Raw genomic sequence first — 57671 nt, forward strand, 5'->3', positions numbered from 1 at the left:
GGTTCAGAACGTCGCAAGACAGTTCGGTCCCTATCTGTTGTGATCGTTAGTAAATTGCGGGGACATGACCTTAGTACGAGAGGACCGGGTCGTACGTACCGCTGGTGTATCGGTTGTGCCGCCAGGTGCAGTGCCGAGTAGCTATGTACGGAAAGGATAAACGCTGAAAGCATCTAAGCGTGAAACCAACCTCAAGATGAGTTTACTTTTAAGGGCCGTCGGAGACTACGACGTTGATAGGCTACAGGTGTAAGGGTGGTAACATCGAAGCCGAGTAGTACTAATTGCCCGTAAGCTTTAATTTTATTTATATTGTATTATAACTTTCCCAATATGCAACTTATTGCGTTACCGTAATGGTAACAAAAAGATCTTCAAGATCTTATGGTGGTTTTGCCAAGGGTGTTCACCTCTTCCCATTCCGAACAGAGAAGTTAAGCCCCTTATGGCCGATGGTACTGCACCACAATGCGGGAGAGTAGGTAGCTGCCATATTTATTAGAAAAAGCCTCTGAATTTATTCAGAGGCTTTTTTCATTTTATACCTTGCTGGAAGCTCGTTCTATTAATTCAACAGGAAATACAAAATTCTGCGTAATCTTCACCGTCTCATCCTGGTTGATCAATTGCACTAAAATCTCTACAGCTTTTTGCCCCATTGAATAACCGGATTGCTCTATCGTACTTAGCGAAGGAGAAATAATGCGGGATGATGCGTCATTGGAATAACCCACTACCTTAATCTGTTCCGGTATCTGAATATTAAATTGTCTCGCCTCCTGGATGAAGGCTATAGCCGAAGTATCATTCGTAGAAAATAATCCATCCGGTAATACTTCCTGAGATAATAACTGTCTGGCAGCAGTAATAGCTGCATCAGCAGTCAGGTTATGCACATATATCAGGGATTCGTCAAAAGGAAGGCCATATTGCGCTAAAGCAGCCTTATAACCACTTAATCGTTGCTGATACAAATTACACGTCAGAATACCCGAAAAATGAGCAATACGTTTGCATCCTTGTTTGATCAGGTGCTCCGTTGCCAGGTACCCTCCCCTGAAATCATCACCCGTAATGGTATAACCATTGAAGTCGGCTGGTACCCGATCATAGAATACCAGCGGAATGTTGTTCTTGATAAAGGGATTGAAATGTTCAAACGTGGTGGTAAACATCGAAGAAACCGCCAGTAATCCATCTACTCTTAAAGAATAAAAGGTTTGCACCAGTTCTTTTTCCATCGCAACCGTATCATCAGATTGACCAATCACAATGCTGAAGCCATATTTATGTGCTTCGTGCTGGATACCGCTGATAGCAGTGCTTTGGAAATACATGGAAGTACGTGGAACAATCAGCCCCAGAATGTTGGAGCGTTTCTTTCGAAGACTGGATGCGATCCAGTTGGGGACATAACCCATATCAGTGGCAGTCTGTCTTACTTTTTCACGTGTCTCCTGATTAATCAGGGTATTGTTTTGCAGTGCCCTTGAGACCGTGGAAGCAGAGAGATTTAGCGACTTAGCTATGTCGTAAATGGTGACTTTTGAAGTGCGTTCTTTCACATTTTTGAGGTTCAGTGATATAAATATAATGTAAATGCTACAACTCAAAAAAAACGCTTTCTGCCAATGACAGAAAGCGTTTTTATAGTATCAGTGATAAGATCTTATTTAGGATCTAAAGCTTGGTTAATCTTCTCATACAAATCATTCAGATGATAACGGCTCATGTTATCTCCGGCTGTTGCAGCAGCAGCTTTCACTTCACCTTTCAATGCAACTAGTTGTGCACGTGCAATGCTGCTTACATCAGCAGGTGTAGCAGAAATACTGGTGGCTGGACCAATCACGATCATCATTCCATCACCGGAATTGGCAGGTGGTTCACTGATCAGGCCCACCAGGTTATCCACATAATTCTTTTGCAGGTTCCTGCGGAATACGTCGATTGCCTGATGTGTAGTCAGTTCACTAAAGATTCCTTTTTTCAGATCGGTCAGCAGGGTAATAGCTGTATATGTATTGTTGCCTTCATTTGCTTCTGAGTTGATCAGTTTTGTCAATGTACCGGAACTCATGATGCGTTGAAGAATTGGATTCTGACGGGCACTGATGATAGCAGTGGCGTTATTACCAGTACGGCTCAGGATCTCTTTATCAAGTAACCATTTTGGCGTGGTGAATAATTGTTGTTGTAAGAACTTTACGGCCTCCTGCTGTGTTGCTTTGGGAACAGCGGCATATACGCCACCTTCCTGCTCTACAGTTTTTGGCGTCTCATATATTCCACCTATGTTTTTAGCCACATGGCCCATGTACCTGCCAAACTGTGTATTGATCTCTTTGTACAATTCGCTGAGATTAGCATAACCTTCATTTGGAGAACTTGTCCATGTAATGAGGTTAGGCATAATGCGCTGCAGGTTTTTAATACCATACTCACTTGCTTTCATAGCATTATCACCCAGGTCTTCATTCTGAGATCTTGGATCGTCAGGATTCATTTCAGTACCAAACCAATATTTCTTATCCTTCAGTTTTTCGATGGTCCATTTATTCAAGATAGGCTGTTCTGCAGTCGGATCAGTCACACCAGGAATCTGGCGATATCCCCATTCAATGGCCCACTTATCATAGAAGTTAATACGAGGGTAGAGGTCAGCACCGGTAATTCCATCTCCTGGTTGTGCAACATAGTTAAAACGTGCATAGTCCATAATAGAGGGGGCGTGGCCGTTAGCCCTGACCCATTCCTTATCTCTCAGTTTTTCCACAGGGTATGCAGAGCTGGAACCGAAGTTATGACGGAGGCCCAGGGTATGTCCTACTTCATGAGAAGAAACAAAGCGAATGAGTTCACCCATCAGCTGATCATCGAATTCAATCTTACGTGCTCTTGGATCGTTGGGCGCACATTGTACAAAGTACCAGTTACGCAATAAGCGCATCACGTTGTGATACCAGTTGATATGGCTTTCGAGGATCTCACCGGAACGGGGATCATGCACATGCGGACCACTTGCATTAGGAATATCAGAAGGCTTGTATACGATTGCTGAAAAACGGGCATCTTCCAGGCTCCAGGTAGAATCTTCCGCTGGGGTAGGGGCCATTTTAGCAATGATCGCATTTTTAAATCCTGCCTGTTCAAATGCAGTTTGCCAGTCATTGACACCCTGAATCAGGTAAGGCACCCACTTTTTAGGAGTAGCGGGGTCTATGTAGAATATGATGGGTTTCGCGGGTTCCACGAGTTCCCCGCGGTTATACTTTTCTCTATCTTCCGGTTTGGGCTCCAGGCGCCAGCGGGTGACCATCGATAATCTTTTCACACCTTGTGGATCAGCATCAAAGTCAGTCACAGAGGTAGTAAAGAAACCAACGCGTGGATCAAAGTACCTGCTCTTCATCGGGGTAGCAGGCAGAAGGATCATAGAAGTATTCAGTTCCAGCGTAGCATTGCCACTTGGAGAGTTACCTCCAGGGCCCTGACCACCACCGGATTTGGAATAGGTTTTCACCGTTTTGATCTCCGTATTGATGGGGTAAGACTTCACATCCACGATATAAGATTTATCAGGCTGTACCCCGCCCAGTTTGAGTCCTGACTTGGTACGCGGATCAAAGAAGAAGATATCATTATCACCCTGGATGTAATCTGTGAGGTCAATCACGCTATTGTGAGCGCTGTCGGAGAAAGCTTTGATATCAAAGGCCGCTGCAATAGGTTGGATATTAGAATTCATCACGGCCTGGAACATCGGTTGACTGGAATCTTTTGAAATCTCAGTGTAGGAGATGTTTTTCAGGAATATCCTGTCATTTGGACCTTTATCAAAGCGGATCACATTTTCCCCTATTTCATCACCGCTATAACCATACATAGAAGAGCGCAGGCCGGCAGCAGATTTAGAGATACGGTTTACTACGAGGATATCTCTTCCCAGAATGGAATCGGGTATTTCGAAGAAGATTTTATCATCTTGTTTGTAGATAATGAACAGTCCGGAATCCGTTCTGGCGCTGGCTGTGATGACATCACTGAACTTTTTTGGTGCGGTTTTAGGACCACTTTTAGCAGGCAGTGGAGGGCGTGCAGTGGAGTCGGTGGGTGTGGTGTTACCCTCATGTTTTTTTCTTCTTTGGGCTGCAGCAGGGCTGAAAGTCCCTGTAATCAGCAGAAAGGAACTGAAAAAGAAAGCCGCAGAGGAGCGGATAAAACGTTTATTCATTGATAGTTATTAAGTGGTTGTTCTTGATTTAGCTGTTTTTTTAGAAAAGTAAGTTGCAAATAAACATATTAAGCAGTAACTTATGCGGGAAATCCATAAACGCTTTAATACCTTTAGGAATGGAAGTTTTGGCCTATGTGGGGGAATAATTGTTTAAAGGTATGTTAAAGTAATAGCGGGAGCCAGAGATTATGAGTAAATTTATTGATATGGTAGCTTTTATATTTATATTAGGCTATGATTAGGATTCAGTGATATCCACGAGCACAGGGTCTTTCATCAAAAGAATACGCTTATGAGAATCGGAGAGAATGGTGGGAACTATATGTGAATGACTGAAGGGCACAACGGCAAGATAACCATCAATAAGGGCAAATTGACGCAAAGTGCCATTGGTAGCGGGAATTAGAAAGAGAAATGAGATAAAATTTCTGTTGGAACATTTAAAATATTTCTTAAATTGTGCGTCCAACTTTGAATAAAATCAATAAATTTCAGGTTCCAGGGATAGTATTTCTTCAGGGGAATGCCCCAATCTTTGATATATTTTGTATTTAAACAAATTAAGTGTCGCTCAAACAAAAATCGGAATGCATAAAGTCTGCCACAGGCGGGCTTTTGGGGAGGGAGATTAAATTTTGTGAGATTTTTTGAGCTGCACTTGTTTTTTTAAGTCAACCGTATAACTTTGCGAATCACGTATTTAACATTGCAGAAATAACAAAAAAACAATAGTTTAATCTTTAACACTAAAATTCAATCAACATGGCTGAGACTAAAACAACTGTGACTGCAGCTTCTGCCAAAGCGAATTCATCTCATCAACCTAAGAAATCAAACAATGCATTTGCAATGCTGGCTGTGCCTGTTTGTATCGTAATAGGTATTCTTTTTTACATGTTTGTATTAGGTAATCCTAACAACTTCCAGGGTGGTGTTATCAACGACAACTCACATCCGGTTGAAGAAGGATTAGGCAAATGGTTTGGTACAGTTTACATGGGTGGTATCATCGTACCTATCCTGATCTCTGTATTACTGATTTGTATCACTTTCGTAATCGAGCGTTTCCTCTATATCTCCAGAGCGAAAGGTAAGTTTAGCGGTGCTGAGCTGGTAAGAAAGGTTCAATATCACCTGGCTAACAAAAATGTTGACGCTGCTCTGGCTGAGTGCGACAAACAAAAAGGTTCCGTTGGTAATGTACTGAAAGCTGGTCTGAAGAAGTACAAAGAAATGATCACTAACACTGAGCTGGATACTGAGCAGAAAATTCAGGCTATCAAGCAAGAGATCGAAGAAACAACTTCCCTGGAACTGCCTATGATGGAAAAGAACCTGGTGTTCCTGTCCACTATTGCTTCCGTAGCTACCCTGTTAGGTCTGTTTGGTACAGTATTGGGTATGATCAAATCCTTCTCTGCGATGTCAGCTTCTGGTGCTCCGGATTCTGGTAAACTGGCAGGTGGTATCTCTGAAGCGTTGATCAACACCGCTCTGGGTATCTCTACTTCAGCAGTTGCGATCATCATGTATAACTACTTTACTACAAACATTGATAGCATCACTTACGCTATCGACGAGTCTGGCTTTACTTTAACTCAGAGCTTCGCTGCGAACCACAAATAATTTTTAATTATTTGTGTGGAAAAAATGCGGTTTTGAATCTTATAAGTAAACCAAAAAGGAGTAAAGATGCCAAAAGTTAAAATGGCTAGGAAGAGCACGCTGGTTGACATGACCGCGATGTGTGATGTGGCTTTCCTGCTGCTCACGTTCTTCATGCTGGCGACTAAGTTTAAGCCGGATGAACCGGTAACTGTGGTAACTCCGTCTTCAATCAACACCAAATTGTTGCCTGATTCCGATGTAATCATGTTAACAATTGACGAGAATGGAAGGGTATTCTTTAGTATGGATGGCCAGCCTAAACGTCAGAGACTGATCGAAGACCTGAATACCCAGTATAAATTGGGTCTGGATGCAAAAGAGATGAACAACTTCATTATCGGTTCCAGTGTTGGTACTGAGCTGAAGAATCTCAAATCTTACCTCGCGCTGAAAACAGCAGAACGTAAGAAATCCGGTCTCGAAACAGGTATCCCTACTGATTCCGCTAACAATGAGGTAGCAGTATGGATCGAGTATGCAAGATCTGCACAGGGTGGTAACCCCAGATTGCAGTATTGTATAAAGGCTGATAATAGCACCCCTTATCCTAAGATCAAGGACGTGCTGGATACTTTCAAAAAGAAAGGTATTCAGAAGCTGAATCTGGTGACTAACCTTGAGGCACCACCTCCAGGTACTGCTGCTGCTTTGGCTCGTGCACAAGGCGGTGACAAGAAAGAAGAATAGAAAAGTAAACGGCAGGCAGTGCTGAGGCGCTGAGTTGCTTTTGAAAACTAAAAAAAAGAGCTACTATGGCAGAAATGGATACCAGCAGTAGTGGCGGTGGGAAGAAACACCAGGGTACCAAATCCAAAAAGCATTCTACCCGTGTAGACATGACTCCGATGGTGGACCTCGGCTTTCTCTTGATCACCTTCTTCATGTTGACTACTACCATGAGCAAGCCCAAAACAATGGACTTGATCATGCCGAAGGATACAAAGAATGAAGAAGAGCAAAACAAGGTTAAGGAAAGTACAGCCCTCACTATATTGCTTGGAAAAGACAATCGAGTATACTATTATGAAGGCTTAGCACAGGACCCAAGTGCCTCTGCTAATCCTGATTTTTTCAAGGCGACTAGCTTTGCTAATAAAGATGGCATCCGCGATGTTATCATTAAAAAGCGGGATGATGTTGCAAAATTGAGAAATGCAAAAGGTGAGCCTGAAGATGTTGTAGTGATTATCAAGGCAGATGATGATGCCAAGTATAAGAACTTTGTAGACATCCTGGATGAAATGGCTATCAACCGTATTCAACGTTACGCTACTGTCGACATCAGCGACCAGGATAAAACCTGGATCCATCAGACAGAAGCTGCTAACGGCGGTGGTGGCGGCAACCAGTAATTGAGGAACTAACTAACTTTTGCATCCATCTTAAAAATTGAAACAATGGATACCGCTAAAATCTTAAACTCCGACTTTCTGGATATCCTGTTTGAGAACAGGAATAAGGAATATGGAGCTTATGACCTTAGAAGACAATACAACAAAAGGGTGCGCAATGCCCTCATCGGCAGCGCAGCGCTGATGTTGCTTGTTATCGTAGGTTACGCTATCAATACAGCGATAATGAAGGCTGAAAGGGATAACCCTAACAAGCCCGTTATCGAAACAATCAAGATGGAGGACGTAAAGATCCCAGATGATCCAAAAACACCTCCTCCACCTCCACCGCCACCAGCTCCACCGCCACCGGTGAAGCCTTCAGTGCAGTTCACGCCTCCCATTATCAAAAAAGATAGTGAAGTGCCACCAGATGAGGTGCCACCTAAACAAGAGGACTTGAAAGATAAAGCTGTAAGTACTAAAACAGTAGAAGGTGATCCTAATGGTATCGACCCAGGATTGCTGGAAGACAGTAAAGGTACAGGTGTGGTAGAAGCTCCTCCAGCTCCGGCTAAAGAAGAGATCTTCACATTCGTAGAACAGCCTCCTACCTTCCCAGGTGGTGAAGAAGCACTCGCGAAGTTCCTGAGCAAAAACATCCACTATCCTCGCGTAGCACAGGAAAATGCGATCTCAGGTACTGTATTCGTACAGTTCGTAGTAGACTCAGAAGGTAACATCAAAGATGTGAAAACTGTAGGTGCTGCGAAAGGTGGTGGTCTTGAAGAAGAAGCTATCCGCGTGGTGAAAATCATGCCTAAATGGAAAGCTGGTAAACAGAACGGCCGTCAGGTATCAGTTCAGTTCAACCTGCCTATCCGCTTCACACTGCAAGAGTAGTACTAACGTACGCTTAATAGAAAACACCCTGTCACGGCCTAGCCATGACAGGGTGTTTTTATTTATTGGTATATTGCCGTCTGATTTGCAAATGAAATTATGATGCTCGGGAATAATCTTACAGGATATGATGATACTATTGTAGCCCCCGCTACTGCCGCCGGTGTAGGCGCTATTGCTGTACTGCGCCTCAATGGAGCCAATGCCATTGATATCTGCAACCAGCTCTTTCCAGCCAAAGACCTGCATAAACAGGCCAGCCATACCTTACATTTCGGTAGCATCGTGGAGAATGGTCGTACCATTGATGAAGTAGTCGTGGGCCTTTATAAAGCGCCCCGCTCTTACACCGGTGAAAACATCGTGGAAATCTCCTGTCATGGTTCTCCCTACATCCAACAACAAATCATCGATGCCTGTATTCGTGCCGGCGCCAGAATGGCAAAACCCGGTGAGTATACCATGCGTGCCTTCCTGAATGGCAAGCTGGACCTGACCCAGGCAGAATCTGTAGCCGACCTGATTGCCAGTAACTCTGCCGCCAGCCACCAGACAGCCATGCAACAGATGAGAGGTGGATTCTCAAAAGAACTTTTCGCGCTCAGAGAACAACTCATCAGCTTCTCTGCACTGATTGAACTGGAACTGGATTTCAGTCAGGAAGATGTGGAATTTGCTGACCGTACCTCATTCTATAAACTCATCAGCGAAGCGATGCAGGTGGTCAAGCACCTGGCTGATTCCTTCCAGATGGGGAATGTGATTAAGAATGGCGTGAACACTGCCATCGTCGGCAAACCCAACGCCGGAAAATCAACCCTGCTCAATACCCTGCTCAATGAAAACCGTGCTATTGTAAGTGACATAGCCGGCACTACCCGCGATACGATCGAGGAAATCCTCAATATCCAGGGCATCCTGTTCAGATTGATCGATACAGCTGGTATCCGCGAAAGCAATGACACTATTGAAAGTATCGGTGTGCAAAAGACCATGGAGAAAATTCGTGAGGCCGGTGTAGTGTTATACATGTTTGATGTGAACCAGACCAGTGTTGAAGACCTGCATGAACAGATCGATGCCTTTAAAAAAGATAATATCAACTACCTGCTGGTAGGGAATAAAACTGATATCGCCGGACTGGAAGCCAATAAATCCAAATTCAGGGGCATGGAAGACATCTTGTATATCTCCGCCCGCCAGCATGAGCATATCGAAGACCTGAAAAACCGTCTGGTACATAAAGTCATGAGTGGAGATATCAACACGGAAGCGACCATTGTGACCAATGCCCGCCACCATGCAGCCCTGCAGGAAGTGATGAAGTCCCTCATCGATGTAAAGAATGGATTAGACAATCAGTTGCCTGGTGACCTGCTGTCGCTGGATATCAGACGTTGTCTGCATTTCCTTGGTGAGATCACCGGACAGATCACAAATGAGGACCAGCTGGATTTTATCTTCAGCAAGTTCTGTATCGGGAAATAACCTTTTTGTAGCTTGGGTAAACGAAATCCATTGCCAATGTCGAATCTGAAAGCCCTGTCTATGAAGAATGCACCGGGTTTCGAACACTACGGATATGATGAGCGGCGCTACCTAAGCCAGCTCAATAAGATCAATTCACTCAGACCAATCTTTGCCCTATAAAGGGTAGATCCAGGTTTTACTGCCAGTGACCCGTACCCTGATCTGGTACAACCGCAGGTATAAGAAGAAGAAAACCATTGTTAAGTAATTATGAATTACGCCCAAATGCTGGCGGTATGCTTATCGTAGAGGAGTTATTTATACAAGGAAACACTCTATTATGAAAAAGATATTACTCGTTCCCGCATTACTCATGCTGGCATTCACCACCTTCGCCCAACAGGCGGAGCATGTCATCTTAATAACCATTGATGGCTTTAGACCCGACTTTTACCAGGACGCTTCCTGGGGAATGGTAAACCTGCGTATGATGAAAGATAGCGGGGCCTATGCGGATGGTGTCAACAGCGTATTTCCAACTGTAACCTATCCCAATCACACCTCTCTCATCACAGGTGTTACACCAATGAAGCACGGTATTTATTACAACACTCCTTACGAGCCAAAGGGGGCGACCGGTGTATGGTATTTCTATTACGATTCATTGAAAGTACCAACCCTCTTTGATGCCGTACACAAAGCCGGGAAGAAATCTGCCAGTGTGATCTGGCCCGTAACAGTACATGCACCGGTTGATTATAACATTCCTGATGTATGGCCATTGGACAAAAACAAAGACAGAAGGGTCGCGATGGCTGAATATGGAAATCCATCCACGCTTTGGCAGGAAGTACAAGATAGCGCTACGGGCAAAATACAGGAAGATGACTGGGCGATGAACAACGGAGAATTGATCTTTGATGAAAACATTGCCAGAATCAGCGGTTACCTGATTCAGAAATATAAACCAGCTTTCATTACCCTACACTTCCCATGTACTGATCACTACGAACACCAGATTGGTCGTGACGGTTACCTTGTCAGAAAATCAGTATCCGGTGCTGACAGAGCCATCGGTACTATTCTGGAAGCAGTGAAGAGAGCTGGTATTGCCGATAACACGACCATCATCGTTACCGGTGACCATGGGTTTGTGAATATTGAAAAGTCTTTTAATCCAAATGTATTATTGGTTAAAAACGCTATCAAGGCGCAATTCCACGCCTGCGGCGGTTCTGCTTTCCTTCACCTGGAAGATAAGAACGACGAAGCAACTGTGGATAAGGTGATCGCCATACTGAAAGCCTTACCCGCTGACCAGCAGAAAATGTTCAGGATCTTAGATCGTCAGCAACTGGATAAAATAGGTGCTGATCCCAATGCGGCTATGGCTATTACAGCTTTAGGTCATGTAACGATTGGTAGTTCAAAGAAAGGAGAATTCATCAAGCCCGCTAAAGGTGGTACCCATGGCTACTATCCTGACTTCAAAGAAATTCAGACCGGCTTTGTCGCTTATGGTGCTGGTATCAAACAGGGTGGACATGTCAAAGAAATGAACGTCACTGATGTAGCCCCTATCATTGCTGAATTGTTGAAACTCGACTTAGGCAAGGTAGATGGCAAAGTGCCTGCAGGCGTAATAAAATAAATACTATGGGGCTGTCTAAAAAGGTACCCCCTCTCGGGTAGGTGATGGAGACGAAATGGCTTTTACGCAATTCTCAGCGCCTTCATTTTACTTTTAGTCAGCCCCGTGCCTTCTTCTGAATCGCCAGTTGCGAGTCATAATATTTACTCAGAAAATGGTACAACACCAGTTCATGCTTGCGCTGCCCTGTTAATAAGATCCTGTTCAAAAACATGTGGATATAACTAGGTAGTAAATCGTCAGCAGCAATATCGGCAGGAATCATCTCCCTGATAAAAGCAGATCGCTCATCAAACAATCCCTCAATGCCATTCTCCACATCCTGTCTGGGATCGAGAAAGCTACTCAACTGCCGCATCTCTTGTCTATACTTACTATTCAATTGTGTTTGTAAATCCTGTGAGCCGCCAAACTCCTGGAAGAAACCTTCCCTGATGGCTTTCATGATACCCGCTCTTCTGGCCAGATCATACCCAAAATCCTGTAATAATACATCTACACCTCTGGCACCTAATAGCCATCTGTAGCGTTCACCTTCTTCACCTTCCAGCTGGCAGATACAATTTAGTACTGCTTTACTATCTGCATGAAACACATGTTCACTGAACTCCATGGTAGCTGCACCATATCTTTCCACCTCTCTCACATAAGTATCTGTCTGTACTTTATAGATTAATTCCTGTTTCTGATACTGGCCCAGCTGTTCATGCAGCAAGTGCAGGATCTGGTGCCAGAAGGTAGGATCACTGTTATTGTGAAACCGTAACCGGATATGATGTTCCGGATCATTGTACCTTATAAAAAACCATTTATCCGCCAGCTGTGCTGCTTCCACCTGTGCAATCAGTGGCGCTACTACAGTAGTCAGCATATCTTCTGTTGTTTTGCTGCCTCCATATAGTTTGATATAGAGCCACTCACTACCTGTGATAAACCTACGTGCAGGCTCAGACCCGTTAGTGTGCAAAGTTGATGCAACCGTTACTTTATTCGCAAAAGGGATAATCAACTCATTCGTAAATCGTCCTGATGCACCCTGAATCCAGCATTGATCCGGCGTTCCAATCACTTCCTGCAACGTGATCTTCTCTTTCTTTTCCAGCATTGTCTGTAGCAGTTTCACACTCACGGCATTCTCCATATCTATGAACAGCTCATTATCGCCTTCCATAATGGTAATGTACCGAGGCAGGTGCAAAGCCTTTATTGCATCTCCCTTTTTCAAATGCCAGGTCGCCTTGCTCAGCACGATTTTTTTATAACTTACCCTCGGTAAAAAAGCCGGTTGTACCGGCAAATGCCATTGCCAGCCAGCCGCCATATGTGATTGCAGATCACAGAGAAAATGATACACCGGCAGACTATTCCGGGCAAAATTATGCGCCGTACTTAGTCTTGGAATCACCCGCTTATTATATCTCTTAGAGCGCAACACGATTTTATTCTGACGCACACTGATCATCAGATCTGTAATCGGAAATTGATTTTCTGCCGGTACACTACCATTACCGAGATACACAATTTCATATGCTCTCAATTGAGGACGCAGCAGGATATTCCCCGTTCTCGCTTCCGGCAAATGCACAACCTCTGCATAAATTACAGCTGGATCCTGTTGTTCTTCCTCCCGTAAACATTCACGAACATGCGCCAATAACTGTGCATCTCCATGACAAAACCGACCTAATAAATTTGCAGAAGAAGGGCCACTGAAACCATTGAACTCAAACAGATAGTCCCCATTATCTATCGCCTCGGCACTACTGCCATGCAGACTTCCCATCAGGTACATACTGGATGGCAATACCACGGGCACCGGGTTTTTCAACGTTTCCAGATCTGCATCTGTCAACTCCAGTGATGATAGCCCCTGTTGCATACAAACATGCAGTTTCTCCAGCTGAAAACTCCGGAACTTACTCCACTGCATATTCGTCTGCTCCTCATTTGTAGTGATGGCCAGGTCATCAATCAATGGAGTATGATCCGACTGACTATGGGCATATCCAATACCCGCCTCATTATCCAACGCTAACGCCAGTGGTATTTCCTGGTCTTCATACCGCTCTCTGAAGCGGTTCATGAAGTTGGTCATATCCGAATTGGTATTCGGTTTCGCCATTTTCCACAACGGCAATACCTGGTCCTGCAAGTCTTTGATTAAGGAAGAACTAATTGTATTCTGTGTAGTTGCCAGAAACAGATCCGTCTGTACCAGGTCTTTACTTTTCGTATCAGGTAATAATTCCTGCACCAAAGCATGGGTACGCAGGTACTTATCCACACCCGCAGCCGAATCTGACAATAATTGTTGAATCTGTTGTAAAGTATGAGCGATCTGCTCCGTACCTGATAATGTGGATAACCGCTTTAATAAGTAAGAAAAGAATTCATCGCCTGTGACTGTCGGTTCTAGTTCACTTACTAATAGCTGATTTACAATCAGCTCATCTATAAACTCACGCGCATCCTCCTCCATAATCTCCTCGTCCACAATCGCTGCACACAATTGATCGATCGTTGCGCCAGCGCCAGCTACGGACAATAGTGTTTCCAGATATGGACTCCTGCTTACCGCCGCCAGTTCGTAGTTTCTGAATTTATTTTTCACCGTAAACCCTGCATACCGGAAAGTATCCGCTACCGGGTAAATAGAATTATTAGGGAAATACCGTAATTGCACCTTTACCTCGGGCAACTGTGTGATCATCGCTGCCAGCTCTGCCACATAGTTCATATCCAGGCGGCAATGTTTCCTATGCTCCTGACCGATTTTAATAGCAGTAACATCCGAAAAGTACCCCGTAGCGCACCCTGCAAACAAGCCATACGGCGTACACCGCGTACTCATTCTTAGCACATACCTATATAGCGCCATACACATTTTCTCACTACCTGTGCCACCCTGCAGCCACTTCATGAGCTCCTGGTACAACTCCGGCGAAGCGATATAAATCGATTCCTGCAAAGTCGGATCCTGGAACAGGGAAAACAATTTGGCAGGTAGTGCCGCCATATCAATTTGCTGAAACTGATCTAAGAACTGTATAGACTGTAAAGGAGTTCGTACTAAATAAAAGTCCTTGACGGTGATCATATAGGATGGGCTAAGTATAGTAAGATAACATTATTGTCTTAGCTGCAAGATACCCTGAAAGGGGGAAATTTTTCCAACTGGACAACAAGTTGTCAAAATCGCCCTGCGACTGAGTATATTCTCTTTATCTTTTAATAAATTCTATTAACCATGAAAAAGCAAACAGCTAAAAAGCTCTCCCTCGGCAAGATCCGCATTGCGAACCTGAAAGCCCGGCAACCTGAAGAAAAAAAGCCCACGCTCGTCACTGGCTGCAGCTTTTTTAAGTGCACGCCAACAGTTCGTTAATCATCCTTAAAAAAGCATCTTATGAAAAAGGAATCCACCAAAAAATTGAACTTAAGCAAAGTGAAAATCGCATCCCTGCAAGGCACCAAAAAGGACAAAGCCGAATCAGGTAGTGCGGTATGCACTCAAAACGCAAGTCATGTACTCTCTATTTGCAGTATTGACTCCTGCAGATATTGAGTATTGGAAAAGGGGCTTGCCATAAAGTGAGCCCCTTTTCGTAGTTTACGGATATGTATCAGAAAAGAGTAACCCATATCCTGAAAGACATAAGTCTGCAGCTAGACCAACTCCTCAAAACAGATCATCAACCCGGATTACTGGGAGGGCACACCGGTTGTGCTTTATTCTACGCCTACTACTACCAACTCACCGGAAAAGAAGAATACCTTGAAAAGGTACATGCGCTTATACTCAGCAGTATCGAAGCGATGTCATCCCATGCGTTGTTGCCTACGCATTGCAATGGCATTGCCGGCGAAGTATGGTGTATTCAACACCTCATGAACCAGGGTTTTGTGGATGGTGATATGGACGAGATCTTCTCTGAAGTAGATGTGCTACTGGGCGACCAGATGATAGCAGACCTGAACAATAAGCGATACGATTTCCTTCACGAAGGGCTGGGTATAGCATTATATTTTCTGGAAAAAGAAACGCCAGACCCACGGTTATCAGAAATCGCAATAGCATTAGCAAATACTGCCACTCATCTCCCAAACGGCATTACCTGGGAAGATCATTTTTCCAGGCAAACAGTACCTTCTTTGCCTGATGAGCCTTGTTACAATTTGGGTATGGCCCATGGTATGCCTGCCATTGTTGGTATATTATCAAGGATAAAGGCAAAAGGTATTGATGCCGGTAATCTGGTAGAAAAGAGTCTGGACTGGCTACTGTCAGTGAGTAATCCCCCCGGTTCTCCCTCACGATATCCAACGCTTGTGAACAACGCAGGAACCGCACTTACTGCCAGCCATAGCCGTATGGGCTGGTGTTATGGCGATCTGCCGGTTGCCATGACGCTGCTGTATGGCGGATACACCAACCCGGCATACGAAATACTGGCCCACAGCGTACAAAACAGGGATGTTCAGAACGGCATCGTGCACGACACCTGCATCTGTCATGGGAGTGCGGGCATCGCCCATATCTTCAACCGAGCTTACCGTGAAACAGGGGAAAAACTCTTTCAGCAGGGAGCCGAAAAATGGTTACAACATACGATTGATATATATGATAGTCCTGCCGGTATAGGATTTTATGGTGATGGAAAATATGAAATAAAGGAAGGTGTACTGGAAGGTGTCGCCGGAGTAGGTTTGGCGCTGATTGCCGCACTGGATATGGATACGGAGCCTGCCTGGGACAGGTGTATCCTGCTTTCTTAAAGACCCGGTTTTTTGGTAAATTACATATAATTGAAAACCCATGATCCGCCTGTATTTTGTGGATAATCATCCATTGATCCTGGAAGGGCTGCGTGCATTGCTAAAGGGCGCACCCGACATCACCGTTGCCGGACAAGCCCGCAATGGTGCCTCCTGCCTGTCATTCGTTTCAGCACATGCTATTGATTTAATTCTTACAGATGTATGTCTGCCTGATATTGATGGGGTGGATTTGTGTGCGGCTATAAAAGTAACGCATCCTTCCATAAAGCTATTGGCATTAAGCTCCTGTCGGGATGTGAAATATATAACTGAGATGATGGCCCATGGAGCGAGTGGGTATGTGATGAAAGATGCGGATAGGGAAGAATTGCTGGAAGCGATTCATACGGTGTATAATGGGGGAACCTATTTCTCGCCGGGAGTGAGTCAGTTGTTAGGGGAAGGGAAAAAGCATCACCTGACAAGGCGGGAAAAAGAAATCCTATCATTAATTGCCGAAGGCAATACAAATCCTGAAATAGCGGAGAAGTTGTTCATTAGTGCAGATACAGTAAATAGCCACAGGAAGAACTTGCTGGCAAAACTGGAAGTAAAGAACACCGCCATGCTAATAAAATATGCAGTAGATAATCACCTGCTGGTATAGGGGCCATCGGCGCCTACAGGCGTCGATATACCCTTTATAAATAGGAAAAGCGTTTGCCAAAGGCAAACGCTTTTCCTATTTATAAAAACGCTTAAACTCAATTACTCTTAAACTCTATCTTATCCACCACTACCTCCAACTTCTTCAACACCCCCATATCCGTCTTCACCTTCTTATCGCCCGTCACCTTATCATACATATTCGGATCACCGGAATTATTCGCCTTAAACAACACTAACACTCCTTTGCCCGCAATTTGTCCACCTTCCCAGCTATTCACAATCCCACCATCTGTCCACTCAAAACCATTGATCTTGAAATCACGGCCATTCACCTTCACCACCTTATCCAAAGGATCACCTACTTTAATTCCAAATGGAGATTTCCACTTAGCATGTGGCTTTGTAAAAGTAATAGTCGGACTCTTATCACCATCAAATATCACCTGCATTTCATTGTCCGTATCAGGGAATACGAAATATGCATTACCCGCATCATTGCCTGCCAGGTCAGTAGTACCACGATACACTACATTCTCTTTCCCATACAGGTTTTCCAGTTCCTGAGGGGTACGCAGTTTGAAAAGTGTACGTACATCCCAGTTATAATCTTCTCCACCTGCAGCAGCAGTAGCTGCAGTAGAATCACCTGGTTCTGCAACACCCGCAGATGCCGCTGTAGGGGTATTATCATTTTCATGAGATACAGTCGTAGCTTCCTCTTCAGAAGAAACCTTCCTGGCAGTCGCTGGTTTCTTAGCTGGAATAGGCTGTGGTGTTGCTGCAGCTACCGGCATTGCACCCATCTTTATAATAGTCGCTTTCTCTTCAATCAATGTCTTACTTTCATTCTTATACTTATTCACTGTATAAGTCGCCAGTGGAAACACGCTGCCACTCAGCACCCCCATCTCACGGAAATACGCAATCAGGGTCTGACGGTTACAGTCATTATACTGGAACAAAAACTTCAGGGATTCATCCAATGCCGCCGGATCACTTTTCAGATCGGTCATGGTCTTATCAATATCCAACCCGCCGGTCCCGCTCTTGGAAAGCTGGTCGGCAATGAAAAGCTCGGCCTGATGATTCTTTTGCTGATAGCGTTCTGCTACCCTATTGGAAAAGTCTTCTGCTATATTAGCGGAAAGTTTTGTCTGTGCGCTCAGTGCTATGGGGAGCAGGAGCATGAAAAATGCTAGAAACCTTTTCATCCATGTGAATTTAATGATAGCGACGCTCGTTATCGGGTTAATAACGGGCATCACAGTCACTAAATTATGTAATATTACGCAGACGGCAGTTTTTTCACTACATATAGCGGCAACCAGGTAAACAGGATCGCCAATCCACCTGCTATCACCCCTGAAATAATCGCCAGCCAGGTTCCCTCAAAACTATACCCTGCTGGCATACTCACATGGATGATCCACATAGCCCCCGTAACCACAATTACCGTAGCCAAAGCATTGACACCAGCCATTCTTAGCATAAATGACAACTTTGAATTGTGAGAAGGCAACATAAATGCCAACCCCTCTTTCTCCAAAAGCGTAAAGTATTTCTTTAATATGTCGAACGTAATCCCAAATGGCAGAAAGATCGCCATGGGAATCAGAAAACGCGCCATGGAATGCGCTCCCCTGAATAAACTGACCGCATGCCTGTCGTCGAACCCAAAGTAGGGTACAACGGCATTGATCAGCAGGTTGGTTATGAAATAAATATATAATTGTTTACGTGTGAAGGTCTTTAGCAATTTATCCCTTGACCCCATAAGTTTGTTTTATACGGCTTTTCTCCTGAAGGATACTGATCGCCTTCATTTGTATCGCCCGGGCATCACTTTCAGGTAGGAAAGCCTCGTTGGAAATAAATGTAAAATCAAGCAGCCCTTTGTAGGTAGAAGCCACCAATGTATTCGGATTGCGCCAGGGAAAACCGGCACTCGGACTATACACCGTTTCCAGCTCGAAAGTCTCAAAACTCTCCGGTAGGTGTAATTTTCCCATATTTGATAAGGTCACATCATGCGTACCATCTGTCGTTTTCAAAAATGTCACCATCCTGGGCAGGGAACTATGAAAATGCTCCCCCATGTATAATAACTCGTGGATATTGATCTTGTCAATCTTCGCCATCAGGTCATTCTTAAAACTCCGGGTCTTGGACCAGAAATCGTTCAGGGCACTGGTATCCGCAGATAATTCTACAATAGGTGCAAATGCAAACAGTTCATCCTGCGCGATCTCAGGTACAAATCTCCTGATATCTACCGGGCAAATGAGCTTATTATGCGCCTGCGATGTTCTCACCTGCCTAAAGGCTTCCAGAAAAGCCACTGAAATGGCCGCAAAAAGAGAAGTCCCTTCCTCCTTACACCGGTATACCAGCGTATTACTCAACTCCTGGCTCAGTTTCCAGTTTAATAAATACCCCCTGCTGGTCACCGGCTTTAATCCCCGCGTTTTCAACCACAATACCAATCCCGCTATCTTCCCAATCACGCTGGCCCGGAGTTTGAATTTTTTATTATCCAACAGCGATAAAGGCAATAACTCAGATATATGCTCAAAAGAAGGATAAGGCGGCAGATCCAACAAAGGATTATCCAACCCCATCAGCAACTCCCGCAACAATGTCAGAATAGAACTCCCGTCACAAATACAATGTGGACAAACCAGCAATAATTCCGAAACCATATCCGATTTCAGCCAAACCACCCTTGCCAGTGGCCCCTTAGTGACCTCGAACGGCCGGTACCACTCATCCACACTCACCTGTTGCCAGTCCTCGTTTGTATAACGTTCACGTATATCAATAGGAATCGGCGCGATCTGCGTATCTGTTACATAATAAGGCGCTCCTTTTTCATCTTCTCTGATCACCACTCTCAATAGCGGATGTTTTAGCTGCAACTTCAGCAGGGCCTGTTCCAGCCTTTCCTGATTGATCTGCCCTTTGATTTTTACGGGAAATATACAATTCACAGGTGCCTCAGAGGATACATACATCACCCTCTCTCCAACAGTTAATTTTCTGTTCATATGGTTAAAATTGGTGTGGTGCTGGGTAGTACTTCTTTTAATATCTTGAGGAGAGCGTCTTTAATAGCCCGGGCATCGTCCAGTGCTAAAAAGTCATCATTGGAAATAAATGTGAAATCCATCTGCCCTTTATATGTACAGGTCAATACTGTATTCGGATTAGCAAAAGGACCGATCACGGCGGGACTAAATACTGTTTCGATATCAAAGGTTCGCCAGTGCTCATCAATATCCAGTTGTCCCATGTTGGAAAACATCAGGTTATAATTGAGTTTGCCATACGTCAGGAATTTGATCATGTGTGGAATAGCGGAATGTGCATATTCCAGGGCATGTACCATAGAAGTGTCCAGTCTTTTCTGTTTGTCAGTAGCGATGGGCTGTAACAGCTGCACCCTTGTCCAGAAAGGCCGGGTATGTTCATCCGGAATTTCCAGTGTAATGGAAAGACCTACGGAGAAGATGGAATCTTTGGTAATAGCCGGTACATACTTCCGGATATCTACGGGACAGGTCACCTTAGCAGCACCCTGTTCTCCCTTTACTTTTCTGAAAGCACTGGCCAGTGCTACACAGAGGGCGGTATTCACGGTAACACCCATGGCCTTACACTGACGTACCAGTGCGGATGTCATGCCCTCATCCAGTTTCCAGTGTAACAGGTAGTCCTTTTCACGGTTGGTTTTTGACTTCCCTTTTGTGGAAACCAGCGCGGCCAGGAGTTGAGAACCATATTTAACAATGCCGCCTACTAACTTTGCTTTCATTAATGGCCACCCTGCACGTTGCGCTGCAGGAATAATATCTTCAATTGTCAATAAAGAGCGATGCATGCCAATATCCTTTGAAGGGTTATCCAGCAGGGCGATGATTTCCTTCATCAATGCCCACCGGCCCCCGCCATCACAAAGACAATGATGCAGCGAGAGCACCAGGTCTGAATAATGCAGTGTTCTGATCCAGGTCACTCTTGCCAGTGGTGCGGTAGTCGTGTCAAAAGGCTGGGCCAGTTCTGCTAAAGTGACAGTGATCCAATCAGTGCTATGAACGATCTTCAAAGGAATGGTACCAGGTTGTTCCTGCACCACATAGTGGTCATCGATAATGTTTGCCCTGAGCAAAGGATGTTTGGCCTGAATACAAGCCAGTGCATGTACCAGGTTCTCTTCTGAGATTGACCCTTTGATACGGATAGCAGATACGACATTGAAAGGTGTGTTGCCATCTCCCAACATCAGCCTTTCGGGAAAGAGTAATTTTCTTTTCATGCAGTTAACCTTGCTTTAGTGCGTTGTGCAAAAGTTTCTAATAGCTCTACCGCTTTATCGTTTCCTCCAGCCTGTATAAATGTATCTCTGATGTGCTGTGCGCCCTTTCTGTATTTTTCATTTTGTAAAACTTCCCACATAGAATCCCGCAGATCGCTGACCCGTAGCCGCTTGTAGCGCAGCTTGATACCACACCCTGCATTTTCAATGAGTGATGCAGTGTGGAAATGATCGTATGCGATGGGAGTGATGAGCATAGGTAACCCATTCAGGAAAGCATCGTTCACCGTGTTGAAACCACCATGACAGATTACCGCATCCATATGCGGCATCAGTTGTGTCTGTGGTACATAGCCCTGTACAATGAAGTTGTCCGGCCAGGTTTCAAAAATCCCCGGATCAGTCGCTGCAACGATGGTCAATGGTTCATTGGCAAATGCTTCTATCAGTTTGCCAAAAAATTCCTTTCTGATATCTACCAATAATGTACCTAACGACACGAATACCTTTGGTCCGATGGCTCTTGATAAACGATCCCAGTCGAACGGTGTATTATTCGGTCTGCCCTTTACAGGTCCAACAAAACGCATGTGTGGCAAAGGTTCCTTACACCCTGAAAACTCTTCAGAAGTAAATACAATATTCATCTCTCTTGAATGAATGGCAAACTCGCCTGAGTAAATGCCCATCTCATGATGCAGGCCTTGGATCAGGTTCTGCTGCCATTCGAAGATCTTGGGTGACTGCATACTATCTGCTGTCACATCAGGAGGTACAGGTGTAGTCGTTACGCAGGGAATATCTTTTTGATGAGCACAGATGGCACCTGCAAAAGTGATGCAATCACTTACAATCACATCCGGCTGAAACTCATCAGCTACCCTGTTTACACCATTGATCATAATACGGCAGAAGGGGAGGTAAGTCTCTTCCAGAGCCAGTTTCAGGGTCTCTACCCCAGATAGTTTCGGACCTTCGTCCTGCTTTTGTAAAATATGATGGATAGCAGTCTGGTATTCCGCCAGCTCTGCATGTGGTACGATGAATTTTCCTCCTGCAGGAATATGCTCAGGAGCCAGTTCTTTCAAGCCTACCCATATCACTTCATGTCCCTTCGCAATCAGGCTGCTGCCTACACTGAGGGTGGGACTGATATGCCCGAAGAAGGGCGGTACTACAAACATGAATTTAGACATAGGATAGTGGTTTTTAAGATAGATTAATAAACTTTGTTGCGGTAAAATGCCTGGTTCATCGTCATACCATAAGGGGGAACGACAGGCGCCAGGTCTTCCAGCAGATCGGCTGCTGTAGCGGCGCCACCAGAACGTTCAAATGAATCCCGGATACGTTGTGCGGCTTGTTTATACGCCGGGTTTTTCAGGATCTCGAATACAGCTTCACGAAGATGTGGTGCCTTGAAACGTTTAAAGTTCAGCCGTACACCACTCTCTGCCTGTGTGACCTGACCTGCTACATGCGATTGATCATAAGCAATAGGAATCACAACCAGTGGCAATCCATGCGAAAGTGTTTCGCACACGGTATTATGACCTCCATGGCAAACCACGGCATCCAGGTGTGGCAACAGATCCAGCTGTGGTACGCGGTCCTGCACAATAAAATTAGAAGGCCAGCTCTCAAAGAGACTTTCATCTGATACGACTATTACTGTCACTGTCTCGTTGTTAAAAGCATCAATGACCTTTCCAAAGAATTCTTTTTTATAGGCGTGATCGAATGTCGTGCCTATCGAGACCAGTATCCTTGGATGGGCACCCATCTGCGACAGTTGTTCCCAGTTAAAAGGGGGTACAGTATGCCGGTTATTGAACACGGGGCCGATGAACTTGTAATGCTCCGGTGTGTCCATATAACCGAAGAAATCTTTTGAAGTATATACCAATGTGAGTTTTTCAGAAAGTACAACGGCGGTATTCCCTGGTACGCCGAGTTCCTGTTGTAGTCCTACGATCTGTTTTACTTCCCAATCGTGTACACCGGGCAGGTCTTCAACCATCTTGATCGCTGCTGGTGCAGTCACGGAAGTAGCGTAAGGCATATTCCTGTTGTAAGCCGCAATGGCACCGGCAAATAGCTGGTGGTCATTGATCACTACATCAGGTTTGAAGCTATCCAGGATGGTATTGATGCCATCGTACATAAATCTGTTCAGGGGTATCAGTACCTCTTCGTAAAGGAACTTGATACTTTCAATGCCGGATACATTCTTTTTATGGATCTGTTCCAGGTAGTCTTCGCTATCGTCGTTATACTCGGCGAGCAGCAGCTGACCACCGGCTGGTAATCTATTGCCCAGTGCGGGGTCCAGGGTGATCCAGCCTACTTCGTGCCCTCTTTTCAATAATTCAGCACCGAGGCTCAATGTTGGGTTCACATGCCCATGTAAGGGAGGAACTATAAACGCAAACCTTGCCATATTCTATTATTGATTTGTCTGAATTTGCTCTGCCATCCTTCGAAGAAGTCTTTTAATCGTAATGCCGTTTCTTCCGGCTGTTGTAGCGGCAGATTATGATCCCCGTTCAGTAAAGCGAGCTTGGAACGGGTGAGTCTGTCATATAAAGTTTGTCCGGAGGGTACGCAGTCAGAGTCTTTGCCATAGAGCAATAACGTATCCTGTTTGATATACCCGATCTCTTTGCCTGAGAAGAAGCCACGTTCTTTGCGCAGGTCAGCTTTGATGGATGTTTCATTGAACAGGTATTCGTACATGCGATGGTTTTTTTCCAGCTGTCGCTTGCCCATCTTAAACTTTGTGGTGTCAGTAAAGTTGTTGATGTAGTCGATCAGAAACTCTTTGCTGTACATATCGATGATGCCCAGTCTTTCATTTTCGCCCGGATCAGGCGCTTCGATGACCGCAAGTTTCCTGACCCTACCGGGGAACCGGCTCGCCATGCGCAGGGCTACCAGTCCGCCGAAGCTATAACCTACCAGGTGTACCGCTTTGAGTTCTAAGGTTTCCATCAGGGCTAACAGATCGTCGGTGAGGGCGTTCAGGTCATAACCATCTTTCTCCTTACCGCTCATGCCATGACTCTTCAGGTCATACATGACTACATGAAATTGTTTGGCCAGAATTGGGGCAATGTTGAAATAGTAAACGGACAGATTGCTGAACATTCCATGGATCAGCAAAATGGTTTCCTTTGCACCTTTGTTCATTTCCTGTACATGAACGGAGGTGTGATTGATTTTGATTACTGGCATTGTTCAATGTATTTTATAATGTCACCCAGACTGAGATTGATCAGCTGGTCGAGGTCCATGTTGGAGAGCCATCCTGTAAAGTCTACATGTTCGCCAAAGTGACTCTTCACTTTCTCTGAAAAGGACACGATCTCGATACTGTCCATTTCCAGGTCCCGTGTAAAAGAGCTTTCTTTGGTGATGTCCATATCTTCTACGAACTCTTCTCCGATTACCTCAGTTATGAATTGTTTCAGCAAGGCGAAGATCTCTTCGCTGTTCAGTTTGTGTGCAGCTATAGCGTCCATCCGATTATAAAATTGTTGTGTTTAATTGTCTTAATGTTGATATCGTTAATAGTCAGTTCATCACCAGTGATAGTGGTAATGGTATATCCTTTTGGATTGCCCTGGAGCCCTTTGCCCAGGTATTTGCCATAGGCTTCTTTGGCGACCCAGGCACGAATGATCCATTCATCGCGGTTCTCAGGGGGCAACAGCTCCAGTTCTGTAACACTGAACACCAGTTCACAAAAGCCTTCGCTCTGTGGTTTTATCTCTTCTATGTCAATGCCTACGGTTTGGTGATAACGGGCAATCGCCACGGCTTCCATGCCTTTGTGTGCGATACTCAGTTGAATACCTTCCACACCTGCTACATAAGGTGCACCGGCAGCATTGTTTTTGATTTCAAATTCTATCGGGAAGCAATGGTGTTGTAACACCGCCCGCACAGCGTCTTTGGCGGCCACGCGACTGATGATCCGTTCTTTACGCTTCATGGGCATCAACCCTTTTACAAATGCTTTTTCTGCCTGGTTCAGGTAGCGCTTCTGAATAAAATCCCATGATACCACACGCTGGTAAGCATTGTTGAAAGTGAATACACCCGGTGCAATCTCTTTCGCCAGCTTATTTTGTAAAGGCGCCATGGAGATCTGCCAGAGGGCTTCATCAATTTCAAGCCTTCTGTTTTGCCAACCGGTAACGATGGCCCAGATCTGTCCTGCTTTTTTAATGACAAAATCAGCAGTCGCAAATTCGTCATTCAGTTCAGTGAGCTGACACGTGCATTCAAAGCTGCCGGATTGATCCTGCATATCACCATAGAAAGCGATTTCATGGATCTTTACGGGAAATGCGATCCTGTCTTTCGTTAAGATCAGCTGTAACCACAGTCCGAACAACTGGCCGGCGTTGTCTAATAAGGATCCTTTGCCCGTGCTGCTTTCGATGATGCCGGTGATACCTTTTTCTCCCATGTGCACAATCTTCCTGATACCCTGATAACCGGGGCCATGGAACATGTGCCGCTCGTATATTTGCTCAGGTGTTTTGTACAATTCACTGCCTAATGAGGGGCCAATGGAAAAATCCCTTGCAGGTGGTACCGGATATTGTTTAGTCAGTTGCACACTGGCATTGGCATAATTTGGAAGGTCCATGTGCACAGTGTCATTCCCTTCCCACTTACCGGTAATGGTTTCTTTGAAAGGAGAGGACACGTTCATCCATTGGAACACCTGTATGTTGTAAATGCGTTTTACAGCCCTATTCTGTCCGTTTGCACGGGCCACGTCACCAAATAGCTCAAAGATCATCGTCATGGGTATAACGGGGTCCATATCCTCTTTAATGGGCCATCCGGGTTTTTGTTTTACCAATGCGTGGTCGATGAGGTAAGGCGTGTTTTCCAGGGAAATATTGAGTGTATGAGAAATGGGTTGTACAGTGATCGGGTCATTGAATAGTGCAATGATTTCATCCTGGATAGCCGTGATCTCATCTACATTTTGGAGAAATGCCTGTAAAACAGGTTTTCGAACGGTGGCAAATGCCGGCTTCATAGCAGGAGCAGGAAGAGATAATCCCTTTAAACTATCCAGTTCTTTAATAAACGGTGAGCCTAATTGCAAAGGCATACCCGATTTGCCTTTCGGCGAAATCCCTAAAAATGCCAGATTTACCGCTTTCCCCTCCACAAACAATGCAGCCATTACTCGTTGTAACTGATCCAAACCACCGCGTGTAGGTACATTCGCAGCGATCGCACTATATGATTTACCTTTTAATGTATCGTCTACAAATCCAATCAAACCACCTGCACCCGCCTGAATAAACACGCGTACATTTTCTTCCTCGTATAATTTCCGGGTCAGTTCACGGAAGCGTACCGGTTTGATCAAATGCTCCACACTCAAATCCCTGATAGCCTCATACGTATCCGGATACAGATCCAGCGTAGTAGCGGACCAGAACGGAATCTCAGGTTTCAACCACTGTATCTTGCTGATACCTGCGAGTAATACATCTGTTTTCTTCGCTACAAAAGGAGAGTGGAAGCCAGACTGGAAAGGCAGTACCTGATAGAAGATCTGCTTTACTTTCAGTATCTCAATGAAGTCTGCAACAGCAGCATCCGTACCACAAAGAATCGCTTGCTGCGGACAGTTGTCCATGGATAGATAGATGTCTTTCTTCCCTTCCAGTAAAGGAAGCAGCTGATCATATCCAATACCGGTTACCAGAAATTTCGCATTTTCTGTTTCTAATGCCTGTGGGTTCAGGTCCTGTAATATTTCAAGAATAGAAGCTTCCGTAGCCATGCCCGCAGAGCGGCCAGCCAGCCATTCACCCATACTATGTCCTGCATTCAGGTCAGGACGAATACCCATTTGTTTGAGGGCTGTATCGATAATACGGCTCCTTTCCAGCAGGGTAATAGCAGAATCATATACGCTGTCTTTATTGCTCTCAGCACCGGGTAAATTAAAGTGAGCTGCTACGCTATCTACTTCTCCGCCCCCCAATCCATCCAGACCTGCGAAAAGGAAGGCTACCTTTCCACCTTTGGAAATCAACGGCTCATTGGTAAACCAGATGTCCTGTTTATTTCTCCACGGCGTATTCCTGCCTACAATTTTTACGGCTTTTTTGATTCGTTCCGGCGAAGGATCAAACAATGCAATGCGGTAATCACCCTGTCCCGGATCGGTTTCTTTATTCTCCAATGCACGGATCAATGCATCTCCACTATTCCTTGCCAGCAGTAATACATCTGCTTTCAGCGAAGGCGTGATACCATTGAAGACGCCTTTAGGTAAGCCATTAAAGCCTTCCACCACCAGGTGTGCATTGATGCCACCAAACCCAAATGCATTCACCCCTGCTCTTAATGGCAAGCCTGTCGCCTGCCAGTCGGTCGCTTCCTGTACGGGTGCAAACCGGGTGTCCTGCATAGCTGCTATCGGTTCTTCACAATGCAGGGTAGGAGGCAGGGTGTTGTGATACAATGCCAGCGCTGTCTTGATCAAACCTGCCATACCAGCTGCCGGCATCGCATGACCAATCATCGATTTCACAGAACCAATACCTGCTTTATGTGCATGTTGACCAAACACCTGTGCCAGTGTTTCGAGTTCTGTTTTATCACCTAATGGCGTACCTGTGCCATGTGCTTCGATATATCCGATTTCATCCAGAGAAACTCCGGCTTTTTGCCATGCCTGCCTGATCGCAACCGCTTGCCCTTTTACAGCAGGACTCATTACACTGGTACCGGCACCATCGCTGGATATGCCACTACCTTTGATAACAGCATAGATGCGGTCATTATCAGAAATGGCGTCATCTAATCTTTTCAGCACGACAAAACCACATCCTTCTCCTATCAGCAAACCATCGGCCTGTTGATCAAAAGGTCTTATCTGCTGTCTTCTTGAAAGCGCCCCCAGTTGCGTGAAGATGCTCCAGAATGGCGCATTCTGCGATACATGTACCCCACCGGCAATGATCATATCTGCTCTGCCGGTGCTGAGTTCCTGTAGGCCATGATCTACTGCCAGCAGTGAACTGGCGCAGGCGGCATCCAGTGTATAAGCTACACCACCCAGGTTCAAACGATTCGCTACCAAAGAAGCCACAAGATTAGGAATCAATCCCATGGCTGTATCCGGACCAAAGCGACCTTTTTTCTGCTGGAACTCTTTCTTTACCTTTTCAAGATCAGCACCTGATAAATGTGGTAATAAAGTTTGCAGGAGTTGTACAATCTGCTCACCTGTACGCACTATTTCAATCGCTCTGGTAGCACCGGGACCGGGATAATTCCCTTTCCCGATAATGATACCTGTTTTCTCCAGCGGGATTTGCTTATCCAATATGCCTGCATCCTGCAATGCTTGTTGGGCAAGGGCCAGCGTAAGTAACTGCTCTGGTTCTGTACCCTCTACCGCCAGTGGCAATATGCCAAAACGAATGGGATCGAAGGTGGCAAATTCATCGATGAACCCACCCTTGCGACAATAAAAACGGTCTACCGCTATCGTCTCCGTATCAAAGAAGGTGGCGTCCAGCCTGTTTTCAGGCACCGCCTGTATTGCGTCTTTTTTCTGTATAATGTTCTGCCAGAAAGCCTGGATATTGCCCGCACCGGGGAAGATACCGGACATCCCTATGATTGCTACATTCATATCTGCGGACGTTTTTAAAGGTTATGCCATGATCAGTACCTGACTCTCATTTCCATATTTCAGCTCGTTTACAAATAGCTCCATGCCTTCCTGTAAAGGGATGAGGGCAATGCCTCTGCGTTCATATTCCCTTTCCAGCGCAGGAGACACCATCCCAGTGCCTTTCCATGGACCCCAGTTGATAGCTGTTACTTTCCCTTTGATGGTGTTGCGCAGCTCCCATGCATAGCGGTCCATCACACTGTTGGCAGCAGCATAGTCGGTTTGACCACGGTTGCCATATACAGAAGCGACACTGGAAAAGAAGATCACAAACTGTACATCCGGACGCAGTTGTTCTGCCAGTATTCTCAGTGGTGTAACTTTGGTCGTGAACACGCGTTCGAATGATTCAGAAGTCTTCTGCTGGAAGAGTTTATCTTCCAATAATCCGGCTCCATGCACTACGCCATCAATCCGGCCATAGTCTTTGTAGACCTGATCGATCAGTGCACTGATCTCCTGTTCATTGCGCAGGTCAAGTGAGCGATAAATAACAATCGCACCATTTTTCTCAAGCGAATGGATAGTGGATAATATCTGGTTTGCTTTGTGTATTTCGGAAGCTTTCTTTTCTATGTCCGCCGGTTTGGTGAGTTGGCCTTCGGCAATCAATTGCTTTTTGATCGCATCTTTGGTAGTGAGAGATGCATATTGAGAAGCTACTGTATTGCGAGGGTCAGCGGAGCGGCCTACGAGTATATAATTACAAGGGTAATCCTTTGCAAAGCGGATCATCAGTTCTGCTGTAATGCCCTGTGCACCGCCTAATACCAGTACTACGCTGTTCTTATCCAATTGCAGTTGTGAAGTATCACCTACGGGTAATTGTGAAGGTATCAGACTAAAAGTATGTCTGCTGCCATTGTGATAAATTACTTCTGCTGGTTCATCAGGATGTAGAATTTCATCGATGATCATACCCGGAATGCGATCAGCCGGGAACTGGCCTGTCAGCGTAATACTACGGCACTTGGTAGCTTCCCATTCCTTGTCCAGGCTTTTTAAAAAACCTGGATACCCTTGTACACTACGCAAGTCTTTGGCATCGCCATTCAGTACACCGGAAATGGCATATACCCATTTCGCTTTTTCAGGGTTCAGCTTTTTGATGGTGTCAAATGCTGTGAGGATGTTAGGCCGGCCGGTTGCTGTAAGCAGATCTGGAATGATCAGTCCCTGATATTCATCTAAAGATTCTTCACCTTTTATGATCGTAACACTGGCGCCTTTTTCAACCAGCAAACTTTGCAAAGCCGCAGGCAATGCGCTGCCATCGTCCATGATAGCAAACTTCGCATCTTTAATAGCAACTGGTTGTTGTGAAAAAACGGAAGGTGTCAAAGAAAAACACAACCGTGAAAGACTTGCTGCTGTTGCTGCAGCTATCGCATTGGCGGTATTGTATACAGGAATCGCGTTACTAACGTTCTGCACAGGACTCGCATTACTCACGTTCTGCGCAGGACTCGTATTACCCACGTTGTGCAAAGGACTCGCATTACTCACGTTCTGCGCAGGACTCGCTGGAGTAGTACCACCTACATTTTCAGCAATCCATCGCACCAGACCATTCAGCGTTTTAATCCCTGCCAGTGCTTCTGTTTTATCTTCTCCATTCTGAGAGAAGCTGCCAATCTTTATTTTCAGCTCCCCCAGTATCTCCATACGTTTGATGGAATCAATACTGAGATCTGCTTCAAGATCCAGGTCCATACCCAGCATATCAGTAGGATAGCCGGTTTTTTCACTTACCGTGAGCAGGAGTATATTTTTGATTTCGCTTTCGGACCAGGTGACCGATGTTTGCGCCGCAGCAGCTGCGGAGGGAGCTGCTGCCGGAGCCGCCTGTTGTTGATCCATATTACCAGAAATCCATAACAACAGCCCATTTAACGTTTTGATACCCGCTAATTGTTCTACCACAGCTTCGTCGCTCTGACCACTGGTTTTGAAACCACCCAATCGGGTGCGCAGTTCACCAATGATCTCCATGCGCTTGATAGAATCTATACTCAGATCCGCTTCCATGTCGAGGTCTAAGCCCAGCATCTCTTGTGGATAACCGGTTTTTTCACTCACAATTTGCAAAATAGTATCTTTGATATCGACCACAGGTTGTTGTGCAATGGCGTGTTGCAGCGATACACCACCAGCATCTGGTAAGCTCTGTGCATCTACGTTTTCAGCGATCCATTGCAGTAGTCCATTCAGTGTTTTGATACCTGCCAGTTGTTCTACAACTGCTTCGTCTGATTTACCACTTGATTTGAAACCACCCATTTTGGTACGGAGCTCCCCGATGATCTCCATGCGCTTGATAGAGTCAATGCTCAGGTCAGCTTCCATGTCCATTTCAAGGCCGAGCATTTCGTGTGGATAACCTGTTTTTTCACTGACTACTTCGATGAGGATGCGTTTAGTATCTCTCTTTGTTGCAACTGGAACAGGAGCCGCAGCCGCCGCAGCAGGTACCGCAACCTGAACCGCCACATGCGTAACCGGCGCCACAGCCGCTACCGACGCGGCAATCGGCATTGCCGCCGGCGTATGCCCCAAATAACCCAATATCACATCTCTCTGTGCCTGCACTAACAATTTCACACTATTCAAATATTCCTGCACCATATGTTCTGCATTGCCAGCAGGAGGAGCTACCACTACAGGCGCCGCGCCAATATTCAATTTCAATGGCTGCAATAATGGCATTGCACCATGCGCCGGCAACTTACCCACGGATGGTACTGCCATATGCCCATTTACAAACCATACTGTAGCACTCTTCTTATATTGAGCAGGATTATCCAGTTGTAATACCTGCACATCACGACCATCAAAGAGTTTCTCTAAATTGATCGCTCTACCTGTACTAATATATTTTGCCAGTGTATTCAACAAATGCGTGATCGCATGCGGTGCTTTATCTTCTGTATGCAACACCAGCGTCTCTTTACCTAAAGTTGACTTTGCCAGATTACTCAATACCTTACCCGGACCTGCTTCGATAAACACCCTTGCACCCGCAGCATACATGTGTTCCACCTCTTCTGCAAACAATACTGGTTTAACGATATGCTCCGCCAATCTAGCCCTGATCTCCGCTGGTTGTGTTGGATACAACTGTGCAGTAGTATTTGACCATACAGGAATTGTAATAGGTGCAAAATCCACATCCTTGATCGCCGTCTCATATAGCGCCTTTGCACCCGCTATCACCGGACTATGAAATGCGCAAGCCACTTCCATCTGTTTGTAAGAGATCTTCGCCTCTTTCAATTTTTCCATCAGCGCCTCAATATCAGCTGTTTTACCAGCCAATGCCCATTGCGCAGGCGAATTATGATTTACAGGATACACACCCGTACCCTCACCCGTAAATGCTTTCAACACATCTTCCCCACAGCTCACAGCCACCATCATTCCTTTATCATCAATCACGCCACCCAAAATCGCTTTTGCACGCAACTCACTCAGCGGCACCAACTGCTCAGCAGCAAATGCACCTGCAAAACACAGCGCAGGCAACTCGCCATAACTATGCCCTGCCACCATATCAGGCTCAATACCCAATGATTGCAGGAATTGCGCCATGGCCAGATCCACAATCCCCAACACAGGCTGCGCTACCCTTGTATCTTTGATCTGTTCCTTCTGTTGCCGGATCGCCTCATTATTAAACACCGCAGGTGGGAACAACACTTTCTCATAAGCAGGATGTTTCTTCAGCAACTGTCTCATTACAGGGAAAGCTACAAACAGCTCTCTCGCCATATTGATCCGCTGACTACCCTGCCCTGGGAACAAAAAGGCTACCTTCCCTTCTACAGGCGCTGTTACATAAATATCTTTAGAAGTAGCACCTGCCAGCGCCAGATCTAATTTCATCATCAGATCTTCTCTACTTGTCGCCACTATAGATAAGGATACCGGCTCCTGACTATACACTGCCAGACTATAAGCCAGGTCCTTCAGTGATATGCTATCATTGTTTTGGAGTATGCTGCTCACCGCTTTCAACAACGGCTGACTATTTCCTCTGAATACAAATAACTCTGCCGGCCATGTCTTTATCGCTGTATGCGCATCCTGTACACTGGCATCATTCTCAATCACCGCATGGAAGTTCGTACCTCCAAACCCAAATGCGCTGACACCCGCCGTACGCTTATCATCCAGCCACAACCCGGCTTCCGCATTAAACAGGAAAGGACTGCTTGCCGGATTATAAAAACTATTCGGCGTCTTCATATGTAAGGTAGGCGGCTTCACACCATGGTATACTGACAATGCTGCCTTGATCAATCCTGCTAAACCTGCAGCACATTTAGTATGCCCGATCTGTGTCTTTACAGAACCCAGGTAGGTCTGCCCGATCACTGCACCATTCTGAATCAGCATGTCAGAGATCGCACTGATCTCAGTCTTATCACCTACTACAGTACCAGTACCATGTGCTTCCACCAAACCCACTGTAGCGGGAGAGATCCCACTCATCTCATACGCACGTTCCAATGCTTTCACCTGCCCTGCCTTTCTCGGTGCAGTTAATCCTAAACTCTTACCATCACTGCTACCACCTACACCTTTGATCACCGCATATATCTTATCTCCATCTCTTTTTGCATCTGACAATCTTTTCAGCACAATCATCGCTACCCCTTCACCCAGTGCAATACCATCCGCCTCACTATCAAAAGTTGCGCACCGTCCTTTCTTTGACAACGCATGCGTACTACTAAACATCAGGTAGTCATTAATCCCATTGTGCAGGTCGGCAGCACCAGCCAGCACCATTTCTGACTTACCCAATACCAGCTCCTGACAAGCCAGGTCAATCGCCGCCAGCGAAGATGCGCAAGCTGCATCTACCGTATAGTTACGTCCACCCAGATCCAACCTGTTCGTAATACGACCAGAGATCACATTTGCCAGCACGCCCGGAAAACTATCTTCCGTCATCCGTGGCAACACTGCTTTCAACTCCTCCGGCAGCTCACCCAGATACTGTCGATACGTAGATCTGAACCCATAACTATTCGCCAGATCAGTACCTCCTTCTGCACCTATAATCACAGATACATCTTCTCCATTAAATTCCTTTCCGCCATACCCTGCATTATCCAGCGCCTGCTTTGCTACCAGCAAAGCCAGCAACTGTGTAGGGTCTATCGCCGCCAATGACTGTGGTGGAATCCCAAACGCCATCGGATCGAAATCAATACGCGGAATAAACCCTCCCCACTTGGAAGGAGACATCTCACCATCATTCGAATTATTATCAAAATACAATTCCTTGTTCCATCTCTCATCCGGCACCTCTGTTACACAGTCTACACCATTTAATATATTCGCCCAGAACTCATCGATATTTTTCGCACCCGGATAGATACAAGCCATACCTATGATGGCCACATCCAGAGCTTTCTCCGGCTGTGTAAGCGGTGCAGGCAAAATAGCTTTATCAATAATTGTCTGATTCATCGCTGCCACATCTTCATGTAGTGCATGCATCGTCACCGTTTCATTGCGCATGGCGGCTACCTGTCCAATCATATACATGCCTTCACTCAGCTGTTGCTTCGGCGCTATTTTTACCAAACCTTCATCCGTTCTATCTACACCTTTCGCCGCTATACGCAAGCGGCCTACATTCAGTGATTCGAGTTGAGTCCAGATCTCTTTTTTATCCACATTCGCAGCTACCAGCTGCTCTTTTTCCTTATTAAAATAATCGGCGAAAGGAGAGTGCAGACAACGGGTTTCATGGCCCGGTGCAGTTTCTAATAAAACGGTATGATTATGTGCAATGGCCTGATCCTGGAATTGCTGCAGGATTGCACCTGTCTCTACCGCTTCTTTCGTATAGATATAAGCAGTACCCATCAGCACACCTACCTTCGCACCTTTGGTGGCCAATGGCGCGACCATCACACCAATAAAAGCTGCTGACAATGCATCGTGAATACCACCAGCAAAAAACAAACTGAACTGGCCCGCACTTTCTTCCTGCAATAGTCTGTCAATCTGTTTCTCCCACAGCACAAAGCTGGACAGGGGCCCTACGTGTCCTCCGCATTCGCGGCCTTCAAACACAAACTTCCTGGCCCCTTCTTTTATAAACATATCCAGCAATGAAGCTGAGGGTACATGCAGGAAAGACTGAATACCCTGCTGCTCCAGCGCTTTGGCCTGAGAGGGGCGGCCACCGGCAATGAGCACGAATGGAGGTTTTTCTTCCAGTATGTAGGCAGTCTGCTCATCTCTCAGCTCCTGCGGTGCAAACCCGAGTATACCCACACCCCAGGTTTTGTCACCGGCAAGTTGTTTGGTTTCGCGAATCAGGTTTCTGGCTGATTCGCCTTTCAATAAAGACAAGGCTACGAATGGCAGTGCACCTGCATTGGCTACAGCCGCAGCAAAAGCGGGCACGTCGCTCACACGTGTCATCGGCCCTTGTGCAATGGGATAGGTAATGTTCAATTCCTTCGCCAGTGCATTGTTCGGACTGATGACAGGCTGTGTTTGTGCCTGCCTGATATGCCCACGAATGGCATGATGCATACCGGTGATGAGTCTGCCTAATTTCTTATATCGCTTTACAAGGTCGATAGAGATGGCAATGTCCTGACCCAGTGGCAGGAAACCTTTATCCAGGTCCAATGTTTGTAACAGTGGCTCCAACTGGGCCATGGTCGCGTTTTCCGGCAGCTCCGGAGAGTTGGGGCGTACCAGTACGCGGAAATGATCGATGATGCGGGTCTCATTTCCATTGAGTTTTTCGCATACATTTTTTAATGCTTTAGGGGCTGTACATTCAGGAAAGAGTGCCAGTTGACTGTCCAGTACCACCCCTGTAGCGCCAGTGGCTATAAGAGCCGCTGTAGCGTGAATACCGATACCTCCCTGTACATATATGTGGGCATCAGGCATTGCTTTGACTACCTGCTGAAAAAGAATATAAGATGATTCATCACCTGTTTTACCACCGCTTTCATTCCCTTTGAGGATGATACCGTCGGCCTTCTCTTTCTTTGCCAGCTTCGCTTCGGCAAGACTATGCACCTGGTAAAACAGTTGTACTTTCTTTGGCAGTTTTAATTTCATGCCATAGGGTGCAATGACCATTGATACCTGCTCAGGGAGGGAAATATCTGCAACACTAGTATGCACAATACATACACCAAATGGTTGTGACAGTTGTAATGCCAGTGCAGATAATGCAGTTTCCGCAACCTGTCTGTTACGTCCTAAATGGAGTACAGGAAAGGCTTTCGCATTCGCCAAAGCAATGGCAAGGTGAACGTCAGGGTTTTCGAACGGGGTGATCCCGATAATTGTAGACATATTCATACTAGGTTATTTGAGTTAGATAACGGGCATACCTGTTCCGGTCCATGATCATCGTTTGATCATAGTAATGCTATACCGCGTGCCTGGATTATTTTAATATAACTGTTGCGCCTTTCAGACTACTATGTTGACGTCAGGACATAGTAATCCAATCCTGTTTATACGAACTGGAATTTGTTTTCATAGCGCAGACTTATTAAAGGCTGAACGGGCCTGGATCTCACATGAACAACTGTTCTTCCTGCTACAGAAAGTTAAATGGCTGAAAGAGATCTATTCTCGCAGCTCTTAATATATTATGACGATTCCTGGTGAAAATAAAAAGCGACTCCGGTAATGGTTATTTATCCTGATACGATGTTAATGACGATCGAAGATAAATTGGTGCAACAACACTATTGATTTCTCAGATCCCTGCCTGGTTTGGTACTGTGTTCTGGTTGTGGGTTTCATAGAATTTAAAAGATATCTGGTTATTTGAGATGTTTCAAAGGAAAAACCTTTAATGTTATGTTAAAGCTACTAAAATTTCCTTGAAAAAAATATAGGGGTTAGCGATGAATTAGTAGTTCGTAACAGGAAATTAATATCTGTAAATAATACTAATGTAAATATGAAAGGGAATAAAACTAAAAAAGACAAGTGGCACGGAAACCCATGCCACTTGTCTCAAATTGTAAACAGATACTTAGTTGTCTGCTGACAGCTTCCCAACGACTTTATATCCTCTGGAACTGTCTGCGTTAGTGACTTCCTGGTAATACATACCATCTGGAGACACGTATAATTGCTGACCATTTATTTCAACTCCCCTGCAACCATTTGGCAGTTGTTGCAATATCTCCGGCTCAGGTGCAGGCGCAGGTTGTTCGTCCTGTGCTTTGCCTGTATCCAGCTGTCCGTTCTTACCTACTACCACATATTTTACTTGTTTATCCTGTAGGATTTCCTGGTAGTAAGTACCGTTCTTTTCGTAGTAGGTATTCCCGTCAATCACCACCGTATTTACTCCATTTGGTAAACCTGGTATCACTACGCCCAATGGAGGATCTACTACCTGGTATTGTTCACGCTGAGTACCTTCGGCTACATATGATTGATAGAAGTATCCATCAGAATAGTAGTAAGGCCCCCATGCCGTGTTGAAAGAAAGGAAGCCATAAGGCAATACATTCACCACGAATCCTATTGGCATGCCGTAATAACGGTATGGACGATAATATGGACGTGGATAATGCGCGTAATAAGGAGAGCGGTAATAACCACCCGCATAAATGCGTGGGCCTACAATAGCTGCACCAATACCGACACCGATCCTGGCGCCACCACCCACAGCGATCCTTCCACCGCCACCACCGAATGCGATACGGCCTCCACCGCCACCGCCCCAATGTCCACGACTACGTTGTGCAGATGCACTATCAACTGTTGCGACACTTACCAGGGCTATCAAGGTCAGCAACACGTATATTCTATTCTTCATTTTGCCTCAGAGTTTAAATATTAGATCGATCTGGATACGATAAGTTTAACGTTAAAAACGTGTTTAACATTTTATGTGAAGGTAAATTTGTGTGGCTTAAAACCCGCTTAAAATGGCATTAAAACAACTGGTTGCGGAGGATCCTTTTTATCATCTGGATCGTATTGCGGCCTATTTGTCCCTTGTATTTATTCAGAATGGCAACTTCTGAGCTACCCTTGCTTAATTCGTTCACTACCGGCAACCATTTGCTCAGAAAGGCTGAGTTAGGCGTACGGTATTTTAATAACCGGCGCACGGTTTCTATCACTGCTTTGGGTACTGTTCCTTCGTGGAGCTCAAATACTTCGTCCGTACTCAGACCCAGGTCTATATCCTGTGCCACCCGGCTATAATCCTGCAGGTATTTTTCGTTTGCTTCCATTACCTGCAATAGGGGATCATCGCTGTAGCGGATATGTCCATATTGTCTGGCTTGCTTATGTATACGGCTGAGGGCGTAATTGCGGGCTACGTTGTCACAAATAACAAGGTCGGAGGGTTGGAGTTCGAACCATTCACCTTTTACCCTTTTGTGCTGGAATATTACATGTAGGCATTCTTCCAGGTCATCCATATTGGCAGCAGGGTATTGGCGGATCACACGGAACATTACGGGCAGGTGAGTATGATAGGAAGAAAGCCTTTTCTGCAGATCCTGGGTTTTCCCAATCTTGTAGAGGTTTTTTCCTGTATTGATAATATAAACACACTTGCCAATGAGGACTTGTTCCATATAATGACAGAATGACAATCCGAGGATATATATGCAAAATGTAGAATTTTTTTTAATAATGGTGCTATTTTTTTGCGGGGGCAGTTAAATTAGTAGAATGAAATACAATACCCTGGGTAAATCAGACCTTCAGATCAGCGAAATCGCTTTTGGATGCATGTCGCTGGGAGAGAACACATTAGAAAACACTTTCCTGGTGCACCGCGCGCTGGACAAGGGGATTAACTTCTTTGACACGGCGGATCTCTACAATCATGGGGATAATGAAGTACAACTGGGATTGGCGCTGAAAGGGAAACGGGATAAGGCGGTGGTAGCTACCAAGGTAGGGAACGAGTGGAGAGCAGATAAAAGCGGGTGGGATTGGAATCCGTCCAAAGCTTATATCCTCAGATCGGTAGATGAGAGCCTGCGACGCCTGGGCACGGACTACATTGATCTGTACCAGTTGCATGGGGGCATGATGGAGGATCCTATTGATGAGACCATTGCTGCTTTTGAAGAATTGCAACAGGCAGGGAAGATCCGGTATTATGGTATTTCTTCTATTCGTCCGAATGTGATCAGGGAATATATCAACCGCTCCAATATCGTGAGTGTAATGATGCAATACAGCCTTCTGGACCGCAGACCGGAAGAGACCTGTTTAGAATTATTAAAATCAAACAATATCGGGGTATTAGCGAGGGGAGGAGTGGCCAAAGGCTTACTCGCCGGCAAGCACCCGGAGCCGTACCTGAACTATGATGCGGCCGCTGTGGCAAAAGCAGCGCTGGCAATTGCAAACATTTCACAGCAGGATCGTACACTGGCACAAACGGCATTACGGTTTGTACTGCATCAGCCGGCTATCGCCGCCGCCGTAGTAGGGATCAGAACACAGAATCAACTGGAAGAAGCGGCAGGAGTATTTAAGTCAGCGGCCCTGACACCTAATGAAATAGCGGAACTGGAGCAGTCAATCCAACCAAACCGCTATGACCAGCATCGTTAAAAAGCATGGCCGTGCCGAAGCAAAGCAGCTCTTCTTTTTAGCCGGGCGCAGGCCCTTTCAAAAACAAAACCGCTTTTGCCGTAGGCAAAAGCGGTTTTGTTTTTGAAAGAAGTATAATTTTTTATTTCAATTTCTTCCCTATCCTATAATCCACCATCCCACTAAACTTCTTTGTATTCAACGACGGCCCTGACACTCTCAACCCTTCACTACTACCCGTAGCCAACCTGCCACCAGTACTCGCCGGATAACTACCCGTCGTCAGATAAGTCTGAATATTATACAGATTCTCATCCCCCGTCAAACTTCCCCATCTTGCACCGATATAATCTGCCGCGGAATCAGTCGGGGTAATACCTGAATAATACCCACCTGTATGGTTGGCATTTTCAGTCGCAAAGTTAATCGCATACAGATCCGCCAGGTACTGTTCTTTACCGGTACTATCATAGTCAGACAAGGTAAATGTGATAAATCCACAAGGTTTACCATAAGTCGTAGTACCTACCAGCTGCACATTCATATAAGGCTTCAGGTTATTCAGCGTCATCTCACTGGCAGAAGCCGTATTCCCTGATGTAATAAAGAATACATTATCCAGTGCCAGTCCGCCGGTAGTAGCCGGGAAGTTCACACTGGCTTCCAGGCCCACCTGATCCAGGTTAGCCGTCAGCTTATCATTATACAGGTAATAATACATGGTCTTGCCCGCAGCGCTGGCCGGTGCAATCGCGCTATCCAGGTATTCTGCCGTGGTGACAGAACCACCACCATTATAGCGAAGGTCTACAATCAGGTTCGTGATACCCGCTGCTTTAAATTTGGTAAACAGGGCATCCAGGACTGTTTTGGTCGGTGAAGCCACCCCTTTACTGGTATAGGTACTGGTAAAGGTATAGAACACAAAATACCCCACTTTAGACCCATTGATGGTATAAGTGGTATCAAACAGCACCGGGTTAATATTGTAAGTAGCAGCAGTCAGTGAATAACTGGCGGTTACTTTTGATGTGTTTTTTGTCACCGTCAGACTCACAGAAGTGGAGTTAAACAGGGCATTGGTTACTTTGGTCGTATTGGTACCTGAAGATCCATCATAGGCAATATCCGTATCGCCGTTGATCGCTGTGATCCTGTCGCCTCTTTCCAATCCGGCCTGACCGGCAGGGGAGTTCTTATCTGCATAAAGCACGTACAGGTAAGTGGTAGACTTATTTGCATCAGCATATACATAACTCACTTCCATCCCGAAATCGCCGGAGGTAGCAGACACTTTTGTCAGGGAACCAGATACCCCATCCTGCAGGGAGGTGGACAATGACCCTGTTCTGTCCAGAAAGCTATACCTGTCCAGCGCGGTTGATCCCGTTCCTACAGAATAAGCTTTCATGGCTGTGAGCAGGTCATCAGCGGTGGAATAGGTGCTACTCAGTGGATTCATGGTAGGTACATTGGAATACCAGTAGTAGGTAGGCAGGTCAGTCGTCGTACTACGACCACCATTTACATAGCTCACCTGCATGGTGTTGTACATCAGGTATTTCAGCGAATCCTCGTCGGAGGTAGCAGTGCCGGAGGTCGTGGTTGTTGTACTCCCGGATTTGCTTTCTTTTTTACAGGCAGTGAAAAACCCTGCACACAGCGTACCTACAGTCAGTACGGCCAGCGTAAATCTTTTATTCATGAGAAGGATGGATTTTCAATGAATTGATACTCTTATACAATACGACCATATTGGACTACACGGTTGGTTTAAAGTTTACTTTTTAAGGAAAAGTTAATATTCTCCCGGAGAAAGTTCTTTTTAGCTAAAACAATTTAGCCTATCTCCGAACGCCAGTACAGCTATTCTTCCATTTATAAAATAAATGGTATTTTGCCCCGCGAAAACTTATTTTTACGTCCTTTATCATGCTAAAATTCCAGACACTCTCAACATGAAAAAACTCATCATTCCGGCCCTTTTGCTGGCATCCTGTTTTGCAAAGGCCCAGACTGTGAACAGCGTCTCAGACCCGGTAGAATGGGTCAATCCACTTATGGGAACCGATTCAAAGGGTTCCTTGTCAACTGGTAATACCTATCCAGCCATTGCCTGCCCATGGGGTATGAACTTCTGGATGCCGCAGACCGGCAAAATGGGCGACGGATGGGCGTACACCTACCATTCGGACAAACTGCGTGGTTTTAAACAAACCCACCAGCCAAGCCCATGGATCAACGATTACGGCCAGTTTGCCATCATGCCGGTAACGAAATCCGTAAAATTCAAAGAAGATGACAGAGCCAGCTGGTTCTCGCACAAAGCGGAAGTAGCCAAACCATACTATTATAGTGTATACCTGGCCGATCACAACGTGACCACGGAAATCACTCCAACTGAAAGAGCTGCCGCTATCCGTTTTACCTATGGTAAGGAAGACAGTGCTTTCGTAGTGATCGATGCGCTGGACAAAGGCTCTTACATCAAAGTATTGCAGTCAGAGCGCAAAATTATCGGCTATACCACTAAAAACAGCGGTGGCGTACCTGCTAATTTCAAAAACTACTTCGTACTCACTTTCGACAAGCCTTTCACTTATGTCGCTACCTTCAAGAACGATGTACTGAGCAAAGGTGTTGCGGAAGCACAGGAAAATCACGTAGGTGCCGTAATCGGCTTCTCTACCGTGAAAGGTGAGCAGGTAAACGTAAAAGTGGCATCTTCCTTCATCAGCCCTGAGCAGGCAGTATTGAACCTGAACCAGGAGATCGGCAGCAGCACTTTTGACGCTATCAAAGACAAGGCAAAAGCTGCCTGGAACACCGAGATGAGCCGTATCAAGGTAGAAGGTGGTACATCTGACCAGACCCGTACCTTCTATTCCTGCCTGTACCGTTCTATGCTGTTCCCGCGTAAATTCTATGAGTACGATGCCAAAGGTGCAGTGGTACACTACAGCCCTTATAATGGCCAGGTACTGCCAGGCTATATGTTCACCGATAATGGTTTCTGGGATACTTTCCGTGCCCAGTTCCCTTTCTTCAACCTGATGTACCCTTCTATGAACGCTCACATCATGGAAGGTATGGTGAACGCTTACAAAGAAAGTGGCTGGTTGCCTGAATGGGCGAGCCCTGGTCACCGCGATTGTATGATCGGTTCCAACTCTGCTTCCCTGATTGCAGATGCTTACCTGAAAGGTGTAAGAGGTTTCGACATCAACACCGCGTACGAAGCGATCATTAAAAACTCTAACAACGAAGGTCCGCTGGAATCAGTAGGCCGTAAAGGCGTAAAATATTACAATAAACTGGGTTATGTGCCTTATGATGTGAAGATCAATGAGAACACTGCCCGTACACTGGAATATAGCTACGATGACTGGACTATCTGGAAACTGGCAGTTGCCCTGAACCGTCCAAAGGCAGAAATCGAACGTTTTGCTAAACAGGCGCGTAACTACCGCAACGTATATGATGCAGAGAGCAAATTAATGCGTGGTAAAAATGAGGATGGTAAATTCCAGACTCCTTTCAATCCAACCAAATGGGGAGATGCATTTACGGAGGGTAACAGCTGGCATTATAGCTGGTCTGTATTCCACGACGTACAGGGCCTGATCAACCTGATGGGTGGTAAAGAAACCTTCGTTCAGATGCTGGATTCCGTATTCGCTATGCCTCCGGTATTTGACGATAGCTACTACCACTTCACCATTCATGAAATCCGCGAAATGCAGATCATGAACTTCGGTCAGTATGCACATGGTAACCAGCCTATCCAGCACATGATCTACCTGTACAACTATGCAGGTGCTCCATGGAAATCACAGTATTGGCTGAGGGAGGTCATGAACCGCCTGTATTCAGCTACTCCTGATGGTTATTGCGGTGATGAGGATAATGGCCAGACTTCTGCCTGGTATGTATTCAGTGCACTGGGCTTCTACCCGGTTACACCTGGTGCGCCACAGTATGTAGTAGGTGCGCCTTTGTTTAAAAAAGCAACCGTGAAGCTGGAAAATGGAAAAGAGATCGTGATCAATGCACCAGGAAACAGCGAAGAAAACCGTTATATCAGATCTGCCACCTTCAATGGTGCCAACCTGACTAACAACTGGCTGGATTACAATGCTTTGATGAAGGGGGCAACTATCGACTTCGATATGGATGCTACACCAAATAAGAGCAGAGGTATCTCTGATAAAGATGTGCCTTATTCCATGACCCAGGAGGTTAAATAAGATAAAATAATATCATTACAGATAGGAAGCCCCCTCAACTGAGGGGGCTTTTTTTTATAGTGCTTGTTCGACGCGTCTTCGATGCTTCTTCGACGCTTATTCGACACTACTTCGTCACCAAAAGAACACCATAAGGGCACCTCAATATCCCAAGGATAATGAAGTGCCCTTTTGGTACCCTTTTAGTATCGGTATCATAGCGAAGACGCACTAAGAGAACGTGGTAATTAAATTGTATGTTTGTTAGCTATGAAACAGGTCAGACTATTACTATGCTTAGCCCTACCGGCTATTTTATTCAGCTGCGCACATGCTCCATACGGTGCTACCAACAAGGTATACCGCAAGCAAGCCAAAACTTATGCCCGCACCTTACGTGCAGAACCTACGGGACAATGGATTGGTACCACCAATTTCAATATGCGTAAACCTAATTACGTGATCATTCACCATACGGCACAGGGTACCTGCGATAGTACTTTCAGAACTTTTACCCTGACCCGCACGAACGTGAGTGCACATTACGTGATCTGTAAAGACGGTACTGTGGTGCAAATGCTGAATGATTACCTCCGGGCATGGCATGCCGGCTTGTCAAAATGGGGAAATGTGACTGATATGAACTCCTGTTCTATCGGCATCGAACTGGATAACAATGGATTCGTACCTTTCCAGCCTCAGCAAATCAATAGTCTGATGGTTTTACTGGATACTTTAAAACATAGGTACAATATCCCGGCAGCCAACTTTATTGGTCATGGTGATATCGCTCCTACCCGCAAAAATGACCCCAACCGGTACTTCCCCTGGCAGCAACTGGCCGAAAAAGGCTTTGGGCTCTGGTACGATACTACCGGCGTAACCCTGCCAGCGGATTTTAATACTAAACAAGCACTGCGTCTTTTTGGTTATGATGTGAAAGATACGAGTGCCGCAATCATTGCGTTTAAAAGACACTTTGTACCCGCCGATTCATTAACCGGCATAAAACTGGATGAAGGAGAGAAGAAAATACTCTATAACCTCATGCAAAAAAGTGAATAACTGATATGAAAAAGATAATCAGTAGTTGTCTGGGTTTATTTTTCTTTATATCGGCCGCTATGGCCCAAAAAGGGGATTGGTATACATGGAGCACAGGCACCACGCCTGCGGTCCATGTGACCATCAACGGAGATGAAATTGTACTGGATCGTACCGATCCGGCTACCAAACAGGGTGGCATCAGTGGCCGAAAATCAAACGATCTGGAAGCCGAACACCTGAAAATCATCAAAAAAGTAGAGAAAAATGACCGGACCTACCTGATCTTTCAGTCATTTGATGGGCTGTACTTCGTAACGACCCTGCAGAAAAGTCCATCCGGCGATTCTGTATTCATGTATTGCGCCGATGGCATAGAAGATGGATATAAAGGATTGAACGAGGCCCTGGACGGAATTAAAAAAGATAACGGGTCCAACTTCTATATCACCCTATTTAAAAAAGAAGTTATTGATGCCGAGAAACGCAAAGTGCCCGTATCTAAAATTACCGGGTCCGAATTCGGCACCGCCTTGCAAACCTTCACTGACAAGATGGATAAATTCTGGCAGGACAGGGGATATGGACATTTTGAACCCTACCACGGTTTTATGAACCTGATCTATGGAAATGCCTTCGCCAATGCATTTGGGAATAAGTATAGCAAACTGAGCCTGATCACTAAAGAATTGAAAACCCCTATTGCTAATTATAGCAACAATCCCAATATCCGTAAGCTTTTAGAGTCAGCCGGATTCCTGAAAAGCGAATGAATTTTATAAAAATCTTAACAACTTAGTCTATAAAACTTGTAGGTTAATAGAATCCTTCTTAATTTCGCCCTGTATTTAACAATCGTCGATTAAATGTCTGTATAAGTAGTAGCAGTTTTTCCTACTCATTATTAATTAAGTCAACGCTATTGTGAGTCATGTCAACTGCTGGTTCCAAACCGGCCAGGCATTGTCATGTCCATCAATTACCTGAAATCTGATACAAAAATGCATAACCAACTACGCAGAATCGCCGGTATCATGCTGGCTCTCCTACTCGCATATCAATGGGGGCAGGCGCAAAATACACGAATCACCGGGGTTGTCACATCCCGTACCGATGCCACACCTATTCCAGGAGCTATCATTTCTGTAAAAGGCACAAATCATGGTACACAAACCGATGCAGATGGTAAGTATTCCATCACCGTATCTCCAAAAGATACTCTCCGCATCTCTTTTATCGGATTTACCGCTGTTGAGCAGGTTGCCGGCACCAGCCGTACCCTGAATTTCGCGCTGGAAAACAACGAAAGCAAATTGCAGGAAGTAGTGGTCACCGCCCTCGGTATCAGCCGTGAAAAGCGTTCCCTGGGATATGCCGTACAGGAACTCAAATCCAAAGATATAGCCGAGGCCCGTGAGTCGAACCTCGTCAATGCGCTGACTGGTAAGATCGCTGGTGTGACGGTTACCAGTAGCCAGGGTAGTATGGGTTCTTCCCGTATCGTGATCAGGGGCGAAACCTCTATCGCGGGTAACAACCAACCTTTGTTTATAGTAGATGGTATCCCTGTTGATAATAGTCAGCTTGGTGTAGGTATCGGTACCGCCCGCGACTTTGCCAATGCCATTGCCGATCTGAACGCAGACGATATCGAATCGCTCAACGTACTGAAAGGTCCGAACGCAGCAGCATTGTACGGTTCCCGCGCCGCTGGAGGTGTACTGGTTATCAAAACCAAAACCGGTAAAGGCATGAAAGGGTATGGCGTAACTGTAAACAGCAGCGCTACCTTCGAAAATATACTTGTACTGCCTAAATACCAGAACAGCTATGGACAGGGTTCCAGCGGACAGTTCAGCTATGTAGATGGTAAAGGAGGTGGAGTGAACGACGGTGTGGATGAAAGCTGGGGGCCTAAAATGGATGGCCGCCTCATTCCGCAGTTCTTCTCCAATGGTGAAGCAGTGCCTTTCGTTGCACATCCTGACAACGTGAAGGATTTCTATCAGACCGGTTATACCCTGAACAATGGTATATCAGTAAGCGGTAGTAGCGACAAAGCAGATTACCGTTTCTCTTATAATAATACAAAGCAAACCGGCATTATGCCAAACACGGGTATCACCCGCAATTCCTTTGCGTTGAATACTACTTACCGCCTTACACCAAAGCTGACATTGAGCACCTATGCTAACTATGTAAAAGCTGATGCAGACAACCTGCCCGGTATAGATGGTAAACGTGCAAACAGTGTGACGCTGCAGTTCACCTGGTTTGGCCGTCAGGTAGATACCCGTCTCCTCAGAAATTATAAAAATGCAGATGGTACAGATTTCAACTGGAACCATAGCTACTATAGTAACCCATACTGGATACAGTATGAAAACACAGTAGGTCAGGCACGTAACCGTTTCTTCGGAAACGCCCGTCTGAGCTATGAGATCGCCAGCTGGCTCTCTGCTAACTTCCGCATTGGTACGGATACCTATAATGATAGACGTAAGTACAGAGTAGCGTACTATACAAATGGTACGCCTTATGGTTCTTATACTGAAGACGCCTATCAGGTGACCGAAACCAACGCTGAGTTTACCCTGAATGCCAGGAAGAAACTGAACAAAAACTTCTCTATTGATGGTCTGGTGGGTGGCAACGTCCGCAACAATCAATATGAAAACAACTTTCAGCAGGCACCTAAGCTGGCAGTGAGAGATCTGTATACCTTGAATAACTCCCGCGATCCACTGGTATCTACAAATGTCTTTAACCAACTGAGAGTGTACAGTGCTTTTGCTTCTGCACAGGTAGCTTACAGGGACTGGGCATTCCTGAACCTGACTGCGCGTAACGACTGGTCTTCTACATTGCCTGCGGCAAATAATTCTTACTTCTACCCATCTGTGAATGCAAATGTGGTACTGAGCGATGCATTGCACATTCAGAGCGATGTACTCTCTAACCTGAAAGTAAGAGGTGGTTGGGCAATGGTTGGTAAGGATACCGATCCTTATAGCCTGATCAATACCTATCCTTTCAGCCAGCCATTCGGTAGCTTACCGTTGCAGACTGTGAATGATAAATACCTGAAGAAAGATCTGAAACCAGAATTAACACAATCTACTGAATTCGGTATCGAAGCAGGTTTCCTGAAAGATCGCCTCCGTGCAGATGTGACTTACTATGCTTCCAGCAGTTACAACCAGATCCTGTTGGCTGATGTAAGCGCCACTACCGGTGATCTGAAGAAGATCCTGAACGCTGGTAAGATCAATAACCATGGTGTGGAAGTAATGCTGGGTGCTACACCTATCACGACTGCCTCCGGTTTCCGTTGGGATGTAAATATCAACTACGCAAAGAATATCTCCAAGGTAATAGAGCTGGACAAAGAAGGTTTCCTGAATGACTATGTACTGGGTAGCTCAGGCAATATGCAGGTACTGGCATCCAAAGGAAAGCGCTATGGCGCCCTGTATGGTAAAGCTTATAAGCGTAATGACAAAGGTGAAATTATCGTAAGTGCAAGTGGTGCACCAGTGGTAGCGGATAATAAAAAAGTACTGGGTTACTATACGCCAAAGTGGACAGGTAGTATCAACAATAACTTCTCTTTCAAAGGTTTCACTGTCGGCTTCCTGATCGATACCCGTCAGGGTGGCCAGATCTGGTCCGGTACTAACTACACCGGTATCTACACAGGTGTACTGGCAGCAAGTATGCCGGGCAGAGATGAGGAACATGGTGGTTTACCTTATTACTATGCTAACAATAACCAGCAGGGTACAGCGGTTCGCCTGGAGAACCATACATCTGCAGCACCAAATGGCGAGACTGTATATCATGATGGTATCATCTTCGACGGTGTAACTGCCGATGGTAAAAAGAATGAAGCGATCCTGCCTGCACAGCGTTATTATAAAGCTGTATACAGCAGCTCACTGAACGAAAGCAGTGTGTACAGCGCCAGCTTTATCAAACTGAGAGAGGTAAGAGTAGGATACGCACTGCCGCTGGAAATAGCGCACAAGTGGGGATTACAGGGTGTGAACCTGACAGTAACTGCACGTAACCTTTTCTACATCGACAAAAAGGTACCAAACATTGATCCGGAAACGGCCTTCAATACTGGTAACGGACAGGGACTGGAAACACTGCAGATTCCTACTACACGTAGCATTGGTGTGAACCTGAAAGTATCCTTCTAATTCAACCATCAAAAAATCAGATCATGAAACTATTCAAATATATACTATGGGTATCTGGTATTGCACTGGTGCTCACATCCTGCTCCAAACAGCTGGAAAAAATTAACAAGAATCCGAATGAATCAGAATCTGCACAGCCGGATTATCTGCTCACCAATGGTATCAAAGCGAATGTAGATACTTACTGGGGTACAGATGCTGCTATGGAAACAAGTTTGCTGTATGTACAGTACTGGGCAAAGATCCAATACACGGATCCGGACAAATACATTCCTGCTTCTACCAGCATCCAGACTATCTGGAATAACTTTTATGCACAGGGTGTACAGGATTTCACTACGCTGATTCAGCTGGGCGATACCCTGCACAATCCGAATTATCGTGCAGTAGGTGTCATCATGCGGTCCTGGATTTTCCAGGTGCTGACTGACCTGTATGGCGATGTACCTTATTCACAGGCTGCAAATATTGAAAAATACCTGACCCCTAAGTACGATAACCAGCGTGATATTTACATCGGATTACTGGCCGAACTGAAAGCAGCGGTAAGCGTGATCAATACGAATGGTGATGCCATCGGCGGCGATGTGCTGTATAATGGTGATATGAATAAGTGGAAGAAGTTTGCAAACTCATTGCGTCTGCGTATTGCACTGAGAATAGCCGATCAGGAGTTTGATGCAGCAAAAGCCGTGTTCGATGAAATCGGTGCGGACAACAGTGGATTGATTGCTGCAAATAGTGAGAATGCACAACTAACATACCTGGCTTCTCCAAATCAGAACCCGGTAGCAAAGAACAGGGAAACGCGTAGTGACTACCGCATCAGCAAGAGCGTGGTTGATTTACTCCATACGTTCAATGACCCTCGTCTGAGTGTATATGGTGCAATCCCTAAAGATACAAATGCAGTAGTAGGTATTACCAATGGTTTGCCTACGGATTCGGCATCCAAACTGGGTTTCAACAAAACTTCAGATGTAGGTGCGGTGTTCACTGCTACGACAGCACCAGCAGTGATCTTCAACTATGCTGAGTTATTGTTCATCAAGGCAGAAGCAGCACAGAGAGGTTTGCTGAGCGGCGATGCGGCAGATCTGTACAAGCAGGCGGTCACAGCGGCACTGCAACAGTATAGTATTGGTGATGCAGCGGTAGCGACTTACCTGGCGCAGACTTCAGTAGCATATGATGCCGCTGATTACAGAAAATCAATTGGTGAGCAGAAATGGCTGGCGCTGTTTGGCGAAGGGCTGGAAGGATTTGCAGAGTGGAGAAGACTGGATTACCCGGTACTGACACCTGCTTACTCAGGTGTACTGAGTGGAAAGATTCCTTTGAGGCTTACCTATCCTTCGGCAGAGCAGGCGCTGAATGGAGTAAATTATAAAGCAGCGGTTACACATCAGGGAGCGGATCAGTTGATTACGCGTCTTTGGTTCGACGTAAGATAAAATCAATAGCCTGCTGTCTTTGGTAGCAGGCTATTGATTTTAAACAAAAAGGGGGCAGTCGCAGACTGCCCCCTTTTTGTTTTTCCCCTTTGCGTAAATAAAATTCCTTTTCCGCTTTTGATTATGCCTTCAGATAAAAGATTTTTGTACAATCAGATACACACTTGTTCAATTTGTAATAGTAAAAAGTGATGAATTAGGCCCCGACATTTGTCGGGGCTTTTACTTTATAAGTATTTTTAAATAGTCGGTGTCTTTCCTCCATCAACGGGGATGCTCGTACCTGTGATATACCCAGCGGCAGGTGTTGCCAGAAATGCAATTGCAGCTGCAACTTCCTTTGCATCTCCAAAGCGTTTCGCTGGTATTTCATTCAGCATTTCCTGTTCTATTACTGTCTGATCCACACCGCGCTTCTTGGCAGTGGTCTGAATCAGGGAGCGTAGCCGGTTTGTATTGGTCGAACCGGGCAGGATATTATTGACGGTCACACCATATTGTGCCAGTTCTGTCGCCATGGTTTTGGCCCAGGCTGCGACGGAGAGGCGGATGGTATTGGACACGCCTAGGTTTTTGAGAGGGGCTTTCACAGAGGTAGAGATCACATTGATGATCCTGCCATAACCAGCAGCGATCATACCTGTGAGCACAGCCTGTGCAAGTATATGGTTATTCACCAGGTGCTGGTTGAAAGCAGCTGTGAATTCATGTACTTCTGCCTCTACGATCGGGCCGCTGGCAGGACCTCCTGTGTTATTGACCAGGATGTGTATTGATTGTTTCTCAGTGACGGTTTTGATGGCTTCCTCTACTTCCTTGGTATGCTGGAAGTCTGCCACAAGATAACTATGCTCTTGAAAATGTTCTGCTTCGAGCGTAGGTATAATTTCCTTCAGGGCTTCTTTGTCCCTGGCCATTAAGATACACTCAGCTCCTAAAGCGGCCAGTTCTCTGGCTGTGGCCAATCCAATTCCCTGTGTAGCACCACAGATCAGGGCGGTTTTTCCCTTTAACGATAATTCCATACTATTTCATGACTAACAGTTTCTCAAAACTTAGCAAAACACGTTGGGTTTTTCAGGAAGCTAAGATAAGGGAATATACTATATCACCTTTCTTATACACGTACGTATATACGTTTTTTATCCAGAATTTTGCCCACACACCAGCAAAACAGCATGAATGTAATTGCAAAGAGGAGAGACCCTACTTTGCCCGGTGCTATTTGCTGAAATATGTGGTTACTGAGCCAGTCGTATACTGATTCGTTCCCAATAGTAAAGAAATATAAGAATATAACCATCACTTCTGACAAAAGATAAAGGAATAATGGATTTTTTCCGAAGGTGGTGAAGAATCCGGTCCACCTGGTTTTTCCCTTAACATCTATAATATATAAGAGGGCAGTGAGTATCAGGAGGTCCAGACCTGCGGTTAACAACACGAAGGAACTGGTCCATAACTTTTTATTAATTGGGAATTGCTGGTTCCACAAAGTAGCGACAATAATGAACATACAACCGAAGCGAATGAGGATACTGAACGTATTGGGCTTACGTTTCTGGATAAATAGGCCGGTGTAATAACCGATCACTACATTCACAATAGCAGGCAATGTGCTGAGTAATCCTTCGGGTTCTGAGATCGTCCCTTTATCGTGGTACATGTGATTTTCACCAAGAATTAACTTATCGAAATGGACAGCGGCATTGGTACTGAAACCATATGGATCAGCCGGATCGCCTAAGAAGTACATGATGAACCAGTAACCGAGCAGTAATAATGCGCTGATGATCCAAACTGCTTTTGTAGGCAAATAGCGGATCATGAGAGAAGCGAAGCAATAACAGAGGGCAATTCTTTCCAGCACGCCCATGATGCGGGTGTCATGGAAAGGAATGAATTCAAGTCCGTTTGGCGTGTGGCGTACAAAAGGCAGCCAGTACATGATGAACCCCAGCAGGAAAATGAGCAGGGTCCTTTTGAATATTTTCGATAGTACAGCGGCATTACCCAGTTCGTAATACTTGCGCATACTAAAGCTCATGGCATTGCCCACGGCGAAGAGGAAAGACGGGAAAACCAGGTCGGTGGGTGTGAATCCATGCCAGGCCGCATGTTCCAGTGGTGCAAATATATGATCATAGCTACCGGGGGTATTTACAATGATCATAAAGCAGATAGTAAGGCCACGGAATACATCCAGTGGCAGAAAGCGTTGATTGGCTGCTTGCATTGGTAAGGATTAGATTGGTATAAATATAATGCAAGCAATGATTGATTACAATGGAATTTGCCGTCCTCCATTATTTAATTGCTGTATTAAATAATCATTTTATACTTTAGTAGTAAACACAGCCTTTATTGAACCACAAAGTTACTATAGCAGACATTGCGAGGGAGCTGAACCTGACGGGGGCGACTGTATCCAGGGCGTTGAATAACCGCAAAGGTACCAGCGAGGAGACCCGTAAAATGGTACAGGAAGCGGCGGAAAGGATGAACTACCGCAGGGACAGGATCGCATGGTCGCTTCGTTCCGGCAGGACCAATATTATTGGGGTGATCATTCCAAGCGCGGAAATCAACTTCTTTGGCTCTGTTATCCACGGTATTGAAAGTATGGCCAACCAACATGGCTATAATGTATTGATCTATCAGTCCAACGAACTGCCGGAATATGAACAGAAGGGGATTGAAACCTTTCTGAGTACCCGGGTAGATGGTATCCTGGCTTCTATTGCCAAGGAGACATTCGACTTTAGTCACTACCTGGAAATCAAGGAGCGGGGCGTACCCCTGGTCTTTTTTGACCGTGCGAATGATAGCCTGAATATTCCTTCGGTAGTGGTAGATGACTTCAGAGGAGCTTACTATGCTACGGAGCACCTGATCCGTCAGGGGTATAAAAGGATTGCTCACATTGCGGGGCAGCAGCACCTGAAAATTTTCAAAGACCGCCTGGAAGGATATAAATCTGCCCTGGCGGCGTACAGCATTCCTGTAGAGGAGGACCTGATATACCAGGGAAACGTTTCGATCGAGGCGGGCAGACAGGCAATACAACATTTGTTGGGGCTGGCAAAGCCGCCTGATGCGGTATTTGCCGTGGAGGATTTTACGGCGCTGGGCGCAGTAAAGGAACTGAAAGATAAAGATATAGATATGCCGGAGGCTTTTGGTGTGATCGGGTTTGCCAATGAATCGTTTGATGAGCATATAACGCCGAGCTTGTCGAGTATAGATCAGCAGACGGTGCAGATGGGGAAGGAGGCGTTCAAGTTATTGATGGAGTTGATAAATGAAGGGGAAGAGGGAACACTGGTAAAGTCGAGGGTGGTGTTGGATCCGGTACCGGTGTATAGGCAGTCATCTGTAAGAAGATAGCGAAAATTTGCGGAGGCTACAAAGCAGCCTCCGCAAATTTTCGGGAAGGGCCCTGCGGGAGGCTAAAAGAAAATGGGGCAAATAAACATCTTTTCCGTAGGAAATGCCTCTTTGATGTAAACGATTACATAAAAATAAATAATTTATTTACAATCAGTTATATAAAATCTTTTACCTTTTGTAAGATTTATTGTAATCGTTTACGTAAATCTTCTATTTTTATATCGTGATTCCACTTTTTTTAAACAGGAAAAATTCCATGGCTATAGAAAAAAGATCTAATAACCTCCCTTATTAAATCCGAATCTATCCAGCTCCACAAAAAAACTGAAATGCATGAAAGGAAAAGTTTCATTAATCGCTTTGTTATTTGCGACGATGGCCGTTGTCGCTAATGCTCAGCCGCGACCACAATGGTCCAAAAAACAAGCTCAGAAATGGTATAAATCACATGCGTGGCAACGTGGTGCCAATTTCATCCCCAGTTCTGCTATTAACCAGCTGGAAATGTGGCAGGCTGCTACCTTCGACACCACCACCATCAGCCGTGACCTTGGCTACGCCGCCTCTATTGGTTTAAACTCTATGCGCGTATTCCTCCATCACGCTGCCTGGGAGCAGGATCCTCAGGGTTTCAAAAACCGCCTGAACACCTACCTCAGTATCGCAGACCGCTATGGTATCTCCACCATCTTCGTACTTTTCGACGACTGTTGGAACAAAACCTATGCTATCGGTACCCAACCTGAACCTAAACCCGGTATCCATAACTCCGGCTGGCTGCAGGACCCAGGTATCCGCAGAGAAAGTTCACCACAGCTGAACGACACCCTGCACAAATATGTAAATGATGTAATGACCTCCTTCAGGAAAGATAAACGTATCCTCCTATGGGATCTTTATAACGAACCAGGCAACTCCGACTATGGAGACAAAAGCCTGCCTTTATTACAACTCGTTTTCACCTGGGGCAGAGAAGCTAATACTGAACAGCCTATCAGCTCCGGTGTATGGAATAAAAGTCTCACAAGCCTGAACGAATTCCAACTGAACAATTCAGATGTGATCACCTATCACAACTATGCTGACGAAAAGGACCACCAGGAAGTAATCGACACCCTGCGTAAGTATGGTCGTCCCCTGATCTGTACCGAATACATGGCCCGTTCCCGTGGCAGCCGCTTTGCGAACATTATGCCGCTCCTGAAAAAGGAAAATGTAGCTGCTTACAACTGGGGCCTTGTATCAGGTAAGACCAATACTATTTATGCCTGGGATACACCTATGCCTGACGGCGCAGAACCTAAAGTTTGGTTCCACGACATTTTCAGACAAGACGGTACACCTTACAGCACAGAAGAGATCACGGTGATCAAAGCCCTGACAGGAACAAATTAGGATCAATAACTTTGATTTAAAAATTAGAACGTGGAGCAAGCTAAACTAAACGCTTATTGCCAGCAGCATTTTGATCAGGAACCAATTATGGTAAGAGCTGCAGGACGCATTAATCTCATTGGAGAACATACGGATTACAACAATGGATTCGTATTGCCTGCCGCTATTGACAAAGCTATCTACCTCGCCATTATCAAGCGCAACGACAACAAAATTGTGCTACATGCACTGGATGTAAATGATACATTCACCGGGTCGTTGGATAAACTGGAGCGTACGAAACAGCATTGGCCTGATTATCTGCTGGGCGTTGTGCAGCAATTGCAGCAGGGTGGTCATATCATCAGCGGATTTGAATGTGCATTTTGCGGTAATATTCCCCTGGGCGCCGGCCTCTCATCCTCCGCAGCACTGGAATGTGCTACCGTATTTGGTCTGAATGAAATGTTTAGCCTTGGCCTGGGTCGTAAAGAAATGGCGCTCCTGTCACAGGCTGCCGAAAACCAGTTTGTAGGTGTACGTTGTGGTATCATGGACCAGTTTGCCAGCATGTTTGGTAAGAAACAACAGCTGATCAAACTGGATTGTGCCTCCCTGGAATATGAATACATCCCATTCAACTTTGACGATGTGAACCTCGTGCTGCTGGATACACAGGTGAAGCACTCCCTGGCATCATCCGAATATAATACCCGCCGTGCTGAATGCGAGCAGGGTGTAGCCTGGGTAAAGGCGCACCATCCGCATGTAAATAGCCTGCGCGATGTAAATATGGATATGCTGGATGCCTATGTAAAAGGTAAGGATGCCATCGTATATAACCGTTGCCGTTATGTAGTGGAAGAAATTCAGCGCTTACAGGATGCCTGTATCGATCTGCAGAATGACGACCTTATATCTTTCGGTAAAAAAGTATTTGCTACACACGAAGGCCTCGATAAGCTGTATAATGTAAGCTGCCCTGAACTGAACTGGCTGGCGGAATTCGCTGCCGGTGAAAATGGTGTAATGGGTGCACGTATGATGGGTGGTGGCTTTGGTGGCTGTACCATCAACATCGTGAAGAAAACTGCTGTACCTGCCCTGCTGGAAAGAGCAGCTGCCGGCTATAAACAACAGTTCAACACTAATCTGAAAGCATATGTGACCAGCATTGAAGATGGTTGCCGTACTGTCAACAATCTGGTGAATAACTAATATACTATTTCCATCTGCGTGGAGGTTCGCCTTCACGCAGATATCCTTGTCAAGTGAAATCACTAAGAGCAATGTCTGAAAATACCTTTGATTTAACTTCTCATCCCCATACCCGACTGAATATCCTGACCGGAGAATGGGTACTCGTTTCTCCTCACCGTTCCAAAAGACCATGGCAGGGAAAAGTAGAAGCGCCAGCGCTGGTACAGCGTCCTTCTTATGTAGAAGACTGTTACCTGTGTCCAACCAATACACGTGCCGATGGCAGCAAGAATGAAGCATACACAGGGCCGATCGCTTTTACGAACGACTTCTCCGCTTTGTTGTCCGACACACCAACCGGCGATGTGAATGACGATGGTCTGCTGGTAGCACAGTCACAAAAAGGTCTTTGCCGTGTGATCTGTTTCAGCCCAAGACACGACCTCACACTGCCTGAAATGGACGTTCCTGCTATCCGCCAGGTAGTAGACCTGTGGGTAAAAGAGTACGAAGCACTGAAAGCTGTGAACTACATCAAATACATCCAGATCTTCGAAAATAAAGGAGATATCATGGGTTGTAGCAATCCGCATCCACACGGACAGATCTGGGCATCAGAGAATATTCCGATGGAGCTGGAAAAAGAAACCCGTCAGCAAAAACTGTATTTCGATAAGCATGGCAAAAGCCTGTTGTCCGCCTACCTGGACAAAGAGGTAAAAGAAAAGGTGAGGATCATTGCAGAAAATGCACATTTCGTAGCACTGGTGCCTTTCTGGGCAGTATGGCCTTACGAAGCGATGATCATCAGCCGTCGGCATGTACAGTCTGTGCTGCAATTTAATGAAGATGAAAAAACAGGACTGGCAGATATTTTAAAACAACTGACCATCCGTTACGATAACTTATTCGAAACATCATTCCCGTATTCTGCCGGTATGCACCAGGCGCCGGTGAATGATGGCAGCGAACATCCTGAATGGCATTGGCATATGCATTTCTATCCGCCATTACTGCGCTCTGCGACAGTGAAGAAATTCATGGTGGGATACGAGATGCTGGCAAATCCACAAAGGGATATTACGCCAGAATTTGCAGCTGAAAAGCTGAGGACTTTGTCTGCAGTCCATTACAAAAGCGGGCAACTCGTTTAATCTATGTTTTTTTGTTTTTTTTGATCCAATGTGTGTAGGGGCGGCCTTTAGGCGGCCCCTTTCTTTTTTTAGAGATGTACTCTTACACCACCGTAATAGCTGCGCAGCGCAGCAGGATTGAAGTAACGGTTTCCTACTGCATTCAGGTCATTCCCCAGGCTATAGAACTGGTTCAGGATGTTATCGGCACCTGCGTAGATCGTTATATTGCGCAGCATTTGCCAACTTACTTTCCCTTGTAATAAATGATATTGTTTGGCGTAAGCAGTGTTAGCATCGTCCAATGGCAGCTTATCTGTAAATGTGTATTGTGCATATACT

At 45.6% G+C, this 57671-nt stretch carries 39 protein-coding genes and 2 rRNA genes (2 of these 41 running past the window's edge); 22 read left to right on the plus strand and 19 right to left on the minus strand.

Annotated elements, in window-relative coordinates; all coding sequences use genetic code 11:
- A 23S ribosomal RNA gene (locus QQL36_RS11565) occupies window positions 1-304 on the plus strand; it begins 2577 nt to the left of the window's first position.
- A 79-nt stretch (window positions 305-383) separates the two neighbouring features.
- Window positions 384-495: ribosomal RNA gene (rrf, locus tag QQL36_RS11570) — 5S ribosomal RNA — on the plus strand.
- A gap of 44 nt (window positions 496-539) precedes the next feature.
- Here the strand turns inward: rrf and QQL36_RS11575 are convergent.
- Entirely contained in the window at window positions 540-1565 is a 1026-nt protein-coding gene (locus QQL36_RS11575) for a LacI family DNA-binding transcriptional regulator (protein WP_321569799.1), read from the minus strand.
- A gap of 104 nt (window positions 1566-1669) precedes the next feature.
- Window positions 1670-4234, minus strand: coding sequence for a zinc-dependent metalloprotease (locus QQL36_RS11580; RefSeq protein WP_083728737.1), 2565 nt, complete (start codon window positions 4232-4234; stop codon window positions 1670-1672).
- A 765-nt stretch (window positions 4235-4999) separates the two neighbouring features.
- Here QQL36_RS11580 and QQL36_RS11585 point away from each other — a divergent pair.
- The 7 genes from QQL36_RS11585 (at window position 5000) to QQL36_RS11615 (ending at window position 11260) form a co-directional block, all read left to right on the plus strand.
- On the plus strand, window positions 5000-5863 hold the full coding sequence (locus tag QQL36_RS11585) for a MotA/TolQ/ExbB proton channel family protein (RefSeq protein WP_321569800.1): 864 nt from the start codon (window positions 5000-5002) through the stop codon (window positions 5861-5863).
- Between the two features lie 66 nt (window positions 5864-5929).
- Window positions 5930-6592, plus strand: a complete 663-nt coding sequence (locus tag QQL36_RS11590) for an ExbD/TolR family protein (protein WP_083728741.1) — start codon at window positions 5930-5932, stop codon at window positions 6590-6592.
- Window positions 6593-6657: 65 nt separating this feature from the next.
- On the plus strand, window positions 6658-7257 hold the full coding sequence (locus QQL36_RS11595) for an ExbD/TolR family protein (RefSeq protein ID WP_083728743.1): 600 nt from the start codon (window positions 6658-6660) through the stop codon (window positions 7255-7257).
- A gap of 45 nt (window positions 7258-7302) precedes the next feature.
- A complete protein-coding gene (locus tag QQL36_RS11600; protein ID WP_083728745.1) occupies window positions 7303-8139 on the plus strand; it encodes an energy transducer TonB in 837 nt (278 codons plus the stop codon).
- Between the two features lie 99 nt (window positions 8140-8238).
- On the plus strand, window positions 8239-9627 hold the full coding sequence (gene mnmE, locus QQL36_RS11605) for a tRNA uridine-5-carboxymethylaminomethyl(34) synthesis GTPase MnmE (protein WP_321569801.1): 1389 nt from the start codon (window positions 8239-8241) through the stop codon (window positions 9625-9627).
- Window positions 9628-9663: 36 nt separating this feature from the next.
- The gene (locus QQL36_RS11610; RefSeq protein WP_321569802.1) at window positions 9664-9789 is read left to right on the plus strand and encodes a hypothetical protein; all 126 of its coding nucleotides are present in this window, start codon (window positions 9664-9666) and stop codon (window positions 9787-9789) included.
- A 160-nt stretch (window positions 9790-9949) separates the two neighbouring features.
- On the plus strand, window positions 9950-11260 hold the full coding sequence (locus tag QQL36_RS11615) for an alkaline phosphatase family protein (protein ID WP_083728749.1): 1311 nt from the start codon (window positions 9950-9952) through the stop codon (window positions 11258-11260).
- Between the two features lie 97 nt (window positions 11261-11357).
- Here QQL36_RS11615 and QQL36_RS11620 read toward each other — a convergent pair whose 3' ends face one another.
- The gene (locus tag QQL36_RS11620; RefSeq protein ID WP_083728751.1) at window positions 11358-14357 is read right to left on the minus strand and encodes a lantibiotic dehydratase; all 3000 of its coding nucleotides are present in this window, start codon (window positions 14355-14357) and stop codon (window positions 11358-11360) included.
- A 150-nt stretch (window positions 14358-14507) separates the two neighbouring features.
- On the opposite strand from QQL36_RS11620, the gene QQL36_RS11625 reads away from it, so the two are divergent.
- The 3 genes from QQL36_RS11625 to QQL36_RS11635 all read left to right on the plus strand — a co-directional run bounded on the left by QQL36_RS11625 (window position 14508) and on the right by QQL36_RS11635 (window position 16685).
- On the plus strand, window positions 14508-14645 hold the full coding sequence (locus QQL36_RS11625; protein ID WP_321569803.1) for a class I lanthipeptide: 138 nt from the start codon (window positions 14508-14510) through the stop codon (window positions 14643-14645).
- Window positions 14646-14878: 233 nt separating this feature from the next.
- The gene (locus QQL36_RS11630; RefSeq protein ID WP_321569804.1) at window positions 14879-16036 is read left to right on the plus strand and encodes a lanthionine synthetase C family protein; all 1158 of its coding nucleotides are present in this window, start codon (window positions 14879-14881) and stop codon (window positions 16034-16036) included.
- Between the two features lie 40 nt (window positions 16037-16076).
- A complete protein-coding gene (locus tag QQL36_RS11635; protein ID WP_083728755.1) occupies window positions 16077-16685 on the plus strand; it encodes a response regulator in 609 nt (202 codons plus the stop codon).
- A 97-nt stretch (window positions 16686-16782) separates the two neighbouring features.
- On the opposite strand, the gene QQL36_RS11640 is transcribed toward QQL36_RS11635, so the two are convergent.
- From QQL36_RS11640 to QQL36_RS11695, 12 genes are all read right to left on the minus strand, one after another.
- The gene (locus QQL36_RS11640; protein WP_143709057.1) at window positions 16783-17898 is read right to left on the minus strand and encodes a hypothetical protein; all 1116 of its coding nucleotides are present in this window, start codon (window positions 17896-17898) and stop codon (window positions 16783-16785) included.
- A gap of 74 nt (window positions 17899-17972) precedes the next feature.
- On the minus strand, window positions 17973-18461 hold the full coding sequence (locus QQL36_RS11645) for a hypothetical protein (RefSeq protein WP_143709058.1): 489 nt from the start codon (window positions 18459-18461) through the stop codon (window positions 17973-17975).
- The gene (locus QQL36_RS11650) at window positions 18445-19731 is read right to left on the minus strand and encodes a condensation domain-containing protein (protein ID WP_083728761.1); all 1287 of its coding nucleotides are present in this window, start codon (window positions 19729-19731) and stop codon (window positions 18445-18447) included. The genes QQL36_RS11645 and QQL36_RS11650 overlap by 17 nt, the downstream gene beginning before the upstream one ends.
- Complete coding sequence (locus tag QQL36_RS11655) at window positions 19728-20999, minus strand: hypothetical protein (RefSeq protein WP_321569805.1); 1272 nt, start codon at window positions 20997-20999, stop codon at window positions 19728-19730. The genes QQL36_RS11650 and QQL36_RS11655 overlap by 4 nt, the downstream gene beginning before the upstream one ends.
- Window positions 20996-22195 (minus strand): glycosyltransferase, encoded by a 1200-nt coding sequence (locus QQL36_RS11660; protein WP_321569806.1) that lies wholly within the window; start codon window positions 22193-22195, stop codon window positions 20996-20998. The genes QQL36_RS11655 and QQL36_RS11660 overlap by 4 nt, the downstream gene beginning before the upstream one ends.
- Window positions 22196-22218: 23 nt before the next feature.
- Window positions 22219-23439 carry a glycosyltransferase gene (locus QQL36_RS11665; protein WP_083728767.1) on the minus strand — a complete coding sequence of 407 codons (1221 nt, stop codon included), beginning with the start codon at window positions 23437-23439 and terminating at the stop codon, window positions 22219-22221.
- Entirely contained in the window at window positions 23418-24233 is an 816-nt protein-coding gene (locus tag QQL36_RS11670; protein WP_083728769.1) for an alpha/beta fold hydrolase, read from the minus strand. Before QQL36_RS11670 ends, QQL36_RS11665 begins: the two co-directional genes overlap by 22 nt.
- Complete coding sequence (locus tag QQL36_RS11675; protein WP_083728771.1) at window positions 24224-24520, minus strand: acyl carrier protein; 297 nt, start codon at window positions 24518-24520, stop codon at window positions 24224-24226. Before QQL36_RS11675 ends, QQL36_RS11670 begins: the two co-directional genes overlap by 10 nt.
- Window positions 24508-28683 carry a beta-ketoacyl synthase N-terminal-like domain-containing protein gene (locus QQL36_RS11680; protein WP_321569807.1) on the minus strand — a complete coding sequence of 1392 codons (4176 nt, stop codon included), beginning with the start codon at window positions 28681-28683 and terminating at the stop codon, window positions 24508-24510. Before QQL36_RS11680 ends, QQL36_RS11675 begins: the two co-directional genes overlap by 13 nt.
- 21 nt (window positions 28684-28704) lie before the next feature.
- Entirely contained in the window at window positions 28705-36066 is a 7362-nt protein-coding gene (locus QQL36_RS11685) for an SDR family NAD(P)-dependent oxidoreductase (RefSeq protein ID WP_321569808.1), read from the minus strand.
- Between the two features lie 694 nt (window positions 36067-36760).
- Entirely contained in the window at window positions 36761-37555 is a 795-nt protein-coding gene (locus tag QQL36_RS11690) for a DUF6515 family protein (RefSeq protein WP_083728777.1), read from the minus strand.
- 118 nt (window positions 37556-37673) lie between these two features.
- Window positions 37674-38330 (minus strand): GIY-YIG nuclease family protein, encoded by a 657-nt coding sequence (locus tag QQL36_RS11695; protein WP_321569809.1) that lies wholly within the window; start codon window positions 38328-38330, stop codon window positions 37674-37676.
- 97 nt (window positions 38331-38427) lie between these two features.
- Here QQL36_RS11695 and QQL36_RS11700 point away from each other — a divergent pair, with 97 nt between their 5' ends.
- Entirely contained in the window at window positions 38428-39324 is an 897-nt protein-coding gene (locus QQL36_RS11700) for an aldo/keto reductase (protein ID WP_083728781.1), read from the plus strand.
- A gap of 121 nt (window positions 39325-39445) precedes the next feature.
- Here QQL36_RS11700 and QQL36_RS11705 read toward each other — a convergent pair whose 3' ends face one another.
- Complete coding sequence (locus tag QQL36_RS11705) at window positions 39446-41008, minus strand: S41 family peptidase (RefSeq protein WP_321569810.1); 1563 nt, start codon at window positions 41006-41008, stop codon at window positions 39446-39448.
- Window positions 41009-41261: 253 nt separating this feature from the next.
- Here QQL36_RS11705 and QQL36_RS11710 point away from each other — a divergent pair, with 253 nt between their 5' ends.
- The 5 genes from QQL36_RS11710 (at window position 41262) to QQL36_RS11730 (ending at window position 50232) form a co-directional block, all read left to right on the plus strand.
- Entirely contained in the window at window positions 41262-43550 is a 2289-nt protein-coding gene (locus QQL36_RS11710) for a GH92 family glycosyl hydrolase (protein WP_321569811.1), read from the plus strand.
- 249 nt (window positions 43551-43799) lie between these two features.
- A complete protein-coding gene (locus QQL36_RS11715) occupies window positions 43800-44594 on the plus strand; it encodes an N-acetylmuramoyl-L-alanine amidase (RefSeq protein WP_083728787.1) in 795 nt (264 codons plus the stop codon).
- Window positions 44595-44599: 5 nt separating this feature from the next.
- The gene (locus QQL36_RS11720; RefSeq protein WP_143709059.1) at window positions 44600-45346 is read left to right on the plus strand and encodes a hypothetical protein; all 747 of its coding nucleotides are present in this window, start codon (window positions 44600-44602) and stop codon (window positions 45344-45346) included.
- Between the two features lie 195 nt (window positions 45347-45541).
- Window positions 45542-48778, plus strand: coding sequence for a SusC/RagA family TonB-linked outer membrane protein (locus QQL36_RS11725; protein WP_321569812.1), 3237 nt, complete (start codon window positions 45542-45544; stop codon window positions 48776-48778).
- A 23-nt stretch (window positions 48779-48801) separates the two neighbouring features.
- The gene (locus tag QQL36_RS11730; protein ID WP_083728791.1) at window positions 48802-50232 is read left to right on the plus strand and encodes a SusD/RagB family nutrient-binding outer membrane lipoprotein; all 1431 of its coding nucleotides are present in this window, start codon (window positions 48802-48804) and stop codon (window positions 50230-50232) included.
- Window positions 50233-50471: 239 nt separating this feature from the next.
- Here QQL36_RS11730 and QQL36_RS11735 read toward each other — a convergent pair whose 3' ends face one another.
- Together QQL36_RS11735 and QQL36_RS11740 are read right to left on the minus strand one after the other, a co-directional pair.
- Window positions 50472-51257, minus strand: coding sequence for an SDR family oxidoreductase (locus tag QQL36_RS11735; protein WP_083721259.1), 786 nt, complete (start codon window positions 51255-51257; stop codon window positions 50472-50474).
- 92 nt (window positions 51258-51349) lie between these two features.
- Window positions 51350-52468: an acyltransferase family protein gene (locus QQL36_RS11740; RefSeq protein WP_083721258.1), complete on the minus strand. Its 1119-nt coding sequence runs from the start codon at window positions 52466-52468 to the stop codon at window positions 51350-51352.
- A 128-nt stretch (window positions 52469-52596) separates the two neighbouring features.
- Here QQL36_RS11740 and QQL36_RS11745 point away from each other — a divergent pair, with 128 nt between their 5' ends.
- From QQL36_RS11745 to QQL36_RS11760, 4 genes are all read left to right on the plus strand, one after another.
- Window positions 52597-53619, plus strand: a complete 1023-nt coding sequence (locus QQL36_RS11745; protein WP_083721257.1) for a LacI family DNA-binding transcriptional regulator — start codon at window positions 52597-52599, stop codon at window positions 53617-53619.
- Window positions 53620-53955: 336 nt separating this feature from the next.
- A complete protein-coding gene (locus tag QQL36_RS11750; RefSeq protein ID WP_321569813.1) occupies window positions 53956-55017 on the plus strand; it encodes a cellulase family glycosylhydrolase in 1062 nt (353 codons plus the stop codon).
- A gap of 30 nt (window positions 55018-55047) precedes the next feature.
- Window positions 55048-56214, plus strand: coding sequence for a galactokinase (gene galK, locus QQL36_RS11755; protein ID WP_083721255.1), 1167 nt, complete (start codon window positions 55048-55050; stop codon window positions 56212-56214).
- A gap of 71 nt (window positions 56215-56285) precedes the next feature.
- Window positions 56286-57350 (plus strand): UDP-glucose--hexose-1-phosphate uridylyltransferase, encoded by a 1065-nt coding sequence (locus tag QQL36_RS11760; RefSeq protein ID WP_321569814.1) that lies wholly within the window; start codon window positions 56286-56288, stop codon window positions 57348-57350.
- 68 nt (window positions 57351-57418) lie between these two features.
- Here QQL36_RS11760 and QQL36_RS11765 read toward each other — a convergent pair whose 3' ends face one another.
- Window positions 57419-57671, minus strand: partial view of a TonB-dependent receptor gene (locus QQL36_RS11765; RefSeq protein WP_321569815.1) — the 3' portion only. Its footprint extends 1757 nt past the window's final position; the window shows 253 of its 2010 coding nt (coding positions 1758-2010); its start codon lies off the right edge, out of view; it ends in the stop codon at window positions 57419-57421.

The sequence above is a fragment of the Chitinophaga sp. LS1 genome, from assembly GCF_034274695.1.
Classification (GTDB): domain Bacteria; phylum Bacteroidota; class Bacteroidia; order Chitinophagales; family Chitinophagaceae; genus Chitinophaga.

Excerpts from the sequence above, each read along its gene's own strand:
- QQL36_RS11680 (WP_321569807.1), bottom strand. The coding sequence starts at position 28,683 with ATGAATGTAGCAATCATAGGGATGTCCGGTATCTTCCCCGGTGCGGGC.
- QQL36_RS11695 (WP_321569809.1), bottom strand. The coding sequence starts at position 38,330 with ATGGAACAAGTCCTCATTGGCAAGTGTGTTTATATTATCAATACAGGA.
- QQL36_RS11585 (WP_321569800.1), top strand. The coding sequence starts at position 5,000 with ATGGCTGAGACTAAAACAACTGTGACTGCAGCTTCTGCCAAAGCGAAT.
- QQL36_RS11640 (WP_143709057.1), bottom strand. The coding sequence starts at position 17,898 with ATGAAAAGGTTTCTAGCATTTTTCATGCTCCTGCTCCCCATAGCACTG.
- QQL36_RS11690 (WP_083728777.1), bottom strand. The coding sequence starts at position 37,555 with ATGAAGAATAGAATATACGTGTTGCTGACCTTGATAGCCCTGGTAAGT.
- QQL36_RS11645 (WP_143709058.1), bottom strand. The coding sequence starts at position 18,461 with ATGGGGTCAAGGGATAAATTGCTAAAGACCTTCACACGTAAACAATTA.
- QQL36_RS11635 (WP_083728755.1), top strand. The coding sequence starts at position 16,077 with ATGATCCGCCTGTATTTTGTGGATAATCATCCATTGATCCTGGAAGGG.
- QQL36_RS11730 (WP_083728791.1), top strand. The coding sequence starts at position 48,802 with ATGAAACTATTCAAATATATACTATGGGTATCTGGTATTGCACTGGTG.
- QQL36_RS11630 (WP_321569804.1), top strand. The coding sequence starts at position 14,879 with ATGTATCAGAAAAGAGTAACCCATATCCTGAAAGACATAAGTCTGCAG.
- QQL36_RS11655 (WP_321569805.1), bottom strand. The coding sequence starts at position 20,999 with ATGAAAAGAAAATTACTCTTTCCCGAAAGGCTGATGTTGGGAGATGGC.
- QQL36_RS11705 (WP_321569810.1), bottom strand. The coding sequence starts at position 41,008 with ATGAATAAAAGATTTACGCTGGCCGTACTGACTGTAGGTACGCTGTGT.
- QQL36_RS11610 (WP_321569802.1), top strand. The coding sequence starts at position 9,664 with ATGTCGAATCTGAAAGCCCTGTCTATGAAGAATGCACCGGGTTTCGAA.
- QQL36_RS11620 (WP_083728751.1), bottom strand. The coding sequence starts at position 14,357 with ATGATCACCGTCAAGGACTTTTATTTAGTACGAACTCCTTTACAGTCT.
- QQL36_RS11580 (WP_083728737.1), bottom strand. The coding sequence starts at position 4,234 with ATGAATAAACGTTTTATCCGCTCCTCTGCGGCTTTCTTTTTCAGTTCC.
- QQL36_RS11600 (WP_083728745.1), top strand. The coding sequence starts at position 7,303 with ATGGATACCGCTAAAATCTTAAACTCCGACTTTCTGGATATCCTGTTT.
- QQL36_RS11660 (WP_321569806.1), bottom strand. The coding sequence starts at position 22,195 with ATGTCTAAATTCATGTTTGTAGTACCGCCCTTCTTCGGGCATATCAGT.
- QQL36_RS11710 (WP_321569811.1), top strand. The coding sequence starts at position 41,262 with ATGAAAAAACTCATCATTCCGGCCCTTTTGCTGGCATCCTGTTTTGCA.
- QQL36_RS11590 (WP_083728741.1), top strand. The coding sequence starts at position 5,930 with ATGCCAAAAGTTAAAATGGCTAGGAAGAGCACGCTGGTTGACATGACC.
- QQL36_RS11740 (WP_083721258.1), bottom strand. The coding sequence starts at position 52,468 with ATGCAAGCAGCCAATCAACGCTTTCTGCCACTGGATGTATTCCGTGGC.
- QQL36_RS11625 (WP_321569803.1), top strand. The coding sequence starts at position 14,508 with ATGAAAAAGCAAACAGCTAAAAAGCTCTCCCTCGGCAAGATCCGCATT.
- QQL36_RS11595 (WP_083728743.1), top strand. The coding sequence starts at position 6,658 with ATGGCAGAAATGGATACCAGCAGTAGTGGCGGTGGGAAGAAACACCAG.
- QQL36_RS11670 (WP_083728769.1), bottom strand. The coding sequence starts at position 24,233 with ATGCCAGTAATCAAAATCAATCACACCTCCGTTCATGTACAGGAAATG.
- QQL36_RS11760 (WP_321569814.1), top strand. The coding sequence starts at position 56,286 with ATGTCTGAAAATACCTTTGATTTAACTTCTCATCCCCATACCCGACTG.
- QQL36_RS11725 (WP_321569812.1), top strand. The coding sequence starts at position 45,542 with ATGTCCATCAATTACCTGAAATCTGATACAAAAATGCATAACCAACTA.
- QQL36_RS11750 (WP_321569813.1), top strand. The coding sequence starts at position 53,956 with ATGAAAGGAAAAGTTTCATTAATCGCTTTGTTATTTGCGACGATGGCC.
- QQL36_RS11650 (WP_083728761.1), bottom strand. The coding sequence starts at position 19,731 with ATGAACAGAAAATTAACTGTTGGAGAGAGGGTGATGTATGTATCCTCT.
- QQL36_RS11700 (WP_083728781.1), top strand. The coding sequence starts at position 38,428 with ATGAAATACAATACCCTGGGTAAATCAGACCTTCAGATCAGCGAAATC.
- QQL36_RS11715 (WP_083728787.1), top strand. The coding sequence starts at position 43,800 with ATGAAACAGGTCAGACTATTACTATGCTTAGCCCTACCGGCTATTTTA.
- QQL36_RS11735 (WP_083721259.1), bottom strand. The coding sequence starts at position 51,257 with ATGGAATTATCGTTAAAGGGAAAAACCGCCCTGATCTGTGGTGCTACA.
- QQL36_RS11685 (WP_321569808.1), bottom strand. The coding sequence starts at position 36,066 with ATGTCTACAATTATCGGGATCACCCCGTTCGAAAACCCTGACGTTCAC.
- QQL36_RS11675 (WP_083728771.1), bottom strand. The coding sequence starts at position 24,520 with ATGGACGCTATAGCTGCACACAAACTGAACAGCGAAGAGATCTTCGCC.
- QQL36_RS11720 (WP_143709059.1), top strand. The coding sequence starts at position 44,600 with ATGAAAAAGATAATCAGTAGTTGTCTGGGTTTATTTTTCTTTATATCG.
- QQL36_RS11615 (WP_083728749.1), top strand. The coding sequence starts at position 9,950 with ATGAAAAAGATATTACTCGTTCCCGCATTACTCATGCTGGCATTCACC.
- mnmE (WP_321569801.1), top strand. The coding sequence starts at position 8,239 with ATGATGCTCGGGAATAATCTTACAGGATATGATGATACTATTGTAGCC.
- QQL36_RS11665 (WP_083728767.1), bottom strand. The coding sequence starts at position 23,439 with ATGGCAAGGTTTGCGTTTATAGTTCCTCCCTTACATGGGCATGTGAAC.